Below are 56,793 nucleotides of genomic sequence, written 5' to 3'. Positions count from 1 at the left end.
CGTCGGTAGCCCTTGACGAGGATCTCGCCGGTGGACGCCGTGTTCAGGAAGACGACCCAGCAGGTGAGCACCGCCCAGTACCAGCGCTGGCTGGAGAGGAACTCGCCGCCCGCGATGGCCAGCGCCGATCCCACCGACACCTGGACGGCGGCACGCGTCGTGGGGCGCCGCAGCCCCGTGCGGTCGTCCTCCTCCTCGGCCCGCTCCTCGGCGCCGGCGATGGCGATGTCCTCGGCGTCCAGCTCCTCACGGGACCGGGTGGTGGCCGGTGAGTCGTCGGACTCGTCCTGCGGCCCGTCGAACGCCAGCCGCAGGCCCAGGACCGAGCGGGCCGCCTCGCCGATGCCGCGGAAGACGTCCTGGACGGCGGCGGGCGCGGGCGGCAGGTTCTCCTCGTCGCGGTAGGCGAGCAGCCGGTTGCGCAGGTGGGCCAGCGCGGTGCCGCGGCTGCCGGCGACGGGCCGGGTGACGAGCAGCCGCAGCGCGTCCAGGTCGCGCCGCAGCGTGGCGGTGACGTCGTCCTGCGCCCGCAGCCGGTTGCCGGCCGCGGGCACGGGAGCGTTCGGCAGGTGCAGGGTGAGGGTGTCGGCGCGCTCGGCGCTGCGCGCGGTGAGCAGCAGGACGCCCAGGCGCTCGGCGGCGATCTCCGCGTCGGCGATCCGGCGCTGCACGAGCGACGCGGCGGCGCTGTCGCTCGTCCCCTCCTCCAGCCTGCCCTGGATCATCATGGCGGTCTCGTGCAGGCGGGCGGTGTGCCGCCGTACCTCCTCCAGCGCCTTCTCCATGCGGTCCGGTCCCGCGTCCAGCAGCTCGGTCTGCGCGGACACCAACTGGGCCAGACGCGCCCGGAAGGCCTCCCGGAGCCTCTTCAGGACCCGCTCGGGCGTCTCCGCCACCAGGCCGAAGCGCACCGCGGCGCTGCAGGCGAACGCGAGGACCAGGGTGGCGCACAGCCCGGGCAGCGTCGCGGACTCGGCCTGGACGAACAGCGAGACGAAGTAGACCTGGAACCCGATGAGCCCGAGCGCCGTCCCGCGGTCGCCGAACCGCCGGCTGTAGACGGCGCCGAAGATCAGGGCGAGGAAGAACAGGTCACCCGCGATCACATGGGTGTTGAGCAGCGCGCCGAGCGACATCGCGGCGAGGGCCACGGGCAGTCCGAGCGCGAGGGTGATCGCCTGTTCCCGCCGCTGCTTCTCGCGGATGGCGAAGGTGGCGACCATGGCCGTCATCGCGCCGGCCACCATGTGCGTCACGTCGGCGTCCATGAGCGCCAGCACCGCGAGCGCGAGCGCGATGGCGCCCACGGTCCGCAGTCCCGCCATGAGCCGCAGCAGTCCCGGGTCGGACGCCGCGAATCGATCCCAGGTACCCGTCCAGGTCGGCCGTGTCGCTTTCCTCACCCTGCCCGTACGTCCTCGCTCGCCGTCATGATCCGCAGTTCCAGCATGTCACGGCGCACGGCGCCCTCCCGCACCCCGGGGCGGCGGGGCATCGACCGGGCGGTGCGGCACGGCGCGGGCCGCCGCTCCCGGACGGTCCGGCGCGGATCCCGCCCCGCGAGGGCCGGCGCACGCCGCGCCGCGCGGGCACCGGCCCCGGTACGCCCGGCCGGCGGCCGCCGCCCGGTCCCGGCAGTTGATGCCGCATCACGCGGCTCAGGTCACGGCCCGGTCGCCCTTGCGGTCACGGCGCGCGAGGACCCGCTGGACCCGGCTCAGCCCGGTGGGCAGATGTCCGCGCAGGGCCGCCCGCGCCGCGTTCGCGCCCGGGGCCCCGTGCACGCCGCCGCCCGGATGCGCCCCCGCCGAGGCCAAGTAGAGGCCCCTGACCGGTGTCTCGGGACGTCCGGTGCCCGGTACCGGACGGAAGACGAGCTGCTGGTGCATGGCCGCCGTCCCGCCGTTGATGGCCCCGCCGTACAGATTGGCGTTCAGACGCTCCAGCGTCGGCGGCGCCAGGATGCGACGGGCCCGCACCAGGGCACGGAAACCCGGTGCGAACCGTTCGACCTGAGCTTCCACCCGGTCGGCCATCGCCTCCTGCTCACGCTCGTCCCAGGCACCGGTCAGCCCGTCCTCGCCGGCGTCCCCCGTGATCCGGTGCGGGACGTGGGTGTAGGCCCAGGCGGATTCGGTGCCCAGCGGGGACCGGGTCGGATCCGAGGTGGTCATCTGCCCGAAGATGGCGAACGGCCGGTCGGGCACCTGGTGCATCGCGATCTGCGCCGCGAACCGGGTCAACTCGTCCATGCCGTCGGCGAGATGCACCGTGCCCGCCGAAGCGGCCCGCTCCGCGCTCCAGGGCACGGGCCCGCCGAGTGCCCAGTCCACCTTGAAGGTGGCGAAGTCCCACTGGAACCGGCGCAGGTCGGCGAGGAGCTGCGCGGGCAGATGCGCCTCGTCGACGAGACCGCCGTACAGCAGCGGCACGGAGACGTCGGCCAGGACGGCCCGGGTCGCGGAGACCGTCTCCCCGCCCGCCGTGCGGACGCCGACGGCCCGGCCGCCGCGCACCACGATCCGCTTCACGCGCTCGCCGCAGCGGACGACACCGCCGCGCTTCTCCAGCCGGCGCACGAGCGCCCGGGTGAGGGCGCCCGAGCCGCCGGTCGGCACCGGGAAACCGTACGTCTGGCCCAGCATCGACATCAGCCAGCCGAAGCCGCCACTGCCCGCCGCCTCGGGAGCGAGGTCGGCGTGCAGAGCGTTCCCGGCGAGCAGGAGCCTGCCGCCCTCCCCCTCGAACTCCTCCTCGCCCAGCCGCCGTACGGGCAGCACCAGGGACCGGGCCAGCCGCAGCCCGCCCGCCCCCCGCAGCCGCACCGCGAGCCGGGCCCCCGCCCGCACGGGCGGGAACGGGGTGAACAGGGCGTCGACGATGTCGGGCCGCAGCCGCTGCCAGATCCGGTGCAGCTCGCGCCAGGCCTCACCGTCCCCGGGGCTGAACTCGCTCAGGGCGGCAGCGGTGTCCTCGACGTTCCGGCCCAGCAGGGCGCAGCGTCCGTCGGTCAGCGGATGCGCCAGCACATAGGGGGCGTGGCTCCACCGCAGTCCCTCGCGTTCGAGGTGCAGACCGGCGAGGATCGGGGACGCGGCGGCCAGCGGATAGAAGGAGCTGAACACGTCGCTGACGTAGTCCGGGTGCACCTCGCGGTCGTGCCGGACGGCACCGCCGGGTTCGCTCTGCTGCTCCAGTACCTCGACGCTCCAGCCCGCGTCGGCCAACAGGTTGGCCGCCACCAGGCCGTTGGGCCCGGCGCCGATCACCACCGCTTCCGGCATGTCTGCCTCCCGTTCACCAGGGCGGACCCGGCCGTGCGCCGCCGGGCGCCGCGGACGGTCCTACCGGCTCGCACGTTCCCGGTGGGAGCGGCTCTCGCACAGGTCAGCCAGCCTGCTGAGCATGGCCCGGTGGCGTAGCTGCACGAGCACCTCGAAGGCCGCGTTGTGCAGCGAGCCCCCGGCGCCGCGCAGCGGGTGCTCGTCGACGATCAGCAGGGTGTCGTCGCCCCACTCCCGGACGTCGAGGGCGATCCGGGCCGTGCCCAGGGGGCCGGAGTGGGCCTCCAGTTCGAGCTGCCTCGGCGGGTCGCAGCGGCGTACGACCGTCCGGTTGCTCACGGTCCAGGGGCCCATCCGCACCTCGAAGGTCAGGGACGCGCCGACCTCGGGCCACCGGCCCTCGGCGGGCCAGGTGTCGGACGTGCCGACCACCCATTCGCTGTAGCGGTCCGGGTCGGCCAGTACGGCCCACACCACGTCCGGTGGCGTCTTGATGAGCTGATGCCGTACAGCCATGCAACCCTCCTGGGAGTGACCGGTGTCGCAGCTCGCGGAGAGCTGTCCGAGATGGCTGCACCCAGGTTTCCATCTTTGCCGGACTTACGCCTTTCCTGCCGGATCCGGTGACCGAAGGCCGTCCGCGCGCCGTGCGGTTAGCGTGGAGAGCATGGCTGATGCCGAGACGAGTCGTACGGGCCCGCTGGCGGGCCGCGTCGTGGTGGTCACCGGAGCCGCGCGCGGCCTCGGGGCGGCCATGGCGCGCGTCCTCTCCGAGCGGGGCGCCGTCGTGGCCCTGCTGGGGCGCCAGCCCGAGACGATCTCGGAGGTCGCGGCCTCGATGCCGGGCCGGGCGGGGTGGTGGGAGGCCGACGTCACCGACGACGAGGTGATGGCGCACACCGCCGCCCGGGTCCGGGAGACCCTCGGTGCCCCGTCCGCGGTGATCGCCAACGCCGGCGTCGCCGAGGGCGGGCCGTTCGCGGAGTCGGACCCGGCGACCTGGCGGCGGGTGATCGACACGAACCTGACGGGCAGCGCGATCACCGCCCGGTCGTTCCTGCCCGACCTGGTCGCGACGCGCGGCTACTACCTGCAGATCGCGTCCCTGGCCTCCATCGGCGCCTCTCCGATGATGAGCGCCTACTGCGCCTCGAAGGCCGGCGTGGAGTCCTTCGCGCACGCCCTGCAGGCCGAGGTCGCCCACCAGCGCGTCGGTGTCGGGATCGCCTACATCAACTGGACCGACACGGACATGATCCGGGACGCGGACCAGCACGCCGTCCTGCGGGAACTGCGGTCGCACATGCCGCCTCCGGCCCGGAGGGTCTACCCGGTGGAGCACGTCGCTGAGCGCATGGTGGCGGCGGTCGAACGGCGGTCCCGTGCCGTCTACGTCCCGGCCTGGCTGCGGCTGGCCCAGGTGACCCGGGCGGTCCTGCCGCCCCTGGTCACCCGGATCTCACGGACCGAGCTGCCCCGGCTGGCGGCCCGGGCGGAGTTCGAGGCGACGGGGCTGCTGGGGGCGGGCGGCCGCGACGACCCGGCCGAGGTGCACCGGAGCGGTGGCCGCCCGGCGGGGTGAGGCGGGCGCCGCGACCGGGCGCCGCGCACCCGGGCCCCTCGGCGCTCGACGGGTGCGCCCGCCCGCTCCGCGACGTACGAGGCGCCGCCCGCCGCGGTGGTGCACCGAGCCGAACGGCTCCCGTCCGCGGTGGGACGGGAGCCGTTCGGCTCGGTGCGTCAGGGAGGCCGTGCCGGGTCAGATCAGGGGCCCCGGGTGCGGGGTCGGCGGCACCGGGTCGGGGCCGGCCGGCTGCGGCGGCGCGGGCGGCACCGGGTCGGGCGGCGGCGTGGGGACGGGTCCGGGCGCCGGGCCGGGCTGCGGGTCGGTCGGCCCCGGCGACGGAGTGGGCCGGGGCGGGGTCGGATCGGTCGGCGGGATGCTCATCGGGCCACCCTCTCTCCATGGATTGCGGTACGGCTCCCGGGTTCCCCCCGCACCACGATCATGCATCCGCCTCCCGCGTACCGTCGGGGCGCGGCACCCGCGATGGCGAGCGGCGGGGGCCCCGCCAACCGGATCATCTCGGCGGTTCCCCGGTATGAGCCGCCGGAGTGAGGGGACCTGAAGATCCATGACTGAAGCTCGGCACGACGAAGGACCCGACCGCGCGCACCGGCGGCCGGACGGGGTGGACGACATCACCGTGGAGGCGCTCGGCGCCCTCTCCAAGGCACTGGAGACGACGGAACGGGCCCGCGGCCATCTGTACGCCTTCCACCAGCTGACCGGCACGGCCGATCTGGAACTGGACCGGGCGGTGGCGCTGCTGCGCAAGGCCGGGCACGGCGGGTACGGCGACCGGGTGGAGCGGGAGATCCTGGGGCGCAACGTGATCCCCGGCCACTGGACGTTCCAGATCGTGGAGGCCTACAACTCGACCTACTACGAGCCCTTCAAGGGCCTGGAGAAGCAGGCGCGGGACGACCTCGTCGAGGGGCGCGACCACCTGTACGAGGCGGAGATGAAGGAGGACCGGCGCACCGAGGGGCATCCCGACCACACGGCGGGACCCGACCGGCCCTGACGGGCGGGGCGGACCGCCGTGGCGGCGCCCCCGCACCCGCGGGGGCGCTCCGGCGGGCGACTACCGGACGACCGTCGACCAGTCCGGCGACTGCGCGGGGTCCAGACTCCGCAGCCGCTCCAGCACTTCGGGCTTCTGCGCGTCCATCCAGTCGGCCAGCTCACGGAAGGACACGCAGCGCACGTCCTTGCGGACACACACGTTCTTGATGACGTCGTCGACGGACTTCATGTAGATGCCGCCGTTCCAGTTCTCGAAGTGGTTGCCGATGAACAGCGGGGCGCGGCTGCCGTAGTACACGCGGTTGAAGCCGTTGAGGTAGGTCTGGGTGGTCTCCGCGCGCCACGTGTCGTACTGGGCCGGTTCCCCGTCGGTCTCGCCGTCGGACTGGTTGTAGAGGAAGTTGAAGTCCATGGACAGGCCCTGGTACTTGCCGCCCTCGTACGGAAGCATCTGGAGCGGGAAGTCCCAGATGCCGTCCTTCTTCGTCGGCCAGATCTGGAAGTCGCCCGCGGAGCTGGCGTCGTAGCGCCAGTCGAAGGTCTTGATCGCCTTGAGCAGGTTCTTCTGGCCCTCCAGGCATGGTGCGCGACCGCCCACGATCTCCTTCTTGGCGTCGAAGGGCAGGGCCGGCAGGTCGGTGTAGCCGGTGTTGGTCTTCCACTTCTCCACGAACGAGTAGAACTGGCGTATCTCGCTCTTCCACTCCTCGACGCTCCAGTCGCCGCCGCCCTTGGCATCGCAGAAGTGGCCGTTGAAGTGCGAGCCGATCTCGTTCCCGTCCTTCCACGCCTTGCCCAGCTCCGTCAGCGTGGTGCGGATGTGCTCGTCGGTCGGGTAGCTGATCGCGGAGTCGCCCGGCTCGTGCATCGGCGGGTCGTAGAGCGTCTTCTTGTCCTTCGGCAGCAGGTAGATGCCGGTCAGGAAGAACGTCATGTGGGCGTTGTACTCCTTGGCCAGCTCCCGGTAGTGCGAGAAGAGCTCGTCGTCGCCCTGCAGCGCGCCGTCCCAGGAGAAGACCACGAACTGGGGCGGCTTCTCGCCGGGCTTGAGCGGCTTGGCCTTGAGCTCACCGCGCTGCGGCCCGGTGTACGAGGTGGAACCGTCCCCGATCACCTTCGTCTTGCCGTCCCACTGGGGTTCCTTCCCCTTGGCGGCTCCGCTGGGCGACTTGCCGGCCACCGACCCGCCGGGCGCCGGGTCGTCCCCGGTCGCCCAGACCACCAGCGGCACGGTGATGCACAGGACGACCAGGGCGATGACCGCTATGAGGAGCCTGGGCCGGGCGGTCAGCCCGCCCAGGACGTCGGCGCTGCTGCGGCGGCGGCGCCGGCGGTGGGCGTTGGAGTTCATGGGTGGCGCATTCTGCGAGGAGGGAGAGCGGAGCGGAATGGTGCCGTCGCCGCCCGCGTCAGCGGAGCGGGCTCATGGCACGCGACCAGATGCCGTAGGGGACGGAGGTGGCGGGCGAACCGGCCAGGCCCTTCAGCGGGAGCGGTTCCAGGCTCTTGGACAGGTCCATGCGGTACGTCACGACCGCCGTCGACACCGTGCGGTGCGTGCCGACGTACCAGGCGGCGGTGTCCTTCTGGGTGGTGCCGCCCTTGCCCGCCACCTCCGCCGAGGCGGATGCCGCTCCGGGGTGCTGGGTGGCGAAGGACTCGGTGAGCGCTTCCATGACCTGGTCGGCCACCTCCGTCTTGATCGCGCGGCGCGGTTTGGGGGTGCTCAGGGCGACCCCGCTGCCGTTGCGGGTGATACGGCGGACCGAGTAGGGCTCGGTGTGGGTGCCCTCGGCGGCGAAGGTGGCGTACGCGCTGGCCATCCGGATCGCGCTGGGTGTGGAGCTGCCCAGCGACAGCTCGGGCACCTGGGGGCCCATGCTGGACGAGAGCATGCCGGACGCCTGGGCGGTCAGGCGCACCTTGTCCAGCCCGGTGTCCAGGCCGAGCTGCATGAAGGGCGCGTTGACGGACGAGGCGAGCGCCTTGTGCAGGGGGATCTGCCCCCAGGACTTGCCGTCGTCGTTGTGGGCCGTGACCTTCTTGCCGCTGCGGTCCCAGTACGGGCCCTCGGGCGTGGTGACGGGGACGCCGTCGTCACCGTTGTAGACGGAGTCCGGGCCGACGGGCGTGGTGGCCGTCGTTCCCCGCTCCTTGCGCACGCCGTGTTCCAGGCCCGCCGCGTAGACGAACGGGAGGAACGCCGAGCCCGCCGGGACAGTGGTCGCGTTGGACTCGTTGAAGCCCTGCTTGCGGTGGTCGGGGCCGCCGTAGACGGCGAGGATGCGGCCGTCGTCGGCGACCGAGGCCGCCCCGAAGTGCGCGGTCTTCGCCTTGTCGGGGTCGTCCTTCCTGGCGTCCTTGCGGGCGCGGGTGACGGCGGCGGTGAGGGCGTTCTCCCGCTTGCGGTCGAAGGTCGTGTAGATCTGGTAGCCGCCGAGGTCGAACTCCTGGTCCGAGATGTGCGCGGACTTCTTCGCGTACCGGGTCGCCAGCTCGACGAGGTAGTCGCTCTGGTGGCCGGTGTCGTAGACCCGGGACTGCTTCAGGGGCTCGGGGAACTCGGTGTACTTCGCGCGCTGCCCCGCCGACAGCTTGCCGGTCTTCACCATGCGGTCGAGGATCCAGGACCACCGCTCCACGGCCCGTGCGTGGTTGCCCGCGCTGAGCGAGGGGTCGAAGAGGCCGGCGCCCTTCAGCAGCGAGGCGAGGAACGCGGCCTCGCTGACGTTGAGTTCGCTGACCTCCTTGCCGTAGTAGGCCTGGGCGGCGCGCTGGATGCCGTACGTGCCGCGGCCGAACCAGCTGGTGTTGAGGTAGCCCTCCAGGATCTGGTCCTTGCTCATCTTCTGGTCGAGCTTGATGGCCATCATGGCCTCGGTGAGCTTGCGGCCCACCGACCGGTCCTGGGACAGGTAGACGTTCTTCACGTACTGCTGGGTGATGGTCGAGCCGCCCTGCGTGTCGCCCTCGCCCACGGTGCGCCACAGGGCACGCGTGATGCCGCTGGCGGAGATGCCCGGGTCGGAGTAGAAGCTCTCGTTCTCCGCGGCCAGGACGGCCCAGCGGACCTGCTCGGGTATGTCCTTGAGCGGCATCTCCTGGCGTCGTACCCAGCCGGTACGGGCCATGGGCGTGCCGTCCTCCCAGAAGTACACGTTGTCCTGCTGGGTGGCGTACGTGTTCAGGTTGTCCGGGATCTCCGTGGTGGCGTAGGCGACGCCGAGGAGGGAGGCGGTGGCGGCGAAGAGCGTCAGGAAGGCGCCCAGCCACTGGCGCCAGGACGGCATCCAGCGCCGCCAGCCGCTGCGGCCCGGGCGCGGGTAGTGCGGACGCATGCGCCGTACGAAGGGCGTGGCACCCTCGATCACGGGGGCGAGGCGGGCCGACACGGCCGCCGCGACGGCTGCCTTCGCGGTGGGTGGTCCGGGCTTGCGCCGGGGCCCGGTGCGCGGCTCCACCGGCTTCGGCACGTCCGACACCCGCAGGGCCATGGTGGCTTCCGGGTCGGTGCGGGCGGGCCGGGCGGCGGGGCTCTCCGTGCCCGCGCCGGTGGCGCCGTCGCCGCGCTGCGGCTTCGCGGCGTCCGGTTTCGCGTCCGGGCGTGCGGCGTCCCGCTTCCCGCGGAGCGACCGGGCCCGGGCCGCGAGTGCCTCGAGGTCGGGCGTCCGGAGCGCCATGGTGGCCTCCGGATCGGTGCGCTCCTGCCGGCGGGGTGCGGGCTCCAGGTCCTCGGGCACCCGCAGCGCCATGGTGGCTTCGGGATCGGTGCGCGGCGGGGTCTGCGCATCCCGGTGGCCGGGGCGGCCCGCGGCCTCGGGGCGTGACGGTGCCGCGTCCTCGCCGTCGGAGGCGGGCGTGCGGCGGGTGGGCTCGGGGGAGCCGGACGGGTGCGCGGCGTCCTGGCGACGGTGCGGGCCGTCGCCCTGCTCGGGCCTAGCCATGGAGGGTTTCCGGCCGTGGCCCCCCGCCGGGGTGCACCTCGTGTATTCGCTGCCATGACGTGGACATGCCTGCGTCTCCCTCGCACTCAGTCTTGCTCGCGCGGGTAGATGCAGCTGCCGCGCACGCGGCTGCGAGCCCCCCTCCCCGACCTTTCGGTACATCGCGGCACCCACAAATTATCAGTGGTCACAGTGATCTCTTCCGTCGGATACCAGACAGAAAGCGGACAGTTGTGTTCCGTTTCGGTCACGTGAAGGACGCGGCGGGCCCTCACGACGGTTCCCGGAGTCGCTGCAGCGGGATGACGACGTCGTCCTCGACGGGTGGATCGAGTTCCTGAGCACGGTTCCCGGTGGCCGAAAAGCAGCGCAGCCGGACCGCGTCGGGGCTCACGTCAAGCCGCAGGAAGCACTTGAAGAAGGGGGGACTGTACGTCGCCGAACCGGGCGAGAAGAGCTGGGTGTACGTCTTGCGCACGGGCAGCCGGAACCGCGCGCGCCGGTCGGGACGGCGGCCCGCGCCCAGCAGTCCGGCCACCAGCCGGGTGCGGCGGGTGACGCGGGCGGGTTCCCCCTGGGACCGGGTCGGGGGGATGCCGAGGCGCTCGGCGATCACGGTGGTCGCCTCGGCCTCGCTCAGCGTGAAGAAGCGGGGCATCCGCAGCCGGCGCCCGTAGAGCCTGCTGTAGAAGGCCAGCGAGTCGCCGCGCAGCGGGTAGCAGCGGAAGTCGTCCTCGGTGACCCCGGCGACCGAGACGCGGGGGATGGTGTGGGTGGCGTGCATGAACGCTCCGCCGCCCCCGGCGACCACGTACTGGATGGTGCGGCCGTCCACCTGCACCGGGTACCGCTGGTAGTTGTGGATGTCCCCGCCGATCGCGGCGACGTAGTGGTGGTCGGGGTCGCGGACGATGTCGTCGACCGTGCCGCCGCCGTCCACGGGGCAAGGGTGGTGCTCGCCGTCCACGTACAGGGGCGATCCGGTGACGAGGATCTTGGGCATGTCCCCCCGGGACACCTCGCGCAGCCACCGGCCCTGCTCGGCGTCGACGGTTCCCAGCAGCCCGGTGTCGATGCCGACGATGCGCACCGGTCCGGCGTCGACGGCCCAGTACGGGCCCGGCTGCACAGCCTGTTGGGCCGGCGAGGAACGCAACTTCCGCGCCTCGGAGAGACGTTGCTCGTCCACCGGTCGTGCTTTGTGCCACAGCAGCGACCGCAGCCGGTCGCGGATCGGCCGCGACTCCGGTCGCGGGGCCGGGGCGGGGACGTCGCAGAAGACGCGCATGAAGCCCTGGAGATCCTCGTACCAGTCGTGGTTGCCGGGTATCGCGTAGATGGGCGCCTGGTAGTCCTGGTACGGGCGGTAGAACTTCGTGCCGTACTGGTCGGCGCTGCCCACCGGATACACCACGTCACTGGCGAGGACGGCGAAGCGCGAGTCCTGACCCGCCTTCAGGAAGCCCGGCACGACGGCGTACTGGGAGTCGTCGCCCTCGCCCGTGTCGCCGATGACCATGAAGGAGAAGTGGTCCGGGTCGTCGCGCCGGATCAGGCGGTCGGCGGGGGCACCGGCCTCGGCGCACTGCTCCGCCCAGCGGCTCCGGGTCCGGCCCGTGGGGTCCCCGAACCACGAGGCCAGTACGCCGTTGCGGGCCGGCCACAGGGTTCTCGGGTCGAGCCACGAGAGCTTCTCGACCCGCTCCGGCATCAGGCGCTTGTAGTCCCCGCGCTCCGAGACGCCCCAGCCGGCGCCCTCGGCGGTGTCCCGTGAAGAGTCAGACATCGGGGAACCGTAACAACGCGGCCGACGGACCCGGCGACCAGCCCTTGCCTCCGGCTGCCACGCCGACGGCGGACGCGCCGGGAGAGCGCGGGGTCAACTCGGCACGCACGACACCCAGTTCGCAGACCATACATCTCAAAAAGCCTTCCGAAGAAGGTGAAATGGCGGGTGGTGCAACCGTCCGGCGGGGAATTCTCGGCGTCGAGAATTCCGGCCGATGAATTACGTCGCTTTCAAGAATGCGGTGACCCCCGGGATTCGCCCGCTCGCGCTCCGTCAATGCCGTCCGCAAGGTGTTTCGGCGTTTACTGCCGGGGGAATTCCCCTGTCAGTGCTTCGGACAGGAGGCACGTCCGAGGGAGCTGGCTCACCAGAATCCCGGGTGTGTCCCATGCTCTTCGTGTGCGCAGCTCCCCAGGTGGCGTTCACCTTTCGAAGGAGTTGCAGCACCATGAGTGTCAAGGTCAGAACGAAGCAGCATCCGCACGACGACGCCCCGGACACCGCTGCGGCATTCGCCCACCTTCACACCCTGCCCGACGGCCCCGAGCGGCAGGCGCTGCGCGACGACCTGGTGCGGGCCTGGCTGCCGATGGCCGAGCGCATCGCCGGCCGCTTCCGGGGCAGGGGAGAGTCCGCCGAGGACCTCTGCCAGGTCGCCGCCCTCGGTCTGGTCAAGGCGGTCGACCGCTACGACCCCTCCCGCGGCAACGCGTTCGAGAGTTATGCCATCCCCACCGTCACCGGGGAGATCAAGCGCCATTTCCGGGACCACATGTGGCTGCTGCACGTGCCCCGGCGCGTCCAGGACCTGCGCAACCGCGTCCGCACGGCCGTGCGGGACCTGTCGCAGACGACCCCCGGACGGCCCCCCTCCGTCGCGGAGATCGCGGCCGAGGCGCAGTTGACCGAGGACGAGGTGCGCACCGGTCTCGAGGCACTCGACAGCTTCACCGCCCTCTCCCTGGACGCCGAGGTGCCGGGCAGCGACGACGGTTACGCGCTGGGAGACGCGCTGGGCGCACCGGACGGCGGATTCGACCTGGTCGTCGACCGCGAGTCGGTGAAGCCCTGCCTGCAGTCCCTGCCGGAGCGCGAGCAGACCATCCTGTACCTGCGGTTCTTCTGCGGCATGACGCAGAGCGGCATCGCGGAACGACTCGGCATCTCCCAGATGCACGTCTCGCGCCTGCTCAGCGGCTGCTGCCACAAGGTGCGCGAGGAGGCGCTCTCCGACGAGACGTCGTGACGTCGCAGAGGAGGGCGGCGCCGCCGCGCCCGGCCCCGCCACGTGGAGTCACGGCCGGAGGACCGGGCGCTGCGGCACTGCCTGGTCGCGGGGGAGGGCCGGGGCTGCCGCCTCGACGAGACGCCATGCCGACGGCCGTACCGCACGCCGACGACCGGCAGGCCGCGTACGCCGGCCTGCCGGTGATCGCGCGTGCGCTGGACGGGGGCCGCTGATCCGCCCGGGCGTCGCTGCGGCTGGATCGGCGATCGTCGGGTACCCGAGCCGCGCACCTCCCGACCCCTCACCCGAAGGAGCGCGTACACCGTGGATCACACCCAGGCGCCCGTACTCGACGCGCTGCGGCGGTATCACGACGAAGGAGAACTGTCCTTCACACCCCCCGGGCACAAACAGGCGCGCGGCGCCGACCCGCTGGCCCGGGTGACGCTGGGGGCGGGGGTGTACCGCTCCGACCTCCTGGCGTCCGGCGGCCTGGACGACCGGCGCATGCGGGGGAACGTCCTCAAGCGGGCCGAGGAGCTGATGGCGGACGCGGTCCGCGCCGAGCACACGTTCTTCACCACCTGCGGCAGCTCCCTCTCCGTGAAGGCGGCGATGCTGGCGGTGGCGGGACCGGGCGAGAAACTCGTCGTGGGCCGCGACGCGCACAAGTCCGTGATCTCCGGGCTCGTTCTCGCCGGGATCCATCCGGTCTGGGTCGACCCCCGGTGGGACCTGGAGCAGCGCATCGCCCACGCACCCGGCGCGGAGGCCTTCGAGGAGGCCCTCACCCGGCATCCCGACGCGAAGGGAGCCCTGGTCACCAGCCCGACGCCGTACGGCAGCTGCACCGACCTCGGACGCATCGCGGAGGTCCTGCACGCCCGCGGCCTGCCCCTCGTCGTGGACGAGGCGTGGGGCGCGCACCTGCCGTTCCACCCCGAGCTGCCGTCCTGGGCGATGGACGCCGGTGCCGACGTGTGCGTGACGAGCATCCACAAGATGGGCAGCGGTCTGGAGCAGGGCTCCGTGTTCCACCTCCAGGGCGACCTGATCGAGGCGGAGTTCCTCCGGTCGCGCGCCGACCTGTTCGGCACCACGAGCCCCTCCGTGCTGATCTACGCGGGGCTCGACGCCTGGCGGCGGCAGATGGCTCTGGAGGGTGAGCGCCTGCTCGGCGAGGCCCTCGACCTCGCGTCCGACGTGCGCTCGGCCGTCGAGAAGATCCCCGGCCTGCGAGTTCTCGGCCACGAGGACTTCGTGGGCACCGGTCTGTCGGTCGACTTCGACCCGCTGCCCGTGGTCGTGGACGTCACCGGCCTCGGCACGACGGGCTACCGTGCCGCCGACTGGCTGCGGCGGGAGCACCGGATCGACATGCATCTCGCCGACCACCGGCGGATCAGCGCCCAGCTCACGTACGCCGACTCCCCGGCGACCACGGATCCGCTGCTGGAGGCGCTGCGCGACCTGGCCGACCACGCCGGCGAACTGGCCGCCGACGTCCCCGACATGGTCGTACCGGCCGGCCCGCAGATGCGGCTCGAACAGGCGGTGCGGCCCCGGGACGCCTACTTCGGCCGGGCGGAGCCGGTCCCGGTCGAGCGGGCCGCAGGCCGGGTCTCCGCGGAGATGATCACGCCGTACCCGCCGGGCATCCCGGCCGTGCTCCCGGGCGAGCGGCTCACCGAGCCGGTGCTGGAGTACCTCCGCACCGGCCTGGAGGCGGGCATGAACCTGCCGGACGCGGCCGACCCGGAGCTGCGCACCGTCCGCGTCTGCCGGTGACCGGCCCAGGACACCGGTGACCGGCGCCGGAGCACGCACCGACGCCGGGCAGGGACCCCCGCCCGGCGTCGGCCGCCGGGTCAGGCGGCCGGTCCCACCGCTTCCACCGCCGGGGTCCGCAGGACCCGCCGGGCCGTCGCCAGGACGGTCCCCAGCGTGGCGGCCGCGGCGACAGCGACGATCAGCGGCCAGATGCCCGCGCCCCCGTCCGGCAGGGCCGAGCCGGTGCGGACGAGGGTGAAGGGCACGATCCCGGCGAGGCCGGCGGCCGTACCGAGCACGACACCCGTCACGGTCAGGATCACACCCTCGACGCCGACCGCCCCGAGCACCTGCCCCGGTGTCGCCCCGGCGAGGCGCTGCCGGCCGAACTCCCCGGTGCGGAAGGCGGTCGCCGCGTACAGCGAGTTGACCAGCATGACGCAGCAGAAGACCACGATGATGCCGACCACCACGAGGTTGAGCGTCTCCAGGTTCTTCGCGTCGATCGATGCGGGGACGCCGGACGCCTCGACGGCGTCGCTCTCGACCGCCTGCATGTGGAGCGTCGCCGTCGCCATCCCGGTGAACATGATCAGCGGCATCAGGACGTTCGACAGCTCGGCGGCCCGGCGGCGCAGGGTGCGCACGGCGAGGTAGCCGCTCGCGCCCGGCAGCCGCAGCCGGTCCAGGATCCCGGCGAGCAGTCGCGGCGAGAGGAGCGCGAACCCGACCGAGAGCAGGATCGCCCCGTAGGCCGGCGGGGCCATCAACGCGGCGTCGGACGCGTGCAGCGCAAAGGTGGAGCAGACGGCCGCCGTCCCCACCGCGAGGGCGGCGACCGCGGCGGACGTCCGCACCCAGCCGCCGCGCGGCCGGCGCTCGCGCGCCGCACGCCGCACCGCGAGGAACGCGGCCCCCGCGGACGCGGACACGGTGATCCAGAGCCCCGACATGAGCGCGACCGGCCCGAAGGAGGGGTCCACCGAATCGGCCACCTGACCGCTGTCCCGGAACACGCCGAGCAGAGCCCGTCCACCGAGCATCGCCGGACCGATCGCCAGCACCACGCCCAGCACGGCCACGGCCACGGACTCGCCCACGACCATCCGCGCGATCTGCCCCGGCGTCGCCCCCGAGCAGCGCAGCAGTTCCATCTCGGCGCCGCGCATGCGGACGTTGACCGTCAGCGTCGAGGCGACCGCGAAGAAGACCAGCAGGGTGCCGTACCCGCCGACGACGCTCGCCGCGGTCGTCAGCGACTCGGCGCTCACCGAGTCGACGCCCGGCCGGCCTGCGGTGTCGTACAGCGAGTGGAAGGTCATGACGACCACCGCGCCGAGGAAGGCGGACAGCAGTGTCGCGGTGAGGCGCCCGGGGTGCCGCCGGACGGACCGCAGGGCCAGAGCGAACACGGCTCACACCCCCGTCGTCATGTCGTCGCCCAGGTGCGCCAGGCGCTCGGCGACCGTGTCCACCGTCGGCGCGAGCAGCTCGCCCGCGAGCCGGCCGTCGGCGAGGAACACGACCGAGTCGGCGTACGAAGCCGCCACCGGGTCGTGGGTCACCATGACCACCGTCCGGCCGTGCACCCGTACCGCGTCCCGGAGCAGCCGCAGGACCTCGTGCGCACTGCGCAGATCCAGCGCGCCGGTCGGCTCGTCCGCGAAGATCACCCGGGGCTCGGTGACCAGCGCCCGCGCGATGGCCACCCGTTGCCGCTGGCCGCCGGACAACTGGTCGGGCAGCCGGCCGAGCAGGTCGCCGAGCCCGACCGCCGTCAGGATCTCGCGCGCCCTCCGCCGGTCCACGCGCCGCCCGGCGAGACGCAGCGGGAGCACCGTGTTCTGCGCCACGGTGAGCGTGTCCAGCAGGTTGTACTGCTGGAAGACGAAGCCGATCCGGCTGCGGCGGAACCGGGTCAGCTCGGCCTCGCCCGCTCCCGTCATCTCGGCGCCGTCGACCACCACGAGGCCGCTGTCGGGCCGGTCCAGGCCCGCCGCGCACCGCAGCAGCGTGGACTTGCCGGATCCGGACGGTCCCATCACCGCGGTGAAGGTGCCGCGCGCCAGGCTCAGCGTCACCCCGTCCAGGGCGGTCACGGCGCCCGCGTCGCTGCCGTACGTCCTGGTGACCCCGACCAGGCGCAGCGCCTGCGCGTTCGGCTCCGAGTCGTGCGTCCGTCGCGCTGTCCGGCGAAACATCGTCATCACTCTCCGTCCGGCACGCCCTGTGCCCCGGAGACGACGCTACGAAGACGCGACCCGGACCACACGGGGCGCAGAACCCGTATCGGGGGGTGTACCCAGCGCCACCTGCCCCCGGGGCCCGCACCCCTCCCGCCCCGCCACCACCGGCGGCTTGCCCGGACGCCGTCGCGGACGAACCGGGCGCCGCCCGGCACCTCTCGCCCTACGGTGAGATCGTCAGCGAGTGGACGGTAGGCGGGACGACGATGACCCACCGCGTGGAGATCCCCGTGCGGCGCACCGCGCGGGCCCCTCGGACGCACCGGGTGGTCACTCCCCGCTCACCAGCACCACCTCGAGGGTGCGCGGACCGTGCACCCCCTCGACCCGGTCGAGCTCGATGTCACTGGTCGCCGAGGGGCCGGAGATCCAGGTCAACGGCCGTGCCGGATCGAGGCGTTCGAGGCCCTGCGGGACGGAGGAGACGACCTGGTCGGGCACCCTTACGACGCAGATGTGGTGGTCGGGGACCAGGGTGATCCGGCGGCGTCCCTGGTCCGGGCCGCCGTCCAGCACGATGGTGCCCGTCTCGGCGATCGCCACCGCGCAGCCCGTGACGACGCTGTCGACCCGGTCCAGCTCCTGCGCGGTGCCGACGGCACGGTCGTGGATCCGAACCGGATCGGCGGCCGACATCCACGCGGGGGGCAGCCCCGGCGGCACGAGGACCTGCCGCGAGCCCCGTTCGGCGAGCAACCGCATGATCAGGTACGGAAGTTCCTCCGGGTCGCTGCGGTGCACGCGTGCCCGGTAGTCCGTCAGATTCTCGGCCAGCAGATCCACCGTCTCCGCGACGCTCCGCCCGCCGTGTTCGCGCAGATAACCCCGTTCGACGGCCCGTTCGTAGGGGGTGTCGTCCGGACGCACGTCGGCGATCGCGCGCCGTACCCGGCCCAGGATCAGGTCCCTGCTGCTCACGTGGTGTCCTTTCCGCCGTGCGTGCGCTGCCACCAGTCGCGGAACGGTTCGGCGGGCACCGCCGGCAGATCGCGGGTGGCACTCCACGCCCGGCCGGGACCGGGCAGCGTCCGCGGATGGAGGCGGCGGGTGCGTGCGGCCAGCCGCTGGCCCGTGCGCAGCGCGCCCGGGTGGGCGAAGGTCCACCGTGCCGCGCGCATGGCCGCCCGCTCCGCGGCGTGCCCCTTCGCCGGCTTCAGGACGACCTTGGCGCCCTCGCGGGTCACCACACCGCCCTCGACCACCCGTTCCCGCAGGTGCACCAGCACCTCGGGGATGTCGATCGCCACCGGGCAGACGTCGTAGCAGGCGCCGCACAGCGAGGAGGCGTACGGCAGTGACGCGTCGATCTCGCTCCCGGTGCCGCGCAGTTGAGGGCTGAGGATCGCGCCGATCGGGCCCGGGTACACCGAGCCGTACGCGTGGCCGCCGGCCCGCTCGTACACCGGGCAGACGTTGAGGCAGGCGGAGCAGCGGATGCAGCGCAGGGCCTGCCGGCCGACCTCGTCGGCGAGCGTGTCGGTACGGCCGTTGTCGAGGAGGACCAGGTGGAAGGCGCGCGGGCCGTCGGCGTCCGTGGTGCCCGTCCACGTCGAGGTGTACGGGTTCATGCGCTCGGCCGTCGAGGAGCGGGGGAGGGTCTGGAGGAACACCTCCAGGTCCCGCCAGGTCGGCACGATCTTCTCGATGCCGACGACCGAGATCAGCGTCTCGGGCAGGGTGAGGCACATCCGGCCGTTGCCCTCGGACTCCACGACCACCAGGGTGCCGGTCTCGGCGACCATGAAGTTGGCGCCGGAGATGCCCACCTTGGCCCGCAGGAACTTCTCACGCAGATGGAGGCGGGCGGCCTCGGCGAGTTCGGCGGGCGTGTCGGTGAGGCCCTCGGGTGCCGGGCGGCCCCACTCGCTCATCTCACGGGCGAAGATCTCGCGGATCTCCCCGCGGTTGCGGTGGATGGCCGGGACCAGGATGTGCGAGGGGCGGTCCTTGCCCAACTGGACGATCAGCTCGGCGAGATCGGTCTCGTAGGCGCGGATGCCCTCGGCCTCCAGCGCCTCGTTCAGCCCGATCTCCTGGGTGGCCATCGACTTGACCTTGACGACCTCGCTCTCGCCGGTCGCCTTCACCAGGTCCGCGACGATCCGGTTGGCCTCGTCGGCGTCGACGGCCCAGTGCACGGTGCCGCCGGCCGCCGTCACCGCCGCCTCCAACTGCACCAGATATCGGTCGAGATGACGGAGCGTGTGGTCCTTGATCTGCTTGCCCGCCTCGCGCAGGGCCGCCCAGTCGTCGAGTTCGGCGACCGCGTGCGCACGCTTGGCGCGGATCGTGTGGGTGGCGTGGCGCAGGTTGCCGCGCAGGGTGGGGTTGTTGACGGCCTCGTGCGCGGCCCGGGGGAAGGCCGGCATGCCGACGAAGGTCCCGCTCATACCAGGGGCTCCTCTTCGGTGCTCGCCAGGATCTCCGCGATGTGCACCGGACGCATCGCCGTCCCGAGCCGGGTCATGGTGCCGCCGATGTGCATCAGGCAGGAGTTGTCGGCGGCGCACAGCACCTCCGCGCCCGTCGACGCGGCGTGCCGCACCTTGTCCGCGCCCATGGCCGCGGAGACGTCGGCGTTCTTCACCGCGAAGGTGCCGCCGAAGCCGCAGCACTCCTCCGCCCCGGGCAGCTCGCGCAGTTCGAGTCCCTTCACGGCCGTCAGGAGGCGGCGCGGGCGGTCGCCGAGGCCGAGGCTGCGCAGACCGTGGCAGGTCGGGTGGTACGTCACCGTGTGCGGGTAGAAGGCGCCGACGTCGGTCACACCGAGGACGTCGACGAGGAACTCGGTGAGTTCGTACGTCTTCGGCACCACCGGGGCCAGGGTCGCCGCGAGGCCTCCCCCGCGGCCCTCCGCCCGTGCCCGCTCACCCATCCGCGGGTACAGCTCGCGGACCATCGCGCCGCACGACCCCGAGGGCGTCACGATCGCCTCGTACGCCCCGAAGACGTCGGAGAAGTGCCGGGCCATCGGCTCGGCCCCGTGACGGTAGCCGGTGTTGTAGTGGGCCTGTCCGCAGCACGTCTGCGCCATCGGGAAGTCGACGTCGACGCCCAGTCTGGTCAGCAGTTTCACCACGGCGCGCCCCGTGTCCGGATAGAGCGTGTCGTTGACACAGGTCAGGAACAGGGCGACACGCATCGCGGCTCCTCGGGGTCGGTCGTCGGATGGATGCTGGGTCCCCCACACGCGCTCAGCGTAATGGGGGGTGGGTCGGCGGGCGCGGAGCGGAAGGGGTCTCTCACCGGCCGGCGAGGCGGCTCTCCGCCGCGCGCCATGCCGCCGGGTCGCCGCCGGGCTCGTACCGCACCAACGGCTGGGTGCGTACGAGGAGTTCGCGCATGGCCGCCAGGTCGCCGACCAGGCCCTGGGCGCGGGCCTGGACGAGGACGTTGCCGAGGGCCGCCGCCTCGGACGGCCCCGCCACGACCGGCAGGCCGCAGGCGTCCGCGGTGAGCCGGCACAGCAGGGCGTTGCGGGTGCCGCCGCCGACGATGTGCACCACGTCGACCGGGTGGTCGGCGAGCGCCTGCGCCTCGGTGACGGCCCGCCGGTGGGCGAGCGCGAGGGAGTCGAGGATGCAGCGGGTGATCTCCGCCCGCGACCCGGGCACGGGCTGGCCGGAGTCCCGGCACGCCTCCGCGATCCGGGCGGGCATCCGGCCCGGCGCGAGGAACGCCGCGTCGCCCGCGTCGACGACGGAGCGCAGCGACGGCACCTCGGCCGCTTCCCGCAGCAGTCCCGCCAGGTCCGGGCCGCCCCATTCGCGTACGCACTCCTGGAGCAGCCACAGGCCCATGATGTTCCGCAGGTAGCGGACCGTGCCGTCCAGTCCCAGTTCGTTGGTGAAGTTGGCCGCGCGGCTCGCCTCGGTGAGGACCGGCGCCGGAAGCTCCAGGCCCGCCAGGGACCAGGTGCCGGTGCAGATGTAGGCGAAGCGCTCGCCCGTCGCGGGGACGGCCGCCACCGCGGAGGCGGTGTCGTGCGAGGCGACGGTGGTCACCGGGACGGGGCCGGTCAGCCCCGTCTCCTCCAGGACGTGCGGCCGCAGCACGCCCGCCGGGTCGCCGGGGCGGCGCAGCGGAGCGAAGAGCTTCAGGTCGATGCCGAGCCGTTCCGCCAGCTGGTGGGACCAGTCGCGGGTGCGGGGGTCGATCAGCTGGGTGGTCGAGGCGTTCGTCAGCTCCGTGCCCGCCTCGCCGGTGAGCCAGTAGGTCAGCAGATCGGGGATGAGCAACAGCCGCGCGGCGTGGGCGAACTGGGCCGACGACCGAGCCGCCGTCAGCTGGTACAGGGTGTTGAAGGGCGCGTACTGCAGTCCGGTCGCCGCGTAGAGCTCGGCGGCGGGCACGGTCGCCCACACCTGTTCCGCGACGCCCTCGGTGCGGGCGTCGCGGTAGTGCACCGGGTTGCCGAGCAGCGCACCGTCCGCGTCGAGCAGACCGTGGTCCACCGCCCAGCCGTCGATGCCGACGGAGTCGACCTGCCCCGCGGCCCGCAGGCCGTCCAGGACACCCGCGTACAGGCCGAGGACGTCCCAGCGCAGGCCCTCCGGGACCCGGACCGGCCGGTTGGGGAAGCGGTGCGCCTCGGTGAGCGCCAGTGAGCCGGGTCCCACGCGGCCGACCATGACGCGCCCGCTGGACGCGCCGAGGTCGACGGCGGCGTACGCGCGCACGGCCGTCACCGCAGGAAGGCGGCGGCGACGCCGGCGTCGACCGGGACGTGCAGACCGGTGGTGTGGGTCAGGTCGCCGCCGGTGAGGGCGAACACCGCGTTCGCGACGTGCTCCGGCAGTACCTCCCGCTTGAGGATGGTCCGCTGGGCGTAGAACTCGCCGAGCTTCTCCTCCTCGATGCCGTACGTGGCGGCGCGCTGCGCGCCCCAGCCGCCCGCGAAGATCCCGGAGCCGCGCACGACACCGTCGGGGTTGACGCCGTTGACCCGGATGCCGTGTTCGCCCAACTCGGCGGCCAGCAGGCGGACCTGATGGGCCTGGTCGGCCTTGGTGGCGGAGTAGGCGACGTTGTTCGGGCCGGCGAAGACCGCGTTCTTGGAGGCGATGTAGACGATGTCGCCGCCCAGCCGCTGGCGGATCATCACCCGGGCCGCCTCACGGGACACCAGGAAGGAACCGCGGGCCATGATGTCGTGCTGGAGGTCCCAGTCGCGGGCCGTGGTCTCCAGGAGCGGCTTGGAGATGGAGATGCCCGCGTTGTTGACGACGAGGTCGACTCCTCCGAAGGCGAGCACCGCCGTCCTGAAGGCCTCGGCGATCTGCTCCTCCGAGGTCACGTCCACGGCCACGGCGACGGCCCTGTCGGGGCCGCCCAGCTGCTCGGCGACCTCGGCGGCGCCCTCGGCGTTCAGGTCCGCGACCACCACACAGGCACCCTCGGCGACCAGCCGCTCGGCGATGGCCCTGCCGATGCCGCTGCCGGCGCCCGTCACGAGCGCCACCCGGGCGGCGAGCGGCTTCGGCTTCGGCATCCGCCGGAGCTTGGCCTCCTCCAGCGCCCAGTACTCGATGCGGAACTTCTCCGACTCCTCGATCGGCGCGTAGGAGGAGACCGACTCGGCCCCGCGCATCACGTTGATCGCGTTGACGTAGAACTCGCCGGCCACCCGCGCGGTCTGCTTGTCCTTGCCGAAGCTGAACATGCCGACGCCGGGCACCAGCACGATCGCCGGGTCCGCGCCGCGCATCGCGGGGGAGTCGGCGTCGGCGTGCCGGGCGTAGTAGGCCGCGTACTCCTCCCGGTACCCGGCGTGCAGCTCGTGGAGGCGGGCGACCGCCTCGTCCAGGGGGGCCGACGGCGGCAGGTCGAGGACGAGCGGCCTGACCTTGGTCCGCAGGAAGTGGTCGGGGCAGGAGGTGCCGAGGGCGGCCAGGCGAGGGTGCTCCGCGCCGGCCAGGAAGTCCAGGACGACGTCGGAGTCGGTGAAGTGGCCGACCTGGGGACGGTCCTCGGAGGCGACGGCGCGGACGTACGGTGCGAGAGCCGCGGCGCGTTCCCGGCGCTCGGCGTCGGGCAGTGCCCGGTATCCCTCCAGGACGGGGCCGAACGGCTCGGCCTTTCCGCGCTCCGCGAGGAACGTCTCCGCGGTGCGGATGATGTGCAGGGAGTTGCGCTCGCACTCCTCCGCTGTGTCGCCCCACGCGGTGATGCCGTGGCCGCCGAGGACGCAGCCGACGGCCTGCGGGTTGGCCTCCTTGACGGCCGCGATGTCGAGACCGAGCTGGAAGCCGGGACGCCGCCACGGCACCCACACCACACGGTCGCCGAAGCACTCCGCCGTGAGCTTCTCGCCGTCGGCCGCGCAGGCGAGCGCGATGCCCGAGTCGGGGTGCAGATGGTCGACGTGCGCCGCGTCCACGAGACCGTGCATCGCGGTGTCGATGGACGGGGCCGCTCCCCCCTTGCCGTGCAGGCAGTAGTCGAACGCGGCGACCATCTCGTCCTCGCGCTCCACCCCCGGGTACACGCCGGTCAGCGCGCGCAGCCGGTCCAGGCGCAGCACCGCGAGCCCGGACTCGGTGAGGGTGCCGAGGTCGCCGCCCGACCCCTTGACCCACATCAGCTCGACGTCGCCGCCGGTGACGGGGTCGGTCTCGCTGCCCTTGGCGGACGTGTTGCCGCCCGCGTAGTTCGTGTTGCGGGGGTCGGCGCCGAGCCGACGCGACCGAGCCAGCAGAGCGGCGGCTTCGGGATGGGGTGCCATGTTCCGTTCCTTAGGAGAGAGGGAGAGGAGTGCGCGGGCCGTACGAAAGCCGAGCGACGCGCCCGGGAGCCGTCCGGCCCGCCAGTGGCGAAGGGCTGCGCCCACCGGACCGGCTTCGTCAGGGGCGGACGGCCGGCGGTGCCGGCCCGGCCCCGTCGGGGCGGAGGGGTGGCGGTGTCGGGCCGGCCCCGTCAGGCACGCAGGGGTCGCGGCGTGGCCGGACCTGGTCGGAGGCCGAGGAGTCGCGGTGTCGGGCCGGAGCCCATCGGGGACGGAGGCGTAGCGGTACCGGGCCGTGCCCGTCAGGCACGGAGGGATAGGGGTCTCGGGTCGGAGCCCGTCGGGGCGGACGGGCCGCGGTTTCCGGGCCGGCCCCCGCCCGAGACGGACGGGTTGGCGCGCGCCGGGCCGCGCCCCGTCAGGGGCGCGGGGAACTGCGCGACCAGCCCACCCCGACCGGAGGCCCACCACCGGCCGCACCCCGTACGGGGACGGGAACAGCCCTCCGTCCCAGAGCCGCCGACCGACCCCGGACGGACCTCCGTTCCGGAGCCGACCACCGGCCCGGAGGCCGACCATCCACCCGGAGGAGGCAGAGGCCCCCGGGGACGGGGACGACAAGGCCCCCCGGGGCCGGCCCGAGCCGGGTTGGGCGGCTACGCCCCCCATCCCGCCTGCCGCCCCCCGACCCGCTCCGCGGCGATCCGCTCCTGCCACCCGGATCGCCTGTACGCGGCGACAGGGTCGGGATCCAGACCGAGCTCCGCACGGACCTCGGCCAGCAGCGGCCGCACGTCCGTGTTGTACGCGTCCATGATCACCGCGTTGGCCTCCAGCACGTGCCCCGACCGCTGGGCATGGTCGAGGGCGGACCTGTCGACGAGCAGGGCCTTCGCCGTGGCCTCCTGGACGTTCATCACGGAGCGGATGATCGCCGGGATCTTGGCCTCGATGTTGTGGCACTGGTCGAGCATGAAGGCGACCTCGGGCGCGAAACCGCCGCCCCGGATCACCTCGTACATGATCCGGAAGAGCTGGAAGGGGTCGGCCGCACCCACCATCAGGTCGTCGTCCGCGTAGAAGCGGGAGTTGAAGTCGAACCCGCCGAGCTTCCCCTCGCGCAGCAGCGTGGCCACGATGAACTCGATGTTGGTGCCCGGCGCGTGGTGCCCGGTGTCGACGACGACCTGCGCCTTGGGGCCGAGCTTGAGGCAGTGCGCGTAGGCGGTGCCCCAGTCGGGGACGTCCGTGGCGTAGAAGGCGGGCTCGAAGAACTTGTACTCCAGCAGCATCCGCTGGTCGTCCCCGAGGCGGGCGCAGACCTCGGCCAGACCCTCGGCGAGCCGGTCCTGACGCTCGCGGATGTCGTCCTGGCCGGGATAGTTCGTGCCGTCCGCGAACCACAGCTTCAGGTCCTTGGACCCCGTCGCGTCCATGACGTCGACGCAGCCGAGCAGGTGGTCGACGGCCTTGCGGCGCACCGCGGCGTCGGGATGGCAGATGCTGCCGAGCCTGTAGTCGTCGTCCTGGAAGGTGTTGGAGTTGATCGCGCCGAGCCGCACCCCGCGGTCCTCGGCGTGCTTCGCCAGGGCCGCGTAGTCGTCGACCTCGTCCCAGGGGATGTGCAGGGCCACCGTCGGCGCGGCACCGGTGAACTCGTGCACCTTCGCGGCGTCGTCCAGCTTCTCGCGCGGGTTGCGCGGCACCCCGGGCTGCGCGAACACCTTGAAGCGGGTTCCCGAGTTCCCGTACGCCCACGACGGCGTCTCTACTGCCTGGGTCTTGAGTGCGGCTTTCACCGCGGCGAGCTCGGTCACTTCAGGGCTCCTGTGACTTCGGGTGCGACTTCGGTTCTGAACGACGTTGATATGAAACGATTCAGAAGGTCGAAGTTAGGAGCAGGCCGAAAGGCTGTCAACCCCTGCGGCCAGTACTGCTTTCCGTCATTCGGTCGTGACCTCTGGATATCGAAAATTTCGACCCGCACCCATTGACGTGACCTGCGCTACCTGCCTAACGTCCCGGCAACCTAGTTGAAACCTTTCACGACGTCGTGAGGCCTCCCCGCCCGCGTCGTTGAGGAGCCCACATGACCCTCCGGTCCGACTCGGGTCCGGCCCCCGTGCTGGCGCTCAAGGACATATCGAAGTCCTTCGGCGCCGTACGCGCCCTGCGGGACGTGTCCTTGGAACTCTTCCCCGGCGAGGTGCACGCCCTCGCCGGGGAGAACGGCGCGGGCAAGTCGACCCTCATCAAGACGCTCGCCGGCGTGCACCGACCGGACGCCGGTCAGGTGCTGCTGGACGGGGAACCCACCGTCTTCCACGGCCCCGCCGACGCCCGCGACGCGGGCATCGCCGTGATCTACCAGGAACCCACGCTCTTCCCCGACCTGTCGATCGCCGAGAACATCTTCATGGGCCGCCGCCCCCGGCGCAGCCTCGGCCGCATCGACCACCGAGCCACCCACGCCGCGACGCTGGCCCTCATGAAGCGCCTCGGGGTCGAGCTCGACCCCGACCGCCCGGCCCGCGGCCTCTCCATCGCCGACCAGCAGATCGTCGAGATCGCCAAGGCGCTCTCCTTCGACGCCCGCGTCCTGATCATGGACGAGCCGACCGCCGCCCTCACCGGCAGCGAGGTGGCGCGCCTCTTCGGCGTCGTGCGCACCCTGAGCGAGCAGGGCGCGGCGGTGCTGTTCATCTCCCACCGCCTGGAGGAGATCTTCCGGATCTGCACGCGGGTCACGACCCTGCGCGACGGCGCCCGGATCGCGAGCGAACCGCTGGACGGCATGACCGAGGACGACCTGGTGCGCCGCATGGTCGGCCGCGACCTCGACGAGCTCTATCCCAAGCAGGACGTCCGCGCGGGCGACGTCGCCCTGAGCGTACGGCGGCTGACCCGCGAGGGTGTCTTCACCGATGTCTCCTTCGACGTCCGCCGCGGCGAGATCGTCGGTCTCGCCGGGCTCGTCGGAGCCGGACGCACCGAGGTCGCCCGCGCCGTCTTCGGCGTCGACCGCTGGGACGCCGGCGAGGTGGAGGTCGACGGCCGGGAGCTGGCGAACGGCGCCCCCTCCACCGCGATGGCCGCGGGCCTCGCCCTGGTTCCCGAGGACCGGCGTGCGCAGGGGCTGGTGATGGACATGTCGATCGAGCGCAACATCGGCCTCACCGGACTGCGGTCGACGGTCAGGGCAGGCCTGATGGACCGGGGCGCCGAACGCAGCCGGTCGCTGGACTGGGCCGTGCGGCTCCAGGTCAAGTACGCGCGGATCGCGGACGCCGTCGGCACCCTGTCGGGCGGCAACCAGCAGAAGGTCGTCCTCGCCAAGTGGCTCGCCACCGGACCCAAGGTGCTCATCGTCGACGAGCCCACCCGCGGCATCGACGTGGGCACCAAGGCCGAGGTGCGCCGGCTGCTCTCGCAGCTCGCCGCCGACGGGGTCGCCGTCCTGATGATCTCGTCCGACCTGCCCGAGATCCTCGGCATGGCCGACCGCGTGCTCGTGATGCACGAGGGACGGCTCACCGCAGAGATCCCGCGCTCCGAAGCCACCGAGGAAACCGTGATGGCCGCAGCCACCGGGAGGGCCGCCGCATGACGGTGACCGCACCCAACCCCGCGCCCGCCGCCGAGGTGCCGAAGTCGAGCGGCACCCGGCTGGTCGACCGCGTCTTCAAGATGCGCGAACTCGCCATCCTGGCCGTGTTCCTGGTGATGATCGCCGTCACCCAGACGGGCAACAGCGAGTTCCTGTCCGAACAGGGCATCAAGGACCTGCTGCTGAACGCGACGATCCTGGTGCTCGTCGCCACCGGGCAGTCCCTGGTCGTGATCACCCGGAACGTCGACCTGTCGGTCGGCTCCACCCTCGGCATCAGCGCCTTCGCGGCCGGCACCTATCTGCAGGGCGGCGGCGACTCCGTCGTCGCGATCCTCCTGGCGCTCCTGCTGGGCATCGGCTGCGGACTGGTGAACGGCCTGCTCGTCAGCCTCGGCCAGGTCCCCGCCCTCGTCGTCACCCTCGGCACGCTCTACATCATCCGCGGCATCGACTCCATCTGGGTCGGATCCCGGCAGATCACCGCCGCCAACCTCCCGGACGGATTCATCGACTTCGGCTCCGGCGGCATCTCCGCGGTGCCCTGTCTCGCGCTGATCGCCTTGGCGGTGCTGGTGGCGACGGCGTACTACCTGAAGCACTTCGGCAGCGGGCGCGAGCTGTACGCGCTCGGCTCCAACCCCGAGGCCGCCCGGCTCGCCGGCATCCCCGTCCGCAAGCGGATCCTGGCCGCGTACACCTTCTGCGGGGGCCTCGCCGGACTGGCGGGCGCGCTGTACCTGGCCCGGTTCGGCAACGTGGACTCCGGCACCGGCAACGGCTACGAACTCACCGTCGTCAGCGCGGTGGTGGTCGGCGGCGTCGTCTTCACCGGCGGCTCCGGCAGCGTCTACGGGGCCGCGCTCGGCGCCCTGCTGCTCACCTCTGTCAACAGCATGCTGCCCGCCCTCGGCGTCAGCTCCGTGTGGGTGCTCGCCATCAACGGCATCCTGCTCATCCTCGCCATCGCGGTCGACCGGGTCGTCGCGCTGCGCGTCGCCACCGCCCTGAAGAAGAGGAACGCCCGCCATGGCTGACTCGCCCCTCGCGCGCGCCGTCCGCTGGGACACGGTCGTCGGCGCCCTCCTCATCGTCGTCCTGCTCTTCTCCTTCGGTTTCGTCGACGGGTTCGGCAACGCGCTCAACCTGTCGTTCCTGATCGGCAACACCCTGCCCATCGCGCTGATCGCCCTGCCGATGACCCTGCTCGTGGTCGCCGGCGAGATCGACCTGTCGGTGGCGTCGACGGCCGGACTGTCCGGCGCGGTGATGGGCGCCCTGTGGAACCAGGGCATGTCGATCGAGTCGATCATCCCGGTCTGCCTGCTGCTGGGCGCGGCCTGCGGCCTGGTCAACGGCCTGCTGGTGACCCGGCTCGGACTGCCCTCCCTCGCCGTCACCATCGGAACCCTGGCCGCCTACCGGGGCATCGCGCAGATCGTGCTCGGCTCGGACGCGGTGACCGACTTCCCCACCCAGTACCTGGACTTCGCCGCCGGACGCATCGGGGACACCTTCGTCCCGTACGCCTTCCTGCCCTTCCTGGCGCTGCTCGCGATCGCCGTGGTCGTGCTGCACGCCACCCCGTTCGGACGCTCGCTCTTCGCGGTCGGCGCCAACGAGGAGGCCGCGCGCTTCGCCGGCATCCGCGTCCGCCGGCACAAGCTGCTCCTCTTCGTCGCCACCGGGCTCATGGCCTCGCTCACCGGCATCTTCTGGGCGCTGCACTACGCCAGCGCCCGCTACGACAACGCCACCGGCCTCGAACTCTCCGTCGTCGCCGCCGTACTGCTCGGCGGTATCGACTTCGACGGCGGCAAGGGCACGCTCGGCGGCGCGATCGCCGGCGTCTTCCTGCTCGGCGCACTGCAGAACGTGATGAGCCTCCAGGACGTCTCCGCCCAGTCGCAGATCGTCGTCACCGGCGTGCTGCTCGTCCTCTCCGTGCTCGGCCCCCGGGTCGCACGGCAGATCTCCGTCGCGAGGGCGGGGCGCAGAGCCGCCTCCACTCCGACCGCGGCCTCGTAACCCGTCCCTCTCGTCCCTTCCGCAAAGGACCTCCGCCATGCGCAAGTCATCGACCCGCCGTACCTGTGCGGCCCTTGCCGCCGTCACCTCCCTGGCGCTGGCCGCCACCGCCTGCGGCGGCACCACCAAGGACGACGTCAAGAACGACAGCGGGGCCGCCGCCCCGGCCGGCAAGGCCGACCCCAACGCCGCCACCAAGAAGGGCCTGACGGTCGGCTTCCTGCCCAAGCAGGTCAACAACCCCTACTTCACCTCCGCCGACAAGGGCGGCGAGAAGGCGCTGGAGGAGCTGGGCTCCAGCTACAAGGAGGTCGGCCCGAGCAGCGCCACCGACACCTCCGGCCAGGTGTCCTACGTCAACACCCTCACCCAGCAGCAGGTCGACGCGATGGCCGTGTCCGCCCAGGACCCGGGCGCCCTGTGCACGGCGCTCAAGCAGGCCATGAAGAACAGGATCAAGGTGGTCACCTACGACTCCGACACCAAGGCCGACTGCCGCAACGCCTTCGTCTCCCAGGCCAGTGCCGAGGACCTCGGCCGCACCGAGGTGCAGCTGCTCGCCGAACAGATCGGCTACCAGGGCGAGATCGCGATCCTGTCCGCCGCGCAGACCGCGACGAACCAGAACCTCTGGATCGACTTCATGAAGGACGAGCTGAAGGACCCCAAGTACAAGAACATCAAGCTGGTGAAGGTCGCGTACGGCAACGACGACGCCCAGCAGTCCTTCCAGCAGACCCAGGGCCTGCTCCAGGAGCACCCGAAGCTGGCCGGCATCATCTCCCCGACCACCGTCGGCATCAAGGCCGCCGCCCAGTACCTGTCCGGCTCCAAGTACAAGGGCAAGGTCAAGCTGACCGGCCTCGGCACCCCCAACGACATGCGCAAGTACGTCAAGAACGGCACGGTCGAGGCCTTCGAGCTGTGGGACCCGGCGAAGCTCGGCGAGCTGGCCGCGCGTACGGCCGTGGCGCTGTCCTCGGGTCAGATCACCGGCAAGGAGGGCGAGACCTTCAAGGCCGGTGACATGGGCTCGTACACCATCGGCAAGGACGGCGTGATCAGCCTCGGCAAGCCGACCGTCTTCGACAAGAAGAACATCGACCAGTTCAACTTCTAGCCGGCGGAGGGTTCTTGATGCAGCGGGTGTGCTTTCTGCTGAAGGTCCGTGCGGACCGCCTCGACGAGTACCGCGAGCGGCACGCCATCGTCTGGCCCGAGATGCGCGAGGCGCTCTCGGCCACCGGCTGGCACAACTACTCGCTGTTCCTGCGGGAGGACGGCCTTCTCGTCGGCTACCTGGAGACCGAGGACTTCGCCGCCGCACGGGCCGCCATGGAGGCCACCGACGTCAACGCCCGCTGGCAGGCGGAGATGGCGCCGTTCTTCGAGTCGCCGGACGGCGCCCGTCCCGACGAGGCCATGAAGCCCCTCGCCGAGGTGTTCTACCTCGCCTGACCCGCCGGGCGGCCGCTCACCACGAGCGGCCGCCCGGCGTATCCGCTCGCACCCGCCCGCCTGCCCACCCGCCCCGACACAGGAGCCCCGGACATGAGAAGCCGCACCCTGCCGACGGCGGCCCTCGGCACGGGACGGGCGGCGGGCCCCCCTCGGCGGGGTCCTCGTCCGGCTCGCCTCATGACCACGGATTTCTCCGGGCTCGCGGGTAATGTGAGCCCCTGCCCGCCGCTTCTCGTCGCTCTGGAGGTCCCTGCCTGATGGCCCAGTCGGTGGGTATCAAGGACGTCGCCCGCGCCGCCGGAGTCTCCGTGGGCACGGTCTCGAACGTCATCAACCGCCCGGACACGGTCGCCTCCGAGACCCGGGCCCGCGTCCAGTCCGCGATAGAGCGGCTGGGCTATGTCCGCAGCGAGTCCGCCCGCCAGCTCCGGGCCGGGCGCAGCCGGATCATGGGCCTGCTCGTCCTCGACATGGGCAACCCGTTCTTCGTGGACGTGGCTCGCGGCGCCGAGCGCGCCGCCCGGGAGGCCGGACTCGGTGTCATGGTCTGCAACAGCGCGCAGAGCGCGGGCGAGGAGGCGGACTACCTGTCGCTCTTCGCCGAGCAGCGGGTCCGCGGGGTACTGCTGACACCCGCCGACGCCACCGGCCGCAACATCGCGGCCTTCCGCCGTCACGGCATCCCGTTCGTGCTCGTCGACCGGGTGGCCGAGGGCACCACGGAGTGCTCGGTGTCGGTCGACGACGTGGCGGGCGGCGCCCTGGCCGTACGGCACCTCGTCGACGCCGGTCACCGCTCCATCGCGTACGTGAGCGGACCACCGGGCCTCAACCAGGTCAGGGACCGCCGTACCGGCGCCCTCAACGCGCTCGCCGAAGCCGGTCTGGGCCCCGAGCTGCTGCGCGAGCTGCCCACCGAGCGCCTCGACGTGGCGGCCGGCCGGGACGCGGGCGCCCGCCTCCTCGGCCTCGCCGAGCGCCCGACCGCCGTCTTCTGCGCCAACGACCTGCTCGCCCTCGGCGTCCTGCAGGCCATGTTCGCGGCCGGTGTCGGCGTCCCCGACGACCTCGCGATCGTCGGCTACGACGACATCGAGTTCGCGGCCGCCGCCGCCGTCCCCCTCACCTCCGTACGGCAGCCCGCCGTCACGATGGGCGCCCTGGCGGCGGAACTGCTGCTGGAGGAGACCGAGGCGGAGACCGCTCCCGTCCCGCACGAGCACCGCCGGGTCGTCCTCCAGCCGGAACTGGTCGTACGGCGCTCCAGCCTCGCCGCGCGCTGATCGTCCGTCCGGTTCCGGCCGAACCCGGCACTGAGCGGCCGGTCAGTAACGGTTTCTTGATCCCCGGTCTCGGCCGCGCGCGGAACATGTGCTCAACTGGGACGCGGCCTGGAATCCGTACGTCTCGGGAGCCCTGTTGACCACCAGTTATCGTCAGCCCGGTGTCGTCCTCACCGACCGGCACTTCACCGTGCCGCTCGACCACGACCGTCCGACCGGGGAGAGCATCGAGCTCTTCGCCCGCGAGGTCGTCGCGAGCGACCGGGCGGAGCAGCGGCTTCCCTGGCTCGTCTACCTCCAGGGCGGTCCCGGCTTCGGCGCCAACCGCTTCGTCGGCAGGCAGGCATGGCTGGGCCGCGCCCTGCAGGAGTACCGGGTGCTCCTGCTCGACCAGCGCGGCACCGGTCACTCCACACCCGCCAACCGGCAGACGCTCCCGCTGCGCGGCGGTCCCCGGGAGCAGGCCGACTACCTCACGCACTTCCGCGCGGACTCCATCGTCCGCGACTGCGAGGCCATCCGGCCCGCCCTCACCGGCGGCGAACCCTGGACCGTGCTCGGCCAGAGCTTCGGCGGGTTCTGCACGGTGAACTACCTGTCCACCGCGCCCGAGGGGCTGCGCGCCGCCCTCGTCACCGGCGGCCTGCCCTCCCTCGACGCCCACGCGGACGACGTGTACCGGGCCGCCTACCCGCGCATCGAGCGCAAGGTCGCCGCCCACTACGCGCGCTATCCCCAGGACGTGGAGCGGGCCCGCCGGATCGCCGAGTACCTGATCCGCCACGAGCCGGTCCTGCCGGGCGGCTACCGGCTCACCGTCGAGGCCTTCCAGTCGCTCGGCATCCTGCTCGGCGGCGGCGAGGGCAGCCACCGGCTGCACTACCTCCTGGAGCACGCCTTCGTCCGCACCGCTCAGGGCCCGGCCCTGTCCGACGCGTTCCAGGAGGAGGTCCAAGGCCTCCTGTCGTATGCGGGCCACCCCCTGTACGCGCTGGTCCACGAGGCGGTCTACGCCCAGGACGGCCGTCCCACCGCCTGGTCCGCGGAGCGGGTGCGGGCCGAGTTCCCCCGGTTCGACGCGGCGAAGGCGCTCACGGAGGACGCGCCCCTGCTGTTCACCGGCGAGTCCGTGCACCCCTGGATGTTCGACACCGACCCCGCGCTGCGCCCGCTGCGCGAGACCGCCGAGGAACTGGCCGCCCGCCGGGACTGGAAGCCCCTCTACGACCCGGCCCGCCTCGCCGCGAACGAGGTGCCCGTCGCCGCGGCCGTCTACCACGACGACATGTACGTCGACACCGGCCACTCCCTGCGCACGGCGCGAGCCGTCCGGGGACTGCGTACCTGGGTCACGGACGAGTTCGAGCACGACGGGGTGCGCGCGGGCGGGCCCCGGGTGCTGGACCGGTTGCTGGCCCTGGCCCGCGACGAGGCCTGAGCCGCGGACAGCGGCCCGGCCTGCCGCCGGGCCGCCCGTCCGGATGCGCGGCCCGGCGTCCGGGACCATCCTGGAGACATGTCCGGACGGGCTCCTGTAGTCGTGCATCCGCCGAACGGCACCGGCGGTCGCCGGGTGACCGCACGCGGTGAGATCCTCGGCCTCGCCTTCTCCGACGAGGACGTCGTCGAGTTCCTCGGACGCGCCGGTCTGCCCGACGCCGAGGATCTGCTCGACGATCCCGCGTGGGTGAAATGGCGCGGCGCCGACGCACACCACTACGCAGCGGCATGACGGCGGCCACCTCCCGGCCGGCGGGTCTTCAGAAGGCCGGCCGGACCCCTTAGCCTGCCCTGACGGATCGTCAGGAACCGGTGGAGGGGGAGCGGATGATCGACACCACGCGCACGGACGTCCCACCGGGCGAGGAGCGGCTGCGGCTGGATGTCGAGGACGGGATCGGACTGCTCACGCTCTGCCGCCCGGACAGGCTGAACGCCTGGAGCTGGGAGGCCACCCGCCAGCTCGGCCTGTGCGCCGACCGGATCCGCTTCGACGACTCCGTCCGGGCCGTCCTGGTGCGGGCCGAGGGGCGTGCCTTCTGCGCGGGCATCGACGTGACGGCGCCCGGTGGAGCGATCACCGGCGCCTCCGGTGCGCAGCGCACGCGCAACTACTACGAGGGCATCCGCTGGGCCCACGGGTGCTTCGACGCCTTCGCCCGGTTGCCGCAGCCCGTCGTCGCCGCCGTCCAGGGCTACTGCCTGGGCTTCGGCTTCGAGCTGGCCCTGATGGCGGACGTCCGGGTCGCGGCGTCCGACGCCGTGTTCGCGCTCCCTGAGACGCAGCTCGGGGTCGCGGTCGACGCGGGCGGTGATCTGCGGGTCGCCCGGGAGGCGGGCGCGGGGTGGGCCAAGTTCCTCGCCCTGACCGGACGGCGGATCGACGCGGTCACGGCCGAGCGGCTGCACCTCGTGCAGCGCGTGGTCGGCGTGGCCGAACTCGACGGGGCCGCCCGCGAGGTCGCGGCCGAGATCGCGGCCAACGCGCCGCTCGCCGTCCAGGCCGTGAAGCGCGACATCGACGCGTACGCCGACGCCGGACTCGCCGCGGCCCTCGACCGGACGGCCATGTCGGCCGCGCTCACGCTGACCTCCGACGACGTCCGCGAGGGCTACACCGCGAGGCAGGCCCGGTGCCCACCCCGCTTCGAGGGCCGCTGACCCGCACCTCCCGGCAGGGACAAGGGGCGACGCACCGCGCCGGGCGGGGACGGCGGCGCCGGCCGTCACCCGGTGAAGGGGCCCAGGCCCAGCTGGTCCCGCAGCGGCACGACCGGTGCGCCGACCAGGCCCCGGCGCTGCCAGTTCGCGCCGTCCACGACCAGGGTGTGGCCGGTGATGAACCGTGCGTAGGGCGACGCCAGGAACGTCGCGGCCCACCCGAGTTCGCGTGGTGCCCCGACGCGCAGGGCGGGCTGCCGGGCGTCCAGGCCGTCGGCCCGGCCGAGGGCGCCGCGCACGTCGGCGGTCATGTCCTCGTGCGGCATCAGCCCGGGCACGAGCCCGTTGACCTGGATGCCGTACGGACCCCATTCCACCGCAAGCGTCTCCACCAGGTTCCGTACGCCCGCCTTGGCGGCCGCGCTGTGCGCGAACCCGGGCCCGCCCGTCCAGGCGTACGACGCTCCGACGTCGATGATCGAGCCGGGTGTGCCCGCGGCCAGGTGCCGCCGCGCGAACTCGCGCGACATCAGGAACGTGCCGGTGAGCGTGATGTCGACGACCGACCGCCAGGCGTTGGGCGACATGTCCTCGGCCGGGACCGGGAAGTTGGCCGCCGCGTTGTTCACCAGGACGTCGGGCGGTCCGCAGGCGTCCAGGACCTCGGAGATGCCCGCCGGGTCCCGCACGTCGCACTCGGCCGTCGTCACCCGTCCGCCGAGCGCGGCCAGCTCCTCCCGGGCGGCCCGCAGATGACCGGCGCCGCGGCTGACGATCACCAGATCCGCGCCGAGCCGGGCGAACTCGGCCGCGATCGCCCGCCCGAGCCCCGTCCCGCCCCCGGTGACCAGGACGAGCGAGCCGTCGTACGTACCCGGTGGCAGCGCGTGGGCGCCGGACGGGGGCGGGGCCGGGAGCCCGGGCAGACGGGAGGCGGGGTCGTCCTCGGAAGTGGACACGACCGCCTGCATACCCCCTGCGTCCACAGACCTCCAGAGCCGCGCGCCAACCGCCGCCCGCGCTCGGGTTGCGGACACCGGCTGCGGTGACGCCGGCCGGGTGGGAGCGCGGCGGCCAACGCCGGGCGGGCCGCGCGGACACCGGCGACGGCGGTGCGGGTCGGTGCGGTCGGGGGATTGGCGGGAGCGTGGCGCCCAGCCCCGGCGGCCCGTGTGGACACCGGTGACGGCGTTGCGCGCGGTGGGACGGCCGCAGCGCGTTGGCGGCCGACGTCCGGCGCACGCTGCCGGGCATCCCGCCACGAGCCCCGGTCGAGGTGCGGGCCGGTGCGGGCCGGGGGCCGGGTGGGAGTGCGGCGGCCACGTCCGGGCGGGCCGCGCGGACACTGGCGACGGCGGTGCGGGTCGGTGCGGTCGGGGGATTGGCGGGAGCGTGGCGCCCAGCCCCGGCGGCCCGTGTGGACACCGGCGACGGCGTTGCGCGCGGTGGGACGGCGGCAGCGCGTTGGCGGCCGACGTCCGGCGCATGCTGCCGGGCATCCCGCCACGAGCCCCGGTCGAGGTGCGGGCCCGCAGGTCAGTAGGGTTGCGGGCATGCGCGAAGAGAGCGGGACGAACGAGGACGTGCGCCGGGAACTGCGGGCGGACTGCGCCCGGTGCTTCGGTCTGTGCTGTGTCGCGCTGCCCTTCTCCCGCTCGGCGGACTTCGCGATCGACAAGAAGGCCGGGACCCCCTGCCCGAACCTGGAGACCGACTTCCGGTGCGGCATCCACACCCGCCTGCGGCCGGCGGGATTCACGGGCTGCACGGTCTACGACTGCTTCGGCGCCGGCCAGCAGGTCTCGCAGGTCACCTTCGGCGGCCGGGACTGGCGCTCGGGACCGCCCGAGCGTGCCCGGCGGATGTTCGACGTGTTCCCGGTGGTACGCCAGCTCCACGAACTGCTCTGGTATCTGAACGAGGCGCTCTCGCTGCCGGCCGCCCGTCCGGTCCACGCCGACCTGCGCCGCCTGCTCGACGAGACCGAGCGGCTCACGGGGCTCGGCCCCGAGGAGCTCGGCCGGCTGGACGTGGGCGTGCACCGGCAGCAGGTCAACGAGCTGCTGCTGCGGACGAGCGACCTCGTGCGCGCGGGTGCGCGGGGCAGGCGGAAGGACCGGCGCGGCGCCGACCTGATGGGCGCCCGCCTCAGGGGCGCCGACCTGGCGGGGGCCTCGCTGCGCGGCGCCTACCTGATCGCCGCCGATCTCACCGGTGCCGACCTGCGGGGAGCGGACCTGATCGGCGCCGACCTGCGGGACGCCGACCTCACCGACGCCGATCTGACCGGCGCCTTCTTCCTCACCCAGCCCCAGCTGAACGCGGCCAGGGGCAGCGCCGGCACCAGGCTGCCGGCGTCAGTCACCCGCCCCGGCCACTGGGCGGCGGTCCGCTGACGGCGCCGGCGCTACGGGCGTCCGGCGGCCCAGGCGCAGCCGCAGCCCGTCCGGCATCAGCGTGAGCCGCTCGGCCACCCGCAGCCGGTACCCCGGTGCGGGCAGCAGCTCGTAGCGGCGCAGCAGCAGCCCCAGCACCAGCGTCGCCTCGTGCAGGGCGAACTGGCGGCCGATGCAGGCCCGTGCCCCGGTGCCGAACGGCTTGAAGGTGTGCGCGGGCCGGGCGCGTACGGCCTTGGCGTCGAAGCGGTCCGGGTCGAACCGTTCGGCGTTTTCACCCCACACCTCGGGGTCGCGGTGCATCATCGCCGTCAGGACCAGGGCCCACGCGCCCTTTCGCATCGGGTGGACACCGCCGAGCACGGTGTCCTCGCGGGCCTCGCGTGCGAAGGCGGGCGCCGTCGGCCACAGCCGCAACGCCTCGTCGAGGACCCGGCGCACGTACCGCAGCCTGGCCACCTGGTCGTAGGCGGGCCGGGCGGTGTCGCCCCACACGCGGTCCACCTCCGCCCGGGCGCGGGCGGCGACGTCCGGGTGGAGGGAGAGGTAGTGCAGGGCGAAGGAGAGCGCGCCCGAGGTGGTCTCGTGACCCGCGATCAGGAAGGTGATCACCTGCCGGCGGACATTCTCCGGCGCCAGCCGCTCGCCGGTAACCGGGTGGGACGTCTCCAGCATCCGGTCCAGCAGGTCGCCGTCGCCGCTCGTGGTGCGGCGGGCCGCCACGACCGCGTCGACCGTGCGGTTCAGGTAGGCCATGTCGGCCTCGTTGCGGCGGCTCGCGCGCCGCAGCAGGACGGGCGCCAGGGGCGCGGGGACGACGTTGCGGCGCTGCGCATGGCTCAGCGTGCCCACCATTGCGTCCACGAAGGGGTGGGGGCGGGAGCGATCGAAGGAACCGAAGTCGTGACCGAAGCCGGTGCGGGAGATCGTCTCCAGCGTCAGCTTGGTCATGTCGCCGGGGACGTCCACGGCGTGCCCGGCTTCCCGGGCCCGGTCCCAGCGGTCCACCAGCCGCTCCGTCACGGCCAGCATCATCGGGTGGTAACCCTCCATGGCCTCCCGGCTGAAGCCCGGCGCCAGTACGTCGTGCGCGAGCTGCCAGTTGGGTTCGTGGTTGTACGCCGTGAACAGCCCGTCGCCCGCCACCGGGCGGAGGTTGGCGACGCCGAGGCCCACGTGCTTGGCGAACCGCGACTCGTCGGCCAGTTCGGCGGCCGGCCGGGCACCTCCGACGAAGACGATCTCGTTGCCGAAGGCCTTGCGCCGGAAGACGGGCCCGAGCCGGCGCCCGAAGCGCAGCGAGTCCTGCACGGGCGTACGGACGTTGGCGCCGATCACGTCGCCGATCAGCGGGATCCGGAGCGGCGGGCGCGGTATCCGGTGCAGCTCCGGCCAGCCCAGCTCGGCGCTGCGGAACCCCTTGGGCAGCGCCGCCCCCGTCGTCTGCGCCATCGCGCCATCTCCCTTGTGCCTGCGGTGGGTTGAGCCCGCCCGCGCCCTGTTGTACGTGGGTTCAATAGCGCATCCCAGTGTGGTCCCGTTGTTGAACCGGCGTCAAGTAAAGTGCGGGCATGGCCGGGAAGCAGGGGGAGCGGACGGAGCGCACGCGTCGACGGCTCAGCACCGAGGAGCGCCGGGAGCAGCTGCTGTCGGTCGGGGCGCGCCTGTTCTCGGAGAGCCCCTACGACGACGTCTGGATCGAGCAGGTCGCCGAGATCGCCGGCGTCTCGCGCGGGCTGCTCTACCACTACTTCCCGACGAAGCGGGACTTCTTCGCGGCCGTCGTCGAGCGGGAGAGCGGGCGCATGCTGCGGATGACCGCCGCGGTGCCCGGCGTTCCGGTGCGCGAGCAACTCGCGGCCGGCCTCGACACGTTCCTCGGCTACGTCGAGGAACACGCGCACGGCTTCCGTGCCTTTCATCGAGCCGACGCCGCGGGCGACCAGGCCGTGCGGAAGGTCTACCAGCGGGCGCTCGCCGCCCAGGAGCAGCAGATTCTCGAAGCGCTCGCGGCGGACCCGGAACTGGGCTGGGATCCGGAGGGCCGTCCTGAGCTGCGGATCGCCGTGCGCGGGTGGCTGGCCTTCACCACCGCCGTCTGCCTGGAGTGGCTCCGGGAGGCGCAGGTGTCGCGGGAGCAGGTCCGGGAGCTGTGCGCCCGGGCGCTGCTGGGCGCGATCGCCGCCTGAACGCCCCCCCCGGGAGGGGTCGCCCGATCGGCACCGTGGGGCGCCGTCCGGGGAGGTCGCCACGCGAAGAAGGCACGCACAAGGAGGTCGCGGCCCGCGGCCTGGTTGGCGCGCACTCCGATCTCCGATAAGTTAGGCAAGGCTTACCTAAGGAGGTTTGGGATGCGTGATCGTCACACCTGGGCGGCAGCGCCCGCCGCGGCCCAACGTGCCCGCTCGGTGCTCGCCGCGGCCTGGTCCTGCGCGGTGACCGCGGAGGGCGGCAGGGAGGAGTTCGTCGGCGCGCACACCGTGACCGCCGACGGCCGGGTGCTGCTGCACGTGCCGGAGGACAGCACGCTCGTCGCGGCCGCGATCTGTGCCCCGCGCGGGGAGCCGTCCGCCGTGCTGGAGTTCGCCGACGTCGCGCCCGTCCCGGTCCGGAACCGGATCCGGGCCCGGCTGTGGCTCGCCGGCTGGTTCACCCACGAGGACGGGCACCTGGTCTTCCAGCCCTCACGTGCCGTACTCCGGGAGGCGACCGGAGCCGTCGTCGTCGATCTCGACGACCTGGCCGCCGCCGCGCCCGATCCGCTCGCGACGGCCGAGGCGCAGCTGCTGACCCACCTCGCGGACGCCCACCCCGACGCGGTCGAGCGGCTGACCCGGCTGGTCGGGCCCGACAGTCTGCACGGCGCCGTCCGCGTGCAGCCGCTCGCCGTCGACCGGCACGGACTCACCCTGCGCATCGAGCGGGCACGCGGCAACGGCGACGTGCGGCTGCCCTTCCACGCACCCGCCGACACCGTCGCCCAGCTCACGGAACGCATGCACGTCCTGCTCACGCAGGCGAGCGCCGCGGCCTGCCCCCGCGCGCTACAACGGCAGCGCACAGACGGCGACCGGTGAGGCGAAGGGCTTGCCCGCGAGCCGGAGCGCGCCGCTGCCCCGGTCGACGTGGAAGACGCTGACCGTGCCCGACTTCTGGTTCGCGGCGAACAGCAGCCGCTCGTCCGGGGAGAACGCGATCTGGCGCGGGAAGTCGCCGCCCACCGGCACGGTGTCCAGCAGCCGGAGCCGGGCCCCGGCAGCCTCCACCGCGTAGCGGGTCAGACTGTTGTGCCCCCGGTTGGCGAGGAAGGCGTACGCCCCGTCCGACGTGACCAGGAACTGCGCCGGATAGCTCGTCCCCGGTCCGGTGCCGGTCGGTTGCGGGTCGCCCGGCGTCAGACGGCCGCTCGCCCGGTCGTAGCCGCAGACCACCACGGTGTTGTCGACCTCGTTCGCCAGATAGGCGAAGCGGCCGTTCGGGTGGAAGGTCAGATGGCGCGGTCCGGCCCCGGGCCGGGTGTGCGCCTGGGAGACCTCGCTCAGGGTCCCCGCGGACTCGTCCAGGCGGTACGAGTACACGGTGTCGGTGCCCAGGTCGACGGCCAGGACGTGGCCGCCGTCGGGGCTCGTGACGCACTGGTGCGCATGCGGGCCCTGCTGTCCGGGACCGGGGGAGGGGCGCGTGTGTGTGACGAGGTCGGTGCGCTCTCCCAGCGCCCCCGAGGCGCCGATCGGATGGACGGCGACGCTCCCCGAACCGTAGTTGGCGCTGAGCAGCCAGCGGCCGCTCGGGTGCACGGACAGGTGGCAGGGCGCGGCGCCGCCGGTGCCGCGCGTGCCCAGAACCGCGTTCTTCGCGAGCCGCACCGCCGTCACCGCGCCGTCCGGGCGCTCGTCGACGGCGTAGAGCGTGCGGCCGTCGGGGTGCACGGCGAGGTACGACGGATCGGCGACGCCGGTGAGCGTCCCGGCCCCCGTGATCCGTCCCGCCGCCGTGTCGTACCGCGCGAGGCCGATACCGCGGCCGCCCCCCTCCGCGGAGGTGTACGTGCCGACGTAGAGCGGGCGGAGGCCCGAGGCCCCGGGGGAGGGCGCGGCGGAGTCCGGTGCCGTCGCGGTCGGCGTGGGCGGGGAGGAGGGCGCCGACGGGGCCGCCGCACGCTCCGGCGCGGTGCTTCTCGGAGCGACCGGTGCCGGAACCGCCGTCACGGCGGCGGCCGCGGTGCACACCCCCACGAACCGGCGCCTGCTCCACCTCCCGTCGCCCGGACTCCGCTCCGGTTGTCCACCACTGCTCATGCCTGCACCTCGGGTGTCGGTCGCCTCGGCTGTGGCAGCCACCTTGGCGCGACTCACCCGCAACACGCAAGAAAGACAACGGCCGTTGCGGACACCGCAACGGCCGCTCTCCTCACCAGTCGCCGTCCCCCACCGGCCTGCCCGGCGCGTCCCCCAGGGGTTTCACCTGATGCGGCGCCGGCTGCTGCCAGGGATCGAGGTCGGCGCCGAGCCACTCGCCGACCGGCTGCACCGCACCGAGGGTGTCCGTCGGGGCGACATCCGTGCCGTCCTGGTCGTAGTAGTCGAACCAGGGGAGCCCCGCGCGGGTGTACGCGGCCCGGTCGACCGGGGACGGCGGCGGCGCCTCACCGGTGATGCGGCGCCACTCCGGAGGCGTCACCAGGTGCACGAACACCCGGCCGCCCGGCTCCTCGGCCCAGCTGCCGCGCGGCCGGTCGTCCCGGTAGACCTCCTGGCGCATCGAACCGCCGACACCGAGTCCCATGGCGGCGGCGCGCTGCGGCGGCGCTCCCGTCGGCGCTCCGCCGGGAGCCGGCGGGGCGCCCGCGGCCATCGGGGCCGCCGGCATCGCCCCGTAGGCCGGCAGGGGCGGCATCGCCCTGGCCCGCTCCGCCCGCAGCCGCTGTTCCTCGCGCCACTCGGCCAGCCGCTGCGCGTTCAGCGGGAACGACTGCAGCTGCACGCCGCCCCACACCTCCTCGCCGGTCACCTGGCCCTCGACGGTGGCGCCGAGACCGAGCGGCACCGCCACGAACTGGCGGACCGTCCCCTTGCCCGAGTGGATGCCGTCGAGCCACGGCTGGCGGGGCAGCACCACGTAGTTCTGCGGGTCCCGGTGCAGCCGGTCGCTCCAGGGGCGGCCGGAGATCGCGCACACCTTGCCCACGCCGACCTGCAGGGCGGCGGGCTCCTGCGACCCTCCGAAGGCGAGCCACATGGCCTCGCGCAGGTACACCGGCAGCATCACACCGCCGCGGGCCCGCCATGCCTCCGGCACGGAGGCCGCGTAGTCCTCGACGCGACGGACCGGGAACTCCCCGAGGCCGGGCGGGAGTCCGTGCATGCCCGTCTCCGGCAGACGCAGCGTCCGCATGAACCGGACCCGTACCCCTCCTGGAAGCAGCAGTGCATTGCCGTCGATCCGCACGGTGCCGTCGGGCATCCGGACGCTCCCCTCGTCGGTTCGGCCCCGCCGTCGCAGCGGCGCCTCGTCAGGTAGAACGCTTCGAGGGGGAGCGGCGGTTCCGCCACGGCAGCCCGAGGCGCCCGCGGTTGCGGCGCATCCGGCGCAGGCGTTGCTGCAGGCGGGCAAGGCGCGGCCAGCGCTCGCGCTGCTCGCGCGCGCAGCGGTCCAGCTCCTCCAGCAGGCGCCGGGACCGGTGCTCCATGTCGAGCTCGTCGAGGATGCGGTTGACCTCGGTCAGTACGGCGCCGTGCAGTTGCCACAGGCGGGCGTCGCGCTGGATGCCCTCGAGGAACAGCTGCGCCAGCTTGTCGCGGGTGGCCGCCGCCGTGGTGAGCTCCGCGCCGAGGCGTGCCTCCGCGGACTCGGCGCTGCGGCTCACGTCGGTGGTCACCAGGACGGCGAAGCTGACGACGGCGTCGCCCACCTTCGCCAGGAGCTCCTCCAGGGCCGCCCCCACCTGGGAGTCGAACACCGGCTCGGGCTCGTGTTCCTTGGCGAGGTCGGTGAAACTGCGCGCGAGCACCCGCAGGACGACGGTGCAGATCTCCAGCGTGTCGAGGCCGGTGCGCAGCACGACCCGGTGCAACAGGCCCTCCCGGACGCGCGGATTGAGCTTGAGGCTGTCCTCCGCCTGGCGCAGCGCCCCGTCGACCTCGGCGATGTCGTGGTCGAGCCGGCGTGCCTCGTGCAGTCGCGCCGCCGCTTGTGCAAAGGGAGTGCGCCCCGCGGCCTCCTCGCCGAGACGGAGCATCAGCTGCCGCATCCGGCGCGCGAGGTCCTCGATGGACTCCCCGGCCGCGTCCACCCAGACCGGGGGAGCGAACAGCAGATTGCAGGCGAGTCCGACCACCGCGCCGATCACCGTCTCCAGCACCCGGGCCCAGGCGTAGTCGCCCACCTTCGTCACGCCGAGCACCAGCATGGCGCTGATCGCCACCTCGGGCACGAACTCGCTGACCCGTACGAGGTGTCCGACGGCGAGCGAGGCGATGATCAGCAGCGCCAGGCTCCACCAGGTCAGACCCACCAGCACGCTGAAGCCGATGGCGACGAGAACGCCGGCGACCACCGAGTTCACCCGGCGCATGCTGGTGGTGATCGTGCCGTAGAGGGTCACCTGCACGACCAGCAGAGCGGTCAGCGGAGCGGTGAGCGGGGCGGCCTCGGGACTGAGCCGGACGGCGACGACGTACGCGATCGTCGCGGCCAGAGTCGATCTCAGTGCCTGCACGACCGCGGGTTCCCGGCGCCGCTTCATGAACCGCGCGACGGACGTCCTCCACTCCCCACGTGCCTCTTGCATCCTTGCGCTGTTCCCCTTTCACAGGTGCAACGAACGTTTCGACCGGTTCTTATTGAGGACCGTAACTGTCCGCAAGTGTGCCTACGTTGTTCTCGACGGGCCAGGCGGACGAAAGGGGACCGGAATGGTCGGCACAGAGGGCGTCGAGCTGCTGTCGCGGGCGCACGCCTACCTGCGTGAGGTGGTCGCGGCCGTACCGGAGCGGGCCTGGGGAGCCCGGACGCCCTGCAGTGAGTGGACCGTACGTCAGGTAGTCAATCACGCGCGTCTCGATCAGCAGGCGTACGGCGCTGCGGTCACCGGGCACGGGTCGCCGCGGACGGACCCCTTCCGGCCCGCCGACGCGCTGGACGGCGACGCAGGGGACGAGCTGGACAAGGTGCTGAGCGGGGTGCGGGACGTGTACCGGCGGCTGCCCGCGGACGCGGCGCGGGTGCCGACCCCGCTCGGACCGCTTCCCTTCCCGTTCGCCGCGGCGGCGGCCGCCATGGATGCCGCCGTCCACGCCTGGGACATCGCCGTGGCCACGGGGCAGGAGGCGCCGCTGGCCGAGGACGTCGCGGAGGGGCTGGAGCCGGTGGCGCACCGGCTCGTCGGCCATCTCCGCGACGCCTACGGGGTGTTCGCCCCGGCGCGCGAGGTCCCGGCGAGCGAGGGGCGGGCCGCGGCGCTGCTGGGGTTCCTGGGCCGGGACCCGCACTGGACGCCTGCCGCGTCCTGACCCGCCGGCGGCCGTCCGGACACGGGTGCGCGCCGCCGACGGGGCCGGGCGGGGCGCACCCTCAGGCGGACAGCTTCGCCAGGAACGCGGTGAGATTGCCCACGGTCCGGGCGATCTGCTCCTCCAGCGTGAGCGTCTCCTCGAAGCGGCCCCCGGGTTCCGGTGCCTTCTTGCCCCGGACGTAGAGCGAACAGGCGAGGTCGGTGCACATGTAGACCCCGACCGAGTTGCCCTCGCGTCCGGCCGCGCCCGCCTTGCGGGCGGTCATCAGGGAGACGCCGCTGCCCGGGTGCGTCGTCAGGCAGAGCGAGCACATGCTGCGGTGCAGGAGGCCCCGCCGGGAGGTCGGGAAGCGCAGCGTCACCCCCACCGGGCGGCCCTCGTGCTCGGTGACCAGATAGCTGCGGTCGGGCGCCCCGGGATCTCGCCAGCCCAGGAAGTCCAGGTGCTCCCAGGGGCGCTCGTCCAAGTCCCGGGGCACCGCGAGACGCTTCGCCTCGCCCTTCGAGCAGTTGATGAACGAGGTGCGGATGTCCTGCTCGGTGAGCGGTCGCATCGGGGGCTCCTGGGGTGTGCGGTACCGGTACGGTCAGAACCTAGGGACACTAGGCTTAGACCTAAGGTACATAGTGCACGGGGACGGATCCACCGCATTTCGCCGCGGCCCGGCGCCCGGCGCGCAACCGCCCGACGACGTGATGCGCCGCCGCCCCCGGGGGAACCCACCGGGGGCGGCGACCGTCTGCGGACACGACCTAGGCGGCGTTCCGCCGCCGGGCGCCGTGGGAGCGGATGATGTCCGCGTACCGGTGCCCGCTGCCCTTCACCGTCCGCTTCTGGGTCTTGTAGTCGACGTGCACGAGGCCGAAGCGCTTGTCGTAGCCGTACGCCCACTCGAAGTTGTCGAGCAGGGACCAGGCGAAGTAGCCGGCCAGCGGCGCCCCCTGGCGGGCCGCCGAGGCGCAGGCCGCGAGGTGCTGCTCCAGGTACTCCGTGCGCTCGGGGTCGTCGACGGTCCCGTCCGGGCGTACGACGTCCGGGTAGGCGGATCCGTTCTCCGTCACGTACAGCTTGCGGGCCCCGTACTCGTGGGTGAGGCGGAGCAGCAGGCCCTCGATGCCGGCCGCGTCGATCTCCCAGTCCATGGCGGTGCGGCGGACACCGAGCCGCTGTACCGTGCGGACGCGCGGGGCGGGCCCGGCGGGGTCGTCGGCGACGGCGGACGGGAAGTAGTAGTTCAGGCCCAGCCAGTCCAGCGGCTGCGCGATGGTCTCCAGGTCGCCCTGCTGCTCGGGCAGGTCCACCCCGTACACCTCGCGCATGTCCGCGGGGAAGCCGCGGCCGTGGACGGGGTCCAGCCACCAGCGGTTGGTGTGCCCGTCCAGCCGGTGGGCGGCGGCGACGTCCTCGGGGCGGTCGGTGGCGGGCACGACGCTGGAGAGGTTGTTGACGATGCCGACGCGGGCGCCCGGGGCCGCCGCGCGGATCGCCTGCGTGGCGAGACCGTGGCCGAGGAGAAGGTGGTAGGAGGCGCGGACCGCGGCGGGGAGGTCCGTCCAGCCCGGCGCCATCCGGCCCTCCAGGTGGCCGATCCACGCCGAGCACAGCGGCTCGTTGAGCGTGGTCCAGTGCTGGACGCGGTCCCCGAGGCGCTCCGCGACCGCCGAGGCGTACGACGCGAGGTGGTACGCGGTGTCCCGCTCCGGCCAGCCGCCCCGGTCCTGGAGCACCTGCGGCAGGTCCCAGTGGTAGAGGGTGACGGACGGCGTGATGCCCGCCTCCAGCAGGGCGTCGATCAGCGCGTCGTAGAAGTCCAGGCCCTTGGCGTTGACCGGTCCGTCGCCGCCCGGCATCACGCGCGGCCAGGCGACCGACAGCCGGTAGGCGTTGGCGCCCAGTTGCCGCATGAGCCCGATGTCCTCGCGCCAGCGGTGGTAGTGGTCGCAGGCGACGTCCCCGTCGTCCCCGTTGTCGATCTTGCCCGGGGTGTGCGAGAAGGTGTCCCAGATGGAGGGGGAGCGGCCGTCCTCGGCGACGGCGCCCTCGATCTGGTAGGCCGACGTGGCCGTGCCCCACAGGAAGTCATCGGGGAGGGCGGCGAGGTCGATGGTCACGGAGGTCCTTTCGGGAGGGGGAGTGCCGGTCATTTGACGGCTCCCGCGGTGAGCCCGGCGACGAGGTAGCGCTGCAGGAGCAGGAACCCGGCGACCACGGGGACGCTGACGACGAGCGAGGCGGCCATGACCTGGTTCCAGTACACGTCGTTCTGGGTGGCGTAGCCCTGGAGGCCGACGGCGAGGGTGCGGGTGGCGTCGCTGGTCATGACCGACGCGAAGAGCACCTCGCCCCAGGCGGTCATGAAGGCGTACACGGCGACCGCGACGATCCCGGGGATGGCGGCCGGCACGACCACCCGGAACAGCGCGCCGAGCGGCCCGCAGCCGTCCACCAGCGCCGCCTCGTCCAGATCGCGCGGTACCGAGTCGAAGTACCCGATCAGCATCCAGATCGAGAACGGCAGGGAGAACGTCAGATAGGTGAGGATCAGGCCGCCGCGCGAGCCGAACAGCGCGATGCCCGTGGCGTTCCCGATGTTCACGTACAGCAGGAAGAGCGGCAGCAGGAACAGGATGCCCGGGAACATCTGGGTGGACAGCACGGTGACGGTGAACACGCGCTTGCCGCGGAAGCGGTACCGGCTCACCGCGTAGGCGGCGAAGACCGCGATGGCGACCGAGAGCACGGTCGCCGCGCCCGCCACGATCAGCGAGTTCACGAAGTACTTCGCGAGCGGGACCGTCGACCAGATGTCGATGTACGGGCGGATGGTGAGGCCGCTCGGCAGCCAGCGGAACTTGCCCGACACGTCCTCCAGCGGTTTCAGCGAGCTGGAGAGCATGACGTAGACCGGCAGCAGCACGAAGCCGGTGAGCAGGGTGAGGAAGATCCGGCGCGACCAGAGGAAGGAGCGCGGGGCCGCCATCGGCGACCTGGGTGCGCGGACGCTGTCAGACATCGGCGGTCTTCCTTCCCCGGGAGGTCAGCACCAGGTAGACGGCCGTCACGAGGAGGAGGAAGAGCAGCAGCAGCACGGACATCGCGGATCCGGTGCCGAAGTTCCAGGTGACGAACGACGACTGGTAGATGTGGATCGAGATGAGGTCCGCGGATTCGGGCGCCGCCTTGCCGAACAGCACGTAGGGCGTGTTGAAGTCGTTGAACGTCCACAGGAACAGCACCAGGACGAGTACCTGGTTGACCGGCCGCAGCGAGGGCAGGGTGATCCGGCGGATCTGCTGCCGGATCCCGGCGCCGTCGATGGCCGCGGCCTCGTAGAGCTCCTTGGGGATGTTCTGCAGGCCGGCCATCACGATGAGGAAGGCGAACGGCCAGCCCTTCCAGACCGAGACGGTGAGCAGCGCGTAGAAGCTGTTGTCGCCGATCAGCCAGAAGGAGGGTTTGTCGGTGAGTCCGAGCTGGTCGTGCAGGACGTGGTTCACCAGGCCGTTGTCGTGCTGGAACATGAACGCCCAGGTGATGGTGGCCGCGTACACGGGCAGGGCGTACGGGATGAGGAAGACCGCCCGCAGCAGCCCGCGTCCGCGGAAGGTCTCCTGGAGGTACACCGCGGCCGTCGTGCCGATCAGCCAGCACAGGCCGACCGAGAGCACCGTGAAGGCGCACGTCACCCAGAACGAGTGGAGCAGCGACTGCCCGAGGGGCGCGTCGAAGTCCACGGCCAGGCGGTAGTTGTCCACGCCCGCCCAGGGCGCGGTGCCCCAGTCGCGGATGTAGAACTGGGTGAGCTCCTTGAAGCTCATGAGGATGCCGATCACCATCGGCACCAGGTGGACGAGGAGTTCGAGCAGGAGAGCGGGGAGAAGCAGCAGGTACGGGAGACCGATACGGCGGAGCCGCCCGGTGCGGCGCGGGCCGCGCGCCGCACCGGGGGATTCCTTGCGTACCGCCCGCTCCCCGGCTTCGGGGGCAGCGGTCACGGTCATGGAGCACTCGCTTCTGCAGTCACGGTCACGGAGGGCGTCCCTGTGCCCCCGGCGGGAGTCGCGGTCATCGAACCGCTCACTTCTTCGGCATCTGCTGCTGGGCCTTGGCGAGCTTCGCCTTCACCGAGGCGGTGGTCACCGCCCGTCCGGCGGCCGCGTCCGCGAAGAGCTCCTTCACGGCCGTGCCCACGGCCGTCTCGAACTGCGACTCGTCGGCGACCTGCGGCAGCGGGGCCGCGCTCTTGGAGAGCGTGTCCTTGATCACCGCGAGGGCCGGGGTGTTGAACGCCGGGTCCGCCTGCGCCGACTTGACCGGCGGGATGGACCCGTAGGTCTTGTTGAGGATCTTCTGCTCGGCGTCGCTGGTCATGAACTTCACGAACTTGGTGGCGCCGTCGATGTTCTTGGTGTTCTTGAAGACGGCCATGTTGATGCCCGCCACCATGGAGTTGGTGGCCGTCCCGGTGCCCGGGGTGCCGGACTGGACCGGAACCGGCGCGACGCCCCACTCGTCGTCGCTCATGCCGTGGGCCTTGAAGGTGGCGGAGGCCGTCTGCCAGAGCACCATGGACGTCTTGTCCTTGGCGAAGTCCTGAAGGGACTGGTTCTGCGCGTACTCGGCATTGCCGGGCGCGACGATCTTGTCCTTGCCCATCAGGTCGACATACTGCTTGACGGCCGCGACGGCGCCGTCCGAGGTGAAGGTGGGCTTGCCGTCGGCGTCGAAGAAGTCGGCTCCGTGCTGCTTGGCGAGGACGAAGACCTGGTGGATGTTGTTGGAGAGGTTCGAACCCTCGGCGCCCAGCGCCCACTTGTCGTTCTTGGATATCTTCTTGCCGTCGGCGACCATCTCGTCCCAGGTCGCGGGCGGCTCGGAGATGCCCGCGTCGGCGAACATCTTCTTGTTGTAGTAGAGGGCGTACGCCATCGAGTACAGCGGCACCGCGGCCGGGTCCGCCGAGGGGGCGCCGGCCGAGCCGAGCGCCGACTCCACGAAGCGGTCCTTGCCGCCGATCTTGTCGAAGTTCTTTGCGTCCCAGGGCAGCAGCGCGCCCGTCGCCTGCAGCGAGGCGGACCAGGTGTTGCCGATGTTGAGCACGTCCGGGCCCTGGCCCGAGGTGGTCGCCGCGAGGATCCGGTTGAGCAGATCGGACCAGGGGACCACCTCCAGCTTCACCTTGATCCCGGTCTGCTTCTCGAACTTCTTCAGCTCGGGCGTGAGGATCTTCTTGTCCGCCTCCACGCTGGGCCCCTGGTTGGAGGCCCAGTAGGTGAGCGTCTTCGGCGAGTCGTTGGACCCGCCCCCGCCCGTCGACGAGCCGCCGCCACAGGCGGTCACGGCGGTCAGCAGGGAGACGGTGACCGCACCGGCGGCCGCGGCTCGGAATCTGCGCATGGCTCTGGTGTCCCTTTCCGGAGAAAGAGCCGTGCGGGGCCCGACCGTGCGTTCACTTCCCGAACGCCCCTCACGGCTTAATTTAGGACGTGAGTTAAGACCCGGAAGAAAGTCGCGTCAAGCCTTCGCGCAGGGGTATCTTGCAGGTCGGGCGGACCGGAAGGGACCCACATGGCGGGGCGGAACGGGCGGACAGTGCGTGACCTGCGGCGGGGCAATCGCACCGCCGTACTGCAACGGTTGTATTTCGACGGGCCGATGAGCCGCTACGAACTGGGCCCGGCCACCGGACTGAGTTCCGGTTCCATCAGCAACGTGGTCGCCGAGCTCCTCGCCGACGGCCTGGTCGAGGAGGCCGGCAGCGTCGACTCCGACGGCGGCCGACCGCGCACCCTGCTGCGCGTCGCGCCCGCCAGCGGCCACATGATCGGCGTCGACGTCGGCGAGACCCGGGTGCGCGTCGAGCTCTTCGACCTCACCCTCACCGAACTCGCCCGCACCGAGAGGCCGCTGGAACAGCAGGGCTACGACGTCGACGTCATCGTCGGCCACATCTGCGACGGCATCGCCGAGGTGCTGGCCGCCGCCGGCATCGCGCCCGAACACCTCCTCGGGGTCGGCATCGGCGTCCCCGGCATCGTCGCCCGCACCCCGGAGCGCGGCGCCGTGGTGCACGGCCAGACCATCGGCTGGGACGCCGTCCCGATCGAGTCCCTGCTCCGCTCGGCCTGCCAACTCCCGCAGAGCGTCCCGTACTTCACGGACAACGGCGCCAAGACCCTCGGCCAGGCCGAGATGTGGTTCGGCGGCGGACGCGGCGCCCGCAACGCCGCGGTCGTCCTCTTCGGCTCCGGCGTCGGCGCCTGCCTGGTGACGGAGGAGGTCGAACACGGCCGGGCCGTGGAATGGGGGCACCTGACCGTACGGGTCCGAGGGCGCCGCTGCCGCTGCGGGGCCCTGGGCTGCCTGGAGGCGTACGCGGGCGCCGAGGCGCTCCTGGACCGCTGGCGCGAGGAGGGCGGACGACCCCCCGAGGGCGTCGACGAGGAGACCGCCCTGACCGCGATGCTCGCCGCCGCCTACCCGACCGGGGAGACCGCGCCCGACACCGTGGCGCTCGCCGTCCTGGAGGAGACCGCCGAGTACCTGGGCGCGGGCCTCTCCGACCTGATCAACCTCTTCCAGCCCGAGCGCATCCTCATCGGCGGCTGGGCGGGCCTCCAGCTCGGCTCCCGCTTCCTGCCCGCCGTCCGGCGGTACGCGGCCTCCTACGCGCTGCGCTATCCGGCCCAGCACGTCACGATCGACCTGGGACGACTGGGACCCGACGCGGTCACGGTCGGCGCGGCCATCCTGCCGCTCGCCGACTTCTTCGCCCGGGGCGGCCGGCGCGCCGAGACCGCCGCGGAGGGGCGGTCACCCGCCTGGCGGACCGCCCTCCAGGAGCGGGCCCCGCACTGATCGGCGGCACCGGGTTTTGCCGCCGACTCCTGCGGTACCCGCGCCTCGCCGGTGACGGCGCACGACCGCGTGCGGCCCGCGCCTGCCTGCCGAAGAATGGAGTGTGCTGTGACCGAACACCGGATGGAGGGTCCCGGCGAGAACGGCGACCCGATCCCGCGCGACCTGCCCGACCAGCAGGTCCACGAGGGGGAGGACCCCTGGGACGTGGCGCCGAACGCCCAGAAGGCGCACGACGAGGAGGAGTCGGGTTCGGACGTGCCCGACACGGACGAGGCGGGCACCGGCAGACAGGGCGGCGACCGCTCGGACACCGTCCATCCCGAGCACCCCGGACCCGACGAGTCCCCCGCCTGACCCCGACAGGGAGCATCCATGGGTGTGTCCGACCGGCTGCGCCGCTGGCCCGTCTACCGTCAGCTCACCGGCGAGGACCGCCTGGGCCGGGGCTCCGCCGCCACCTCGCCGCGCACCGAGCAGCTCAGGCCGCGCACCGACACGGCCGACCGGGTGACCCGGTCCATCTGCCCGTACTGCGCGGTCGGCTGCGGCCAGCAGGTCTACGTCAAGGACGACAAGGTCGTCCAGATCGAGGGCGACCCCGACTCGCCCGTCAGCCGGGGTCGCCTGTGCCCCAAGGGCTCCGCGACCCTCCAGCTCACCACCGGCTCCGCCCGCCGCCACCAGGTGCTCTACCGGCGCCCCCACGGCACCGACTGGGAACCGCTCGACCTGGACACGGCGATGGACATGGTCGCCGAGCGGGTCGTCCGCACGCGGCGCGAGACCTGGGAATGGGAACAGGACGGACTGCGCACCGCCCGCACCATGGGCATCGCGAGCCTCGGCGGCGCGACGCTCGACAACGAGGAGAACTACCTCATCAAGAAGCTGCTGACCGGCCTCGGCGTGGTGCAGGTGGAGAACCAGGCCCGGGTCTGCCACAGCTCCACGGTCGCCGGACTCGGCACCTCCTTCGGACGCGGCGGCGCCACCACCTTCATGCAGGACCTGCAGCACTCGGACTGCATCGTCATCCAGGGATCGAACTTCGCCGAGGCCCACCCGGTCGGCTTCCAGTGGGTCATGGAGGCCAAGGCGCGCGGCGCCCGCATCATCCACGTCGACCCGCGCTACACCCGCACCAGCGCCCTCGCCGACCTGCACGTCCCGATCCGCGCGGGCACCGACATCGCCTTCCTCGGCGGGATCATCAACCACGTCCTGACCGAGGGCAAGGACTTCCGCGAGTACGTCCTCAACTACACCAACGCCGCCTCCCTGGTCCGTGAGGACTTCCGCGACACCGAGGACCTGGACGGGGTGTTCTCCGGCCTCGACGAGGAGCAGCGGCACTACGACCCGCGCAGCTGGCAGTACGAGGGCATCGACGTCCAGCAGCCCACCGGCGAGGTCGACGAACACTACGAGGAGCGGGTGGAGTCGCTCGGCGGCTCCGAGACGCACGGCTCCGGCGGCGCCCGCACCGGCCCCCGCCCGCCCCGCGACGAGACCCTGCAGCACCCGCGCTGCGTCTACCAGATCCTCAAGCGGCACTACGCCCGCTACACCCCCGAGAAGGTCGAGGAGATCTGCGGAGTACCCCGCGACACCTTCCTGCGGGTCTGCGCGGACCTGACGTCGAACTCCGGCCGCGACCGCACCAGCGCCTTCTGCTACGCCGTCGGCTGGACCCAGCACTCCGTCGGCGCCCAGTACATCCGCGCCGCGAGCATCCTCCAGCTCCTCCTCGGCAACATCGGGCGCCCCGGCGGCGGCATCCAGGCCCTGCGCGGCCACGCCTCCATCCAGGGCTCCAGCGACATCCCGACCCTCTACAACCTGCTGCCGGGCTACCTCCCCATGCCGCACGCCCACACCCACATCGACCTGGACTCCTTCGTCGCCGCCAGCCGCACCGACAAGGGCTTCTGGGGGAACATGCGGGCCTACTTCGTCAGTCTCCTCAAGGCCTACTACGGCGACGCGGCCACCCCGGAGAACGACTTCTGCTTCGACCACCTGCCGCGCCTCACCGGCTCCCACTCGACGTACGAGACGGTCATGGCGCAGCTCGACGGCACCTGCAAGGGCTACTTCCTGATGGGCGAGAACCCCGCGGTGGGCTCCGCCAACACCCGCCTGCAGCGCCTCGGCATGGCGAGGCTCGACTGGCTGGTGGTCCGCGACTTCTCCCTCATCGAGTCCGCGACCTGGTGGCAGGACGGCCCCGAAATCGAGAGCGGCGAGCTGCGCACCGAGGACATCGGCACCGAGGTGTTCTTCTTCCCGGCCGCCTCCCACACCGAGAAATCCGGTTCCTTCACCAACACCAACCGCTGGGTGCAGTGGCACCACGCCGCCGTCGAACCCGCGGGCGACGCGCGCAGCGACCTGTGGTTCACCTACCACCTGGGCCGCCGCGTCCGGGAGAAGCTGGCCGGCTCCACCGACCCCATGGACCGCCCCGTCCTCGACCTCACCTGGGACTACCCGGTCACCGGCCCGCTGGACGAGCCCGTCGCCGACGCCGTCCTCGCGGAGATCAACGGGCACGGCCCGGACGGAAGCCCGCTCGGCGCGTACACCGAGCTGAAGGACGACGGCTCCACCCGGTGCGGCTGCTGGATCTACTGCGGCGTGTACGCCGACGGCGTCAACCAGGCCGCCCGCCGGAAGCCGGCGGGCGAACAGGACTGGGTGGCCGCCGAATGGGCCTGGGCCTGGCCCGCCAACCGCCGCATCCTCTACAACCGCGCCTCCGCCGCCCCCGACGGCACCCCTTGGAGCGCACGCAAGGCGTACGTCTGGTGGGACCCGGAGACCGGACGCTGGACCGGCCGCGACGTCCCCGACTTCGTGCCGGACCGCGCCCCCGACTTCGTGCCCGACGAGGACGCCACCGGGCCCGACGCCCTGCGCGGCGACGACCCGTTCATCATGCAGGCCGACGGCAAGGGCTGGCTGTACACCCCGGCGGGCCTGGAGGACGGGCCGCTGCCCACGCACTACGAGCCGCAGGACTCGCCGTTCACCAACGCGCTGTACCCGTCCACCCCGCGCTCCCTGGTACGCCAGTTGCTCCCCCGCGAGGGCAACCGCTACCACCCGAGCGGCGACGAGCCGGGCGCGGACGTCTTCCCGTACATCGTGACCACGCACCGGCTGACCGAGCACTTCACCGCCGGCGGCATGAGCCGCTGGTCGCCCTATCTGTCCGAGCTGCAACCGGAGTTCTTCTGCGAGGTCTCCCCGGAGCTGGCCGCCGAGCGGGGTCTCCGGCACGGCGGCTGGGCCACCGTCGTCACCGCACGCAACGCCGTCGAGGCACGCGTGATGGTGACCGAGCGGATCCGCCCGCTGAGAGTGCAGGGCCGCACCGTCCACCAGATCGGGCTGCCGTTCCACTGGGGACCGAACGGGGTGTCCACCGGCGACGCGGCCAACGAACTGATGGCCATCGCGCTCGACCCGAACGCCCACATCCAGGAGGACAAGGCGCTCACCGCCGACATCCGCCCCGGGCGCCGGCCGCGGGGGCCCGACCTGCCGCGCCTGGTCGCCGAGTACCGGCGCCGCGCGGGCATCACCGAGACCACCGGAACGGAGGCCCGGTCATGAGCGAGGAACGGGTCGGCTTCTTCACGGACACCTCCGTGTGCATCGGCTGCAAGGCGTGCGAGGTCGCCTGCAAGGAGTGGAACGCGATCCCGGAGGACGGCCTCTCGCTCACCGGGATGTCGTACGACAACACCCAGGCGCTCGGCGCCTCCACCTGGCGGCACGTGGCGTTCGTCGAGCAGCCCTACTCCGGCCGGCGCACCGAACCGCCGGGCCCCGACGGCCGGACCGAACTCCCGCTGGCGCAGGGGGACTCGGCGCCGCCCGCCACCGACGGCGACGGGATGCGCTGGCTGATGTCCTCCGACGTCTGCAAGCACTGCACCCACGCCGCGTGCCTGGACGTGTGCCCCACGGGCTCCCTCTTCCGGACGGAGTTCGGCACGGTCGTCGTCCAGGAGGACGTCTGCAACGGCTGCGGCTACTGCGTGCCCGCCTGCCCGTACGGCGTCATCGAGCAACGCCCCGACGACGGACGGGCGTTCAAGTGCACCATGTGCTACGACCGGCTCGGCGCGGGCCGGGAACCGGCCTGTGCCAAGGCCTGCCCCACCGAGTCCATCCAGTTCGGCCCGCTGGACGAGCTGCGCGAGCGGGCCGCCCTCCGGGTCGACCAGCTGCACCGGGCCGGGGTCACGGACGCCCGGCTCTACGGCCACGACCCCGAGGACGGGGTGGGCGGCGACGGCGCGTTCTTCCTGCTGCTCGACGAGCCCGAGGTGTACGGGCTGCCCCCGGACCCGGTCGTCACGACCCGCGATCTGCCCGCGATGTGGCGGCACGCGGGCGCGGCGGCCCTCTCCCTGCTGGGCGGGATCGCCCTGTCGTTCGCCGTGACCGGAAAGGGACGCCGATGACCAGTTCCGCGAGCGCGCGACCGCAGGAACCGGGGCGGCGGCGCGGGCGCGGCCGCCGGGGAGAACAACTGATGGTCCCGCGGGCCGAGTTCGAGTCGTACTACGGCCGGCCCGTCATCAAGGCCCCGTCCTGGGAGCCCCGTGACATCGCCGGGTACTTCTTCCTGGGCGGGCTCGCCGGAGCGGGGTCGGTACTCGCGGCCGGGGCCCAGCTGACCGGCCGGGCGGCCACCGCGACCGCGCTGAAGGTCTCCTCGCTCACCGCGGTCTCGCTCTCCGCGGCGGCCCTCGTCCACGACCTCGGCCGACCCGGCCGCTTCCTCAACATGCTGCGGGTGCTCAAGCCCACCTCGCCGATGAGCGTCGGCTCCTGGCTGCTCTCCGCGTACGGACCCGCGGCCGGCGCCGCTGCGGCCTGCGCGGTGACCGGCCGGCTGCCGCGGGTCGGTGCCGCCGCGACCGGTGCCGCCGCCCTGCTCGGCCCCGCCGTCGCCGCCTACACCGCGGTCCTCGCGGCGGACACGGCGGTGCCCGCCTGGCACGGCGCCCACCGCGAACTGCCCTACCTCTTCGTGGCGTCGGCGACCGCGGCGGCCGGCGGCATGGCACTCGTGGTCGCCCCCACCCGGGAGACCGCTCCCGCCCGCTGCGCCGTCGCCCTCGCGGCGCTCGGCGAGACGGCGGCGACCAGGGCGGCGGAGCGGCGCCTCGGCATGGTCGCGGAGACCTACCGGGAGGGCCGGGCGGGCACGCTGCTGCGTGCCGCGCGCCTCCTCACCGTGGGCGGCGCACTCGGCGGCGGGCTCCTCGGCGGCCGGTCCCGCGGCGCAGCGGCGGTCAGCGGTCTCGCCCTCCTGGCGGGTTCCGTGTGCACCCGGTTCGGCGTCTTCGCGGCGGGCACGGCGTCGGCGCGGGACCCGAAGTACACGGTC

General features: G+C 72.7%; 47 protein-coding genes and 1 pseudogene (2 of these 48 only partly in view). 23 read left to right on the top strand and 25 right to left on the bottom strand.

Features of this window, described 5'->3' with window-relative positions; translation table 11 throughout:
• The 3 genes from ACZ4NT_RS20925 to ACZ4NT_RS20915 all read right to left on the bottom strand — a co-directional run.
• On the bottom strand, positions 1–1,325 hold the 5' portion of the coding sequence (locus tag ACZ4NT_RS20925; RefSeq protein ID WP_183117126.1) for an FUSC family protein. 877 nt of this gene lie to the left of the window's left edge; the window shows 1,325 of its 2,202 coding nt (coding positions 1–1,325); its start codon is at positions 1,323–1,325; its stop codon lies off the left edge, out of view.
• 333 nt (positions 1,326–1,658) lie between these two features.
• A complete protein-coding gene (locus ACZ4NT_RS20920) occupies positions 1,659–3,284 on the bottom strand; it encodes a phytoene desaturase family protein (protein WP_467726824.1) in 1,626 nt (541 codons plus the stop codon).
• Between the two features lie 60 nt (positions 3,285–3,344).
• A complete protein-coding gene (locus ACZ4NT_RS20915) occupies positions 3,345–3,800 on the bottom strand; it encodes an SRPBCC family protein (protein ID WP_121407425.1) in 456 nt (151 codons plus the stop codon).
• A 151-nt stretch (positions 3,801–3,951) separates the two neighbouring features.
• On the opposite strand from ACZ4NT_RS20915, the gene ACZ4NT_RS20910 reads away from it, so the two are divergent.
• The gene (locus ACZ4NT_RS20910; protein WP_121407426.1) at positions 3,952–4,866 is read left to right on the top strand and encodes an SDR family oxidoreductase; all 915 of its coding nucleotides are present in this window, start codon (positions 3,952–3,954) and stop codon (positions 4,864–4,866) included.
• 177 nt (positions 4,867–5,043) lie between these two features.
• Here ACZ4NT_RS20910 and ACZ4NT_RS20905 read toward each other — a convergent pair whose 3' ends face one another.
• Complete coding sequence (locus tag ACZ4NT_RS20905) at positions 5,044–5,232, bottom strand: hypothetical protein (protein ID WP_147464399.1); 189 nt, start codon at positions 5,230–5,232, stop codon at positions 5,044–5,046.
• Between the two features lie 187 nt (positions 5,233–5,419).
• On the opposite strand from ACZ4NT_RS20905, the gene ACZ4NT_RS20900 reads away from it, so the two are divergent.
• Positions 5,420–5,872, top strand: a complete 453-nt coding sequence (locus ACZ4NT_RS20900; protein ID WP_121407427.1) for a hypothetical protein — start codon at positions 5,420–5,422, stop codon at positions 5,870–5,872.
• A 60-nt stretch (positions 5,873–5,932) separates the two neighbouring features.
• On the opposite strand, the gene ACZ4NT_RS20895 is transcribed toward ACZ4NT_RS20900, so the two are convergent.
• From ACZ4NT_RS20895 to ACZ4NT_RS20885, 3 genes are all read right to left on the bottom strand, one after another.
• Positions 5,933–7,225 carry a hypothetical protein gene (locus ACZ4NT_RS20895; protein WP_121407428.1) on the bottom strand — a complete coding sequence of 431 codons (1,293 nt, stop codon included), beginning with the start codon at positions 7,223–7,225 and terminating at the stop codon, positions 5,933–5,935.
• Between the two features lie 58 nt (positions 7,226–7,283).
• The gene (locus ACZ4NT_RS20890) at positions 7,284–9,368 is read right to left on the bottom strand and encodes a transglycosylase domain-containing protein (protein WP_467726850.1); all 2,085 of its coding nucleotides are present in this window, start codon (positions 9,366–9,368) and stop codon (positions 7,284–7,286) included.
• A 721-nt stretch (positions 9,369–10,089) separates the two neighbouring features.
• Positions 10,090–11,604 (bottom strand): metallophosphoesterase, encoded by a 1,515-nt coding sequence (locus ACZ4NT_RS20885; RefSeq protein WP_121407429.1) that lies wholly within the window; start codon positions 11,602–11,604, stop codon positions 10,090–10,092.
• 451 nt (positions 11,605–12,055) lie between these two features.
• Here ACZ4NT_RS20885 and ACZ4NT_RS20880 point away from each other — a divergent pair, with 451 nt between their 5' ends.
• Positions 12,056–12,853 (top strand): RNA polymerase sigma factor SigF, encoded by a 798-nt coding sequence (locus ACZ4NT_RS20880; RefSeq protein WP_121407430.1) that lies wholly within the window; start codon positions 12,056–12,058, stop codon positions 12,851–12,853.
• A 306-nt stretch (positions 12,854–13,159) separates the two neighbouring features.
• Entirely contained in the window at positions 13,160–14,623 is a 1,464-nt protein-coding gene (locus ACZ4NT_RS20875; RefSeq protein ID WP_467726819.1) for an aminotransferase class I/II-fold pyridoxal phosphate-dependent enzyme, read from the top strand.
• Between the two features lie 80 nt (positions 14,624–14,703).
• On the opposite strand, the gene ACZ4NT_RS20870 is transcribed toward ACZ4NT_RS20875, so the two are convergent.
• Together ACZ4NT_RS20870 and ACZ4NT_RS20865 are read right to left on the bottom strand one after the other, a co-directional pair.
• Positions 14,704–16,017, bottom strand: coding sequence for an FtsX-like permease family protein (locus tag ACZ4NT_RS20870; protein ID WP_467726817.1), 1,314 nt, complete (start codon positions 16,015–16,017; stop codon positions 14,704–14,706).
• A 3-nt stretch (positions 16,018–16,020) separates the two neighbouring features.
• Positions 16,021–16,812 (bottom strand): ABC transporter ATP-binding protein, encoded by a 792-nt coding sequence (locus tag ACZ4NT_RS20865; RefSeq protein ID WP_467726815.1) that lies wholly within the window; start codon positions 16,810–16,812, stop codon positions 16,021–16,023.
• An 89-nt stretch (positions 16,813–16,901) separates the two neighbouring features.
• Here ACZ4NT_RS20865 and ACZ4NT_RS20860 point away from each other — a divergent pair.
• Positions 16,902–17,087, top strand: a pseudogene (locus ACZ4NT_RS20860) (alpha-L-rhamnosidase C-terminal domain-containing protein); the annotation flags it as partial.
• A gap of 34 nt (positions 17,088–17,121) precedes the next feature.
• On the opposite strand, the gene ACZ4NT_RS20855 reads toward ACZ4NT_RS20860, so the two are convergent.
• The 6 genes from ACZ4NT_RS20855 to rhaI all read right to left on the bottom strand — a co-directional run bounded on the left by ACZ4NT_RS20855 (position 17,122) and on the right by rhaI (position 25,392).
• Positions 17,122–17,769, bottom strand: coding sequence for a LutC/YkgG family protein (locus ACZ4NT_RS20855; protein WP_121407434.1), 648 nt, complete (start codon positions 17,767–17,769; stop codon positions 17,122–17,124).
• On the bottom strand, positions 17,766–19,241 hold the full coding sequence (locus ACZ4NT_RS20850; RefSeq protein WP_467726813.1) for a LutB/LldF family L-lactate oxidation iron-sulfur protein: 1,476 nt from the start codon (positions 19,239–19,241) through the stop codon (positions 17,766–17,768). The genes ACZ4NT_RS20855 and ACZ4NT_RS20850 overlap by 4 nt, the downstream gene beginning before the upstream one ends.
• A complete protein-coding gene (locus ACZ4NT_RS20845) occupies positions 19,238–19,993 on the bottom strand; it encodes a (Fe-S)-binding protein (protein ID WP_467726811.1) in 756 nt (251 codons plus the stop codon). The genes ACZ4NT_RS20850 and ACZ4NT_RS20845 overlap by 4 nt, the downstream gene beginning before the upstream one ends.
• Positions 19,994–20,093: 100 nt before the next feature.
• A complete protein-coding gene (locus ACZ4NT_RS20840; RefSeq protein ID WP_467726848.1) occupies positions 20,094–21,530 on the bottom strand; it encodes a rhamnulokinase in 1,437 nt (478 codons plus the stop codon).
• 5 nt (positions 21,531–21,535) lie between these two features.
• Positions 21,536–23,575 carry a bifunctional aldolase/short-chain dehydrogenase gene (locus ACZ4NT_RS20835; protein ID WP_467726809.1) on the bottom strand — a complete coding sequence of 680 codons (2,040 nt, stop codon included), beginning with the start codon at positions 23,573–23,575 and terminating at the stop codon, positions 21,536–21,538.
• Between the two features lie 656 nt (positions 23,576–24,231).
• Positions 24,232–25,392, bottom strand: coding sequence for an L-rhamnose isomerase (gene rhaI, locus ACZ4NT_RS20830; RefSeq protein WP_467726807.1), 1,161 nt, complete (start codon positions 25,390–25,392; stop codon positions 24,232–24,234).
• Positions 25,393–25,664: 272 nt separating this feature from the next.
• Here rhaI and ACZ4NT_RS20825 point away from each other — a divergent pair, with 272 nt between their 5' ends.
• From ACZ4NT_RS20825 to ACZ4NT_RS20785, 9 genes are all read left to right on the top strand, one after another.
• A complete protein-coding gene (locus ACZ4NT_RS20825; protein WP_467726805.1) occupies positions 25,665–27,182 on the top strand; it encodes a sugar ABC transporter ATP-binding protein in 1,518 nt (505 codons plus the stop codon).
• On the top strand, positions 27,179–28,219 hold the full coding sequence (locus ACZ4NT_RS20820) for an ABC transporter permease (RefSeq protein ID WP_121407440.1): 1,041 nt from the start codon (positions 27,179–27,181) through the stop codon (positions 28,217–28,219). Before ACZ4NT_RS20825 ends, ACZ4NT_RS20820 begins: the two co-directional genes overlap by 4 nt.
• Positions 28,212–29,210, top strand: coding sequence for an ABC transporter permease (locus tag ACZ4NT_RS20815; RefSeq protein WP_121407441.1), 999 nt, complete (start codon positions 28,212–28,214; stop codon positions 29,208–29,210). The genes ACZ4NT_RS20820 and ACZ4NT_RS20815 overlap by 8 nt, the downstream gene beginning before the upstream one ends.
• A 37-nt stretch (positions 29,211–29,247) precedes the next feature.
• Positions 29,248–30,330: a rhamnose ABC transporter substrate-binding protein gene (gene rhaS / locus ACZ4NT_RS20810; RefSeq protein WP_467726802.1), complete on the top strand. Its 1,083-nt coding sequence runs from the start codon at positions 29,248–29,250 to the stop codon at positions 30,328–30,330.
• Positions 30,331–30,347: 17 nt separating this feature from the next.
• On the top strand, positions 30,348–30,668 hold the full coding sequence (locus tag ACZ4NT_RS20805; RefSeq protein ID WP_467726846.1) for an L-rhamnose mutarotase: 321 nt from the start codon (positions 30,348–30,350) through the stop codon (positions 30,666–30,668).
• Positions 30,669–30,928: 260 nt separating this feature from the next.
• Positions 30,929–31,954: a LacI family DNA-binding transcriptional regulator gene (locus tag ACZ4NT_RS20800; RefSeq protein ID WP_121407444.1), complete on the top strand. Its 1,026-nt coding sequence runs from the start codon at positions 30,929–30,931 to the stop codon at positions 31,952–31,954.
• A gap of 136 nt (positions 31,955–32,090) precedes the next feature.
• Entirely contained in the window at positions 32,091–33,392 is a 1,302-nt protein-coding gene (locus ACZ4NT_RS20795) for an alpha/beta fold hydrolase (RefSeq protein WP_121407604.1), read from the top strand.
• Between the two features lie 78 nt (positions 33,393–33,470).
• Entirely contained in the window at positions 33,471–33,686 is a 216-nt protein-coding gene (locus tag ACZ4NT_RS20790) for a hypothetical protein (protein ID WP_121407445.1), read from the top strand.
• A 95-nt stretch (positions 33,687–33,781) separates the two neighbouring features.
• Complete coding sequence (locus tag ACZ4NT_RS20785) at positions 33,782–34,615, top strand: enoyl-CoA hydratase/isomerase family protein (RefSeq protein WP_467726799.1); 834 nt, start codon at positions 33,782–33,784, stop codon at positions 34,613–34,615.
• 65 nt (positions 34,616–34,680) lie between these two features.
• Here the strand turns inward: ACZ4NT_RS20785 and ACZ4NT_RS20780 are convergent, their stop codons facing one another.
• Positions 34,681–35,574 (bottom strand): SDR family oxidoreductase, encoded by an 894-nt coding sequence (locus tag ACZ4NT_RS20780; protein ID WP_467726797.1) that lies wholly within the window; start codon positions 35,572–35,574, stop codon positions 34,681–34,683.
• A 594-nt stretch (positions 35,575–36,168) separates the two neighbouring features.
• On the opposite strand from ACZ4NT_RS20780, the gene ACZ4NT_RS20775 reads away from it, so the two are divergent.
• Positions 36,169–37,011 carry a pentapeptide repeat-containing protein gene (locus ACZ4NT_RS20775; RefSeq protein ID WP_467726795.1) on the top strand — a complete coding sequence of 281 codons (843 nt, stop codon included), beginning with the start codon at positions 36,169–36,171 and terminating at the stop codon, positions 37,009–37,011.
• Here ACZ4NT_RS20775 and ACZ4NT_RS20770 read toward each other — a convergent pair.
• Positions 36,973–38,463, bottom strand: coding sequence for a cytochrome P450 (locus tag ACZ4NT_RS20770; protein ID WP_467726793.1), 1,491 nt, complete (start codon positions 38,461–38,463; stop codon positions 36,973–36,975). The two genes, ACZ4NT_RS20775 and ACZ4NT_RS20770, sit on opposite strands and share 39 nt — an antisense overlap.
• A 119-nt stretch (positions 38,464–38,582) precedes the next feature.
• Here ACZ4NT_RS20770 and ACZ4NT_RS20765 point away from each other — a divergent pair, with 119 nt between their 5' ends.
• Both ACZ4NT_RS20765 and ACZ4NT_RS20760 read left to right on the top strand, forming a co-directional pair.
• A complete protein-coding gene (locus ACZ4NT_RS20765; protein WP_121407448.1) occupies positions 38,583–39,200 on the top strand; it encodes a TetR/AcrR family transcriptional regulator in 618 nt (205 codons plus the stop codon).
• 162 nt (positions 39,201–39,362) lie between these two features.
• The gene (locus ACZ4NT_RS20760; protein WP_467726791.1) at positions 39,363–40,088 is read left to right on the top strand and encodes a DUF2470 domain-containing protein; all 726 of its coding nucleotides are present in this window, start codon (positions 39,363–39,365) and stop codon (positions 40,086–40,088) included.
• Here ACZ4NT_RS20760 and ACZ4NT_RS20755 read toward each other — a convergent pair.
• The 3 genes from ACZ4NT_RS20755 to ACZ4NT_RS20745 form a co-directional block, all read right to left on the bottom strand.
• Positions 40,056–41,309, bottom strand: a complete 1,254-nt coding sequence (locus ACZ4NT_RS20755) for a lactonase family protein (RefSeq protein ID WP_121407450.1) — start codon at positions 41,307–41,309, stop codon at positions 40,056–40,058. The two genes, ACZ4NT_RS20760 and ACZ4NT_RS20755, sit on opposite strands and share 33 nt — an antisense overlap.
• Before the next feature lie 112 nt (positions 41,310–41,421).
• Positions 41,422–42,474, bottom strand: coding sequence for a hypothetical protein (locus tag ACZ4NT_RS20750; RefSeq protein ID WP_467726789.1), 1,053 nt, complete (start codon positions 42,472–42,474; stop codon positions 41,422–41,424).
• Between the two features lie 49 nt (positions 42,475–42,523).
• Complete coding sequence (locus ACZ4NT_RS20745) at positions 42,524–43,801, bottom strand: aromatic acid exporter family protein (RefSeq protein WP_121407452.1); 1,278 nt, start codon at positions 43,799–43,801, stop codon at positions 42,524–42,526.
• A gap of 124 nt (positions 43,802–43,925) precedes the next feature.
• Between ACZ4NT_RS20745 and ACZ4NT_RS20740 the strand changes: the two genes are divergently transcribed.
• On the top strand, positions 43,926–44,522 hold the full coding sequence (locus ACZ4NT_RS20740; protein WP_121407453.1) for a TIGR03086 family metal-binding protein: 597 nt from the start codon (positions 43,926–43,928) through the stop codon (positions 44,520–44,522).
• Positions 44,523–44,583: 61 nt separating this feature from the next.
• Here ACZ4NT_RS20740 and ACZ4NT_RS20735 read toward each other — a convergent pair whose 3' ends face one another.
• The 5 genes from ACZ4NT_RS20735 to ACZ4NT_RS20715 all read right to left on the bottom strand — a co-directional run bounded on the left by ACZ4NT_RS20735 (position 44,584) and on the right by ACZ4NT_RS20715 (position 49,922).
• Positions 44,584–45,078: an FBP domain-containing protein gene (locus ACZ4NT_RS20735; RefSeq protein ID WP_121407454.1), complete on the bottom strand. Its 495-nt coding sequence runs from the start codon at positions 45,076–45,078 to the stop codon at positions 44,584–44,586.
• Positions 45,079–45,277: 199 nt separating this feature from the next.
• Positions 45,278–46,669 (bottom strand): GH1 family beta-glucosidase, encoded by a 1,392-nt coding sequence (locus ACZ4NT_RS20730; RefSeq protein ID WP_467726787.1) that lies wholly within the window; start codon positions 46,667–46,669, stop codon positions 45,278–45,280.
• On the bottom strand, positions 46,666–47,538 hold the full coding sequence (locus ACZ4NT_RS20725) for a carbohydrate ABC transporter permease (RefSeq protein ID WP_183117104.1): 873 nt from the start codon (positions 47,536–47,538) through the stop codon (positions 46,666–46,668). The genes ACZ4NT_RS20730 and ACZ4NT_RS20725 overlap by 4 nt, the downstream gene beginning before the upstream one ends.
• Positions 47,531–48,526, bottom strand: a complete 996-nt coding sequence (locus tag ACZ4NT_RS20720) for a carbohydrate ABC transporter permease (RefSeq protein WP_121407457.1) — start codon at positions 48,524–48,526, stop codon at positions 47,531–47,533. Before ACZ4NT_RS20720 ends, ACZ4NT_RS20725 begins: the two co-directional genes overlap by 8 nt.
• A gap of 76 nt (positions 48,527–48,602) precedes the next feature.
• A complete protein-coding gene (locus ACZ4NT_RS20715) occupies positions 48,603–49,922 on the bottom strand; it encodes an extracellular solute-binding protein (RefSeq protein ID WP_121407458.1) in 1,320 nt (439 codons plus the stop codon).
• Positions 49,923–50,093: 171 nt separating this feature from the next.
• On the opposite strand from ACZ4NT_RS20715, the gene ACZ4NT_RS20710 reads away from it, so the two are divergent.
• From ACZ4NT_RS20710 to nrfD, 5 genes are all read left to right on the top strand, one after another.
• Positions 50,094–51,383, top strand: a complete 1,290-nt coding sequence (locus tag ACZ4NT_RS20710; RefSeq protein ID WP_467726784.1) for an ROK family transcriptional regulator — start codon at positions 50,094–50,096, stop codon at positions 51,381–51,383.
• Positions 51,384–51,491: 108 nt separating this feature from the next.
• Positions 51,492–51,740, top strand: a complete 249-nt coding sequence (locus ACZ4NT_RS20705) for a hypothetical protein (protein WP_121407460.1) — start codon at positions 51,492–51,494, stop codon at positions 51,738–51,740.
• Between the two features lie 18 nt (positions 51,741–51,758).
• A complete protein-coding gene (gene fdh, locus ACZ4NT_RS20700; RefSeq protein WP_467726782.1) occupies positions 51,759–55,004 on the top strand; it encodes a formate dehydrogenase in 3,246 nt (1,081 codons plus the stop codon).
• Positions 55,001–55,861: a 4Fe-4S dicluster domain-containing protein gene (locus ACZ4NT_RS20695; protein WP_467726780.1), complete on the top strand. Its 861-nt coding sequence runs from the start codon at positions 55,001–55,003 to the stop codon at positions 55,859–55,861. Before fdh ends, ACZ4NT_RS20695 begins: the two co-directional genes overlap by 4 nt.
• A 71-nt stretch (positions 55,862–55,932) precedes the next feature.
• Positions 55,933–56,793 carry the 5' portion of an NrfD/PsrC family molybdoenzyme membrane anchor subunit gene (gene nrfD, locus ACZ4NT_RS20690; protein WP_467726844.1) on the top strand. Its footprint extends 36 nt past the window's final position, so the window shows 861 of its 897 coding nt (coding positions 1–861); its start codon is at positions 55,933–55,935; its stop codon lies beyond the right edge, outside the window.

The organism is Streptomyces sp. NPDC026417 (assembly GCF_055567695.1).
This window is presented reverse-complemented; position numbering and strand designations above follow the sequence as displayed.

Bases quoted from the DNA above. Each gene is read 5' to 3' on its own strand.
- ACZ4NT_RS20790 (WP_121407445.1), top strand. From the start codon at position 33,471: ATGTCCGGACGGGCTCCTGTAGTCGTGCATCCGCCGAACGGCACCGGC.
- ACZ4NT_RS20825 (WP_467726805.1), top strand. From the start codon at position 25,665: ATGACCCTCCGGTCCGACTCGGGTCCGGCCCCCGTGCTGGCGCTCAAG.
- ACZ4NT_RS20805 (WP_467726846.1), top strand. From the start codon at position 30,348: ATGCAGCGGGTGTGCTTTCTGCTGAAGGTCCGTGCGGACCGCCTCGAC.
- ACZ4NT_RS20835 (WP_467726809.1), bottom strand. From the start codon at position 23,575: ATGGCACCCCATCCCGAAGCCGCCGCTCTGCTGGCTCGGTCGCGTCGG.
- ACZ4NT_RS20735 (WP_121407454.1), bottom strand. From the start codon at position 45,078: ATGCGACCGCTCACCGAGCAGGACATCCGCACCTCGTTCATCAACTGC.
- ACZ4NT_RS20750 (WP_467726789.1), bottom strand. From the start codon at position 42,474: ATGCCCGACGGCACCGTGCGGATCGACGGCAATGCACTGCTGCTTCCA.
- ACZ4NT_RS20845 (WP_467726811.1), bottom strand. From the start codon at position 19,993: ATGCGTGTCGCCCTGTTCCTGACCTGTGTCAACGACACGCTCTATCCG.
- ACZ4NT_RS20815 (WP_121407441.1), top strand. From the start codon at position 28,212: ATGGCTGACTCGCCCCTCGCGCGCGCCGTCCGCTGGGACACGGTCGTC.
- ACZ4NT_RS20715 (WP_121407458.1), bottom strand. From the start codon at position 49,922: ATGCGCAGATTCCGAGCCGCGGCCGCCGGTGCGGTCACCGTCTCCCTG.
- ACZ4NT_RS20915 (WP_121407425.1), bottom strand. From the start codon at position 3,800: ATGGCTGTACGGCATCAGCTCATCAAGACGCCACCGGACGTGGTGTGG.
- ACZ4NT_RS20755 (WP_121407450.1), bottom strand. From the start codon at position 41,309: ATGAGCAGTGGTGGACAACCGGAGCGGAGTCCGGGCGACGGGAGGTGG.
- ACZ4NT_RS20765 (WP_121407448.1), top strand. From the start codon at position 38,583: ATGGCCGGGAAGCAGGGGGAGCGGACGGAGCGCACGCGTCGACGGCTC.
- ACZ4NT_RS20800 (WP_121407444.1), top strand. From the start codon at position 30,929: ATGGCCCAGTCGGTGGGTATCAAGGACGTCGCCCGCGCCGCCGGAGTC.
- ACZ4NT_RS20900 (WP_121407427.1), top strand. From the start codon at position 5,420: ATGACTGAAGCTCGGCACGACGAAGGACCCGACCGCGCGCACCGGCGG.
- rhaS (WP_467726802.1), top strand. From the start codon at position 29,248: ATGCGCAAGTCATCGACCCGCCGTACCTGTGCGGCCCTTGCCGCCGTC.
- ACZ4NT_RS20745 (WP_121407452.1), bottom strand. From the start codon at position 43,801: ATGCAAGAGGCACGTGGGGAGTGGAGGACGTCCGTCGCGCGGTTCATG.
- ACZ4NT_RS20730 (WP_467726787.1), bottom strand. From the start codon at position 46,669: ATGACCGGCACTCCCCCTCCCGAAAGGACCTCCGTGACCATCGACCTC.
- ACZ4NT_RS20740 (WP_121407453.1), top strand. From the start codon at position 43,926: ATGGTCGGCACAGAGGGCGTCGAGCTGCTGTCGCGGGCGCACGCCTAC.
- ACZ4NT_RS20895 (WP_121407428.1), bottom strand. From the start codon at position 7,225: ATGAACTCCAACGCCCACCGCCGGCGCCGCCGCCGCAGCAGCGCCGAC.
- ACZ4NT_RS20920 (WP_467726824.1), bottom strand. From the start codon at position 3,284: ATGCCGGAAGCGGTGGTGATCGGCGCCGGGCCCAACGGCCTGGTGGCG.
- ACZ4NT_RS20710 (WP_467726784.1), top strand. From the start codon at position 50,094: ATGGCGGGGCGGAACGGGCGGACAGTGCGTGACCTGCGGCGGGGCAAT.
- ACZ4NT_RS20880 (WP_121407430.1), top strand. From the start codon at position 12,056: ATGAGTGTCAAGGTCAGAACGAAGCAGCATCCGCACGACGACGCCCCG.
- ACZ4NT_RS20890 (WP_467726850.1), bottom strand. From the start codon at position 9,368: ATGGCCCTGCGGGTGTCGGACGTGCCGAAGCCGGTGGAGCCGCGCACC.
- ACZ4NT_RS20885 (WP_121407429.1), bottom strand. From the start codon at position 11,604: ATGTCTGACTCTTCACGGGACACCGCCGAGGGCGCCGGCTGGGGCGTC.
- ACZ4NT_RS20865 (WP_467726815.1), bottom strand. From the start codon at position 16,812: ATGACGATGTTTCGCCGGACAGCGCGACGGACGCACGACTCGGAGCCG.
- ACZ4NT_RS20820 (WP_121407440.1), top strand. From the start codon at position 27,179: ATGACGGTGACCGCACCCAACCCCGCGCCCGCCGCCGAGGTGCCGAAG.
- ACZ4NT_RS20905 (WP_147464399.1), bottom strand. From the start codon at position 5,232: ATGAGCATCCCGCCGACCGATCCGACCCCGCCCCGGCCCACTCCGTCG.
- ACZ4NT_RS20770 (WP_467726793.1), bottom strand. From the start codon at position 38,463: ATGGCGCAGACGACGGGGGCGGCGCTGCCCAAGGGGTTCCGCAGCGCC.
- ACZ4NT_RS20785 (WP_467726799.1), top strand. From the start codon at position 33,782: ATGATCGACACCACGCGCACGGACGTCCCACCGGGCGAGGAGCGGCTG.
- ACZ4NT_RS20725 (WP_183117104.1), bottom strand. From the start codon at position 47,538: ATGTCTGACAGCGTCCGCGCACCCAGGTCGCCGATGGCGGCCCCGCGC.
- ACZ4NT_RS20910 (WP_121407426.1), top strand. From the start codon at position 3,952: ATGGCTGATGCCGAGACGAGTCGTACGGGCCCGCTGGCGGGCCGCGTC.
- ACZ4NT_RS20760 (WP_467726791.1), top strand. From the start codon at position 39,363: ATGCGTGATCGTCACACCTGGGCGGCAGCGCCCGCCGCGGCCCAACGT.
- ACZ4NT_RS20850 (WP_467726813.1), bottom strand. From the start codon at position 19,241: ATGAGCGGGACCTTCGTCGGCATGCCGGCCTTCCCCCGGGCCGCGCAC.
- fdh (WP_467726782.1), top strand. From the start codon at position 51,759: ATGGGTGTGTCCGACCGGCTGCGCCGCTGGCCCGTCTACCGTCAGCTC.
- ACZ4NT_RS20695 (WP_467726780.1), top strand. From the start codon at position 55,001: ATGAGCGAGGAACGGGTCGGCTTCTTCACGGACACCTCCGTGTGCATC.
- ACZ4NT_RS20720 (WP_121407457.1), bottom strand. From the start codon at position 48,526: ATGACCGTGACCGCTGCCCCCGAAGCCGGGGAGCGGGCGGTACGCAAG.
- ACZ4NT_RS20775 (WP_467726795.1), top strand. From the start codon at position 36,169: ATGCGCGAAGAGAGCGGGACGAACGAGGACGTGCGCCGGGAACTGCGG.